A 46,743-nucleotide genomic window follows, 5' to 3' on the forward strand; every position below is an offset into this window, starting at 1 on the left:
ATTTTCCTTTGAAATATTTTCTTGGTGATAATGAAAACGCCATCAAAATACAGATTTACTGTGTATTAATCGTAAATCTTCTGCTGGCAGTCATCAAAAAAAGATTGAAACGAAAGTGGGCATTTTCAAATTTGGTAAGTTTTTGCAAAATTCATTTATTCAATTACATCAACCTGATGAAATTTTTGGAAAACCCAGAGAAAGATTGGGTTATTGACAAAGATGACGGTGAGCAATTGTCTTTTAATTGGTAGCTTGTTTTTGAAATTCGGCGAAAATGAAAAACTAAACATCTAACAATCAGTCAAATGTAAGGAGGGGAATCTGAGAATTAGTTTTTATCGGACGCTAATGAAATATTTTTATCTTTAAAAACTTAATTAAGTTTTATGGATATAGTCAAAAAATTATTGTTAAAGTATTCCAAGGTTACAACTGTTAAGTTAAGTGCTAATATAACACCATATTATCATATAGTTGCTGACGAAAATGTACCTCACATTCAACATCTTTATTCTTACAAAAACATCAATCAGTTTGAAGAAGACTTAAAATACTTACACGAACATTATCAGATTATCACTACTGATGAAATAGCTGATGAATTTCACTTAAAACACCAGAAGAAATGTATTTTAAGTTTTGACGATGGTTTAGTTGAAAACTACACAATTATATTACCTCTTCTAGAAAAATACAAAATCAAAGCTGTATTTTTTATAAACCCATCATTTGTTGATAACAAATTTTTTTTAAACAAGCATTTAAAGAGCATTTTAATCGAAGAATTATTAAAAATTCCTCACAACCATATTGTTTGGAATAAAATAAAATTTTCTAAAAGTGAAGATTTAAAAAATCAAGTTTTAAAATATGAATTGTCTAACAATCAAATTTTTGATTTATTTGATGTGATTAAATTCGATTTTAAAGAATACCTTCAAGAGCGTCCCATATACATGAACAAAAATCAAATTCAGGAATTAATTGATAAAGGACATTTTATAGGTGGTCATACAATGACGCATCCTTATTTAAACAACTTAAACGAAGATGAGCAATTTGCCGAAATAACAGATTCTTTACTTTGGATCAAACAGCACTTTAAAGTCGATTATAACTTATTTTCGTTTCCATATTCTGACAGTTATGCTTCAAAAAATCTAATTAAAAGATTAGAAAATTGGGATAAGAACATGATTATATTTGGGAATTCCAGCTACAAAAAAGATGTTTCGAAAAATATTGTTCAACGTTTTTCAGCAGAAAAACCAATCGTTCCTTTAAAAAATATCATTTCAACAGAGCTTATTTATATGTATTATATTAAATTAGTGGGGAAATTTAAAGTGAAAAGAAAGTGATTGAAATAAAAACTGTTTTAAAAAAAGATATTCCACATTTTTTAAATGATAAGCAAATTTGGGATATGGATTTTTTAGTAAGTTCAAAACATCGTCTTATAGCACATTATCACAATCCCAATTTAAATAACGAAGATATTGTTTTACAGTTAGGTTATTTAAATAATAAACTTTTAGGTTATATTGGTGTATATACAGATTATGTCAATCATAAAGATAATCAAGAAAAAATAGGTTGGCTTTCAACATGGTGGGTACATCCAAAAACAAAAGGTAGTGGTTTAGGCAGAGCATTATTAGACAAAATGTATCAAGATTTTAATGGCAAAATTGGTATTTCGCAATTTACACCAAGTGCAAAAAGAGTTTATGACAAGTCAGGGTATTTTAATGATTTTAAATTATCTGAAGGATTCAAATTTGCTATAAAATCTAACCTAAAAAATATTTTACCACTAATAAATCCGCATTTTAAAAAATACAATTTTAACAGTATTGATTATATTTTAAACATTTGGTTCAACACTTATAATTTCTTTTCTAAAAAAAATATTCAGAAAAATATTCCAAAAGATATTTTAATAGATTATTTAACTGAAATTGACAACGAAACATCTATTTTTATTAAAGAACATCAAAAAAACGATATTTTTAAAAAAAATACTGACTTTTTTAATTGGTTAAAAAAATATTTATGGGTACTTCCCGCCCCTTTACAAAAGGTTACAATAAAAGAAAATTATGAATTTTCTATGTTCAGTGAAAAAATATTTGATTATTCTTTTTTAAAAATCTGTCAAAACAAAAAAATCATTGGTTTTGTAGTTATCCAACAAAGAGATTACAACGGAAAAGTATTATTTTCATACTTTGAAAAACAAAATCAAAAAGTAATTTCAGATATTATTTTGCTTCATTTTTTAAATACTGAAGTAAGAGATTTTATTTGTTATGATAAACTGATATGCAATTATTTAAAAACAAAAAAATTCTTTTTTATCTATAAAAACAAAAAAGTAAAACATTCTATAATTTCAAAATCTTTTGACTTAACTGATATAAAGGACTTAAGATTTCAATATGGTGATGGCGATTGTGCCTTTGCATAACTAATTTTCTTATTCCTTCACTTCCAAATACGCCTTAAAAATCCGTAACTCTTCCCAGGTAGTGATTTCCGGAGCTTCGGCTTTTAGTTCGGTTAAGGTTTTGTCGTGGTGGTTTTCAAACAATTTCTCCAATTCCATTATTTTCTTTGTTGAAAGCACTTCGGTTACGTCAATTTTTTGCTGACCAATTAATTTTCCAATATGTTGTGTAATTGTTTGCACGGATAGCTTACGTTCTTCGGCTATTTCTTTTATGGTTCGTTTTCGTTGCCACAATTCAAATGTTTTGTCTATGGTAGAAATTTTAGGTATTTTTGAAATCTCTTTTATATCATCGGTTTCTACCGTATCTATATCTAAAATCTGGGTACGTAGAATTTCTTTAATCGCCGTTAAATGATTTAAACGGTAAGTTACTATTTCTTGTGTTTCTAAATCGTGCTTATTAAAATCTTTACCAGCTTTAAAAATACGTATCATTTTATGCGTTTTAATCAATTTTAAAACCATTTTGATATGTTGGTGTTCAAAAACCGATAATTGTTCTGTAAACAACACAAAACCTTTCTTTTTCTTTGACTGCTCTAATACAAACAAGGTATCGTAAGCCAGTTCGTCTAATTTGGGATAAAAATAATTGTAAGCCTTTTCTAAACGCAGCATTAAATGTTCCACACGGAAATCTTCAGCTGTAAATAAAGCATAGATTTCGTGTAAAAACTTTGTTGCCACCGATTTTAGGTTTTCTAATAAACGTTCTTGTTTTACTGCCCACGGTGCATAAATTTTCCGGGTAGATTTTTTTTCATCAACCCAGGTACTGTTCCAATCTGAAAATTGTTTGTGAGCCGTAGTCCAATCAAACGTTTCTTTGATCTGAATCCACAAATATTCCAGTTTTGCCTGCAACAATCCGTCTTCGTTGTTTAAATGCTTGTTTCGTTCAGAAAACGATAAAATATGCTGATCGGTACCAATTTGTCTAATGGCTACGGGTTTTGATAAAATCAATCCGCTCAATGTCCGTAAACGCGACAAAGCTACATACGCCTGACCGCTCATAAAAACGTCATTGATATCTAAAATGGCTTTATCAAACGTTAAACCCTGCGATTTATGTACCGTAATTGCCCAGGCAAGTTTTAAAGGATATTGTACAAAGGTTCCTAAAACTTCTTCTTCAATTTCTTTTGTTTGTTCGTTTAAAACGTATCGTACATTTTGCCATTCGTATTTTTCAACGGTAATTTTAACGTTATCTTCCGGAATTAAGACTTCGATTTCATGGGCAGATACATAAAAGACAAATCCTATTTTTCCGTTATAATATCGCTTTTCATGACTTAAATCGTTTTTCACAAACATTACCTGTGCTCCTTTTTTTAAAACCAATTCAGATTCTAACGGATAGATTTTTTCAGGAAAATCGCCGATAATCTCCGGTAAAAAAACAAATTCTTCTCCTTTTAAATCCTGTAATTCCTGATCATTTATTTCATCGGCTTTGCGGTTGTGCGTGGTCAACGTAATATATCCTTTGTTCTTTTTGGTATCAAAAACCGTATTGACCTGCTTATTTAAAATAGCGTAATCATCGGCAGTAATTGTATTGGTTCTAAAGTTGTTTAAAAGCGATACAAAACGGGCATCGTCCTGACGGTAAATTTTCTTTAATTCGATATAAATTACCTGCGTTTGCTGCATTACCCAAGCATTGAAAAAATAAATACCCTGATAAAACTGCTGCAGTGTTTGCCATTCATTTGATTTTACAACCGGTGGCAACTGCCACAAATCACCAATAAACAACACCTGTACTCCGCCAAAAGGTTCTCTGGATTTGCGTACAAACTGCAACATTTCGTTCATTGCATCAAGAATATCGGCCCGCAACATAGAAACTTCATCAATAACCAATAATTCCAGATTTTTGATCAGTGTTTGCTTGGTTTGATTCATTTTAAAATGACGGGTAATTGTCTTTTTGGTTTCAAAATACAACGCATCGGGTTTATTCCGGAAATCTTCTGTGGGAACATAACCCGAAAAAGGCAGTTGAAAAAACGAGTGAATGGTTACACCACCTGCATTTAAAGCAGCAATACCTGTGGGTGCCACAACTACTGTGTTTTTATGGGTAGTAGAAAGTATATTCTTTAACAACGTGGTTTTACCCGTTCCTGCTTTACCGGTTAAAAAAACGTTTTTGTTGGTGTGCTGTATGTATTGTAAAACTAATTGGGCTTCGGCTGTCATGTTTTAAATATATGAAAAAGATAGTGTTGATTTTTAATTGTACAAATGAATTTACCTGTTAAACTAAAAATAATTTCTACAAAAAAACCTACAAGATTATAAAATCTTGCAGGTTGTGTTATATAACCCACTTTTAAAAAAGTTTTATTTTTTTTCTTCTTTCTTTTTAGATTCTTCTTTTGTTTCAATTTTTTTACCGGTTTTTTCTTCGTATTTTTTGTTTAACAAATCTAAAACCTCTTGTGTTAAATCATATGCTTCTTTTGCATACAAAACAGAAGCCGCATCACCAGTACCAAAAACGTAATCGTACCCTTTTTCTTTACCATAATCTTTGATAAAATCTTTCATTCTTGAAACCATAGAATCACGCTCAACAGCACTTTCTTCTTGGAATTTCTGCATGTAATTTTGTTCTTTTTGAGCCAAAGTTTGCTGACGACGTTCTAATTCGACCTGGCGGTTTTGTGCCCATTCCATTCCTTTAGACTGTGCATTTTTTTGTAAATCTAATACATCGTTCTGAAATTTTTTAGCATCACTTTCCAACTCATTTTTCATACGATCAGACATTGATTTGAACTTCGATTCAAAATCTTTGAATTCCTGATATTCTTTCATCAGTTTTTCGGTATCGATATAAGCTGTTTTGAAACCATCTGCTTTTTGAGTTGTTTTCTCAGCATTTGTATTGGTAGCTGTTTCTTTGTTACAAGCAACAAAACTTAATGCTACTACAGCCAAGATCATTATTTTTTTCATAGTAGTTAATTATTTAATACAATTAATTTCAGACAAAAATATCTAAAAATATGTAATAGTTAATAGTATAAAGAATTTATATTGATATTATATAATTTATAAAATTTGTTTATTAAAAACGGATTTAATATTTACGATTTAAGCCACTTTTAAAAAATTTGAATATAAAGTTATATTTTAAACATATATCTTTAAAAAGAAGCTGTTTAAAATTATTTTTTAAGAATATAGATGTGCGAAGAATACTCTTTTGACCACATTCCTATAAAATTTGACCACAACCCAATTAAAAAACCTTTGAACAGCTTTTTAGTTCCGCTTTTATATTCTTCTGAAAGTAATGACACATAAAAACTATCGAAATACATAGGTTTAATATGTATTAATTTCAATTGATGCTTTTCAGAAACTTTAAAAAAGGTTTTTTTACTGAAATGCCAAAGATGCCGAGGTACGTCCCACGCTGCCCAATAGTTTTTGTAATGATGAGCATCGTACGAATTAAAATTAGGTACGGCAATAATTAAAATACCATTTGGTTTTAATATTTTTTTTAATTGGTTTATGTAATCATTATAATCAGGAACATGTTCTAAAACGTGCCAAAGGGTAATTACATCAAACTGTATATTGTTTATTTCTGATAAATCACTTTTTACAGTTAAAGATTTTTTTTCAGCCAATGCCCTGGCATTTTTATTTGGCTCTACCCCTACTACATTAAAACCATTTTTTTTTCCGGCTTTTAAAAAGTCTCCTGTTCCACAACCAACATCTAAAATAGTTATATTTTTATTTTGAATATTTTTTTTAATTAAACACCATTTACTTTTTATAGTAAACGTTTTTACCATTTGATACATTTTATCAAACCAAGATTTCTTGCTATCGGTATGTGAAATATAATTTTCGCTTTCGTAATATCTATCTAACGATTCAAATTTATTGAATTGGGTTTGATATAAATCTAAATCGGCATGATAAATTAATTGAAATTCTTCTTGCGAAATGTTGTAATCTTTAACTTGTTTCATTTCTTTTTTTGATAGAAATAGTCTTACTCAAAATTATTTTTAAAGGTGTTGTTTCACGTGGAACATTTTTTTATTCTCAATACAATCCATTTCATATTGTAACTCAGACTAACATTATCTCAGAATAAAAAAATATCACCAAATCACATTTAAAAACTATCTTCCCATGTGAATTAATAAAATAGAAATATCAGATGGTGCCACTCCGCTGATTCTTGAAGCTTGTGAAATAGTTACCGGACGTATCTTTTTCAATTTTTCTTTTGCTTCAAATGACATTGATTTTATTTTATCATAATCAAAATTTTCGGGAATCTTTACATCTTCTAAACGCGTTAATTTATCCGCATTACTTTTTTCTTTTTCTATATAACCTGAATACTTCACCTGAATAAATGCCTGGTCAACTATTTCTTTATCTAAATTGTTTTCTTTGATATACTCATCAACATCTTTAAACTTTAATATAGCGTCAAAATCTAATTGGGGTCGAGAAAAAACCTTAAACATTTTATCTGGTTGCTTCATTAAATCGCTTCCGTTTTCTTTTAAAATAGGATTTGCTTCAGCAGGTTTTACAGAAGTTTCTCTAAAGAATTGAACAAAATTATCAGAAGCATCTTTCTTATATTCCATTCTTTTTAATCGTTCTTCTTTAGCTAAACCAATTTCAAAAGCCTTAGAAGTTAATCTAAAATCAGCATTATCTTGTCGTAACAAGGTGCGGTATTCTGCACGAGATGTAAACATCCGGTAAGGCTCTTCTGTACCTTTTGTAATTAAATCATCTATTAAAACTCCAATATATGCTTCATTTCTTTTCAATATAAACGGATCTTTATCCTGAACTTTTAAAGCAGCATTTATACCAGCCATTAAACCTTGTGCGGCAGCTTCTTCATACCCTGTTGTGCCATTTATCTGACCGGCAAAAAACAATCCATCGACCAGTTTGGTTTCTAAGGTATGTTTTAATTGTGTTGGCGGAAAATAATCGTATTCTATCGCATAACCGGCTCTAAAAAACTTTACATTTTCAAAACCCGCAACCGATCGCAATGCTTTAAATTGTACTTCTTCTGGTAACGAAGTAGAAAAACCATTTACATATACTTCAACCGTATTCCATCCTTCTGGTTCAACAAAAATTTGATGGCGTTCTTTATCTGCAAAACGATTGATTTTATCTTCGATTGACGGACAATATCTTGGTCCGATGCTTTTAATTCTACCGTTAAACATTGGCGAACGATCAAAACCTTCACGTAGTAAATCATGTACTTCAGGCGATGTATATGTCATATAACACGAACGCTGCTTTTCTAAAGGTTTAGTACTATGTAAATATGAAAACTTTTGAGGATTTTTATCTCCGGGTTGTTCTTCCATTTTAGAATAATCTAAAGAGCGACCATCAACACGCGGTGGAGTCCCGGTTTTCATTCTACCCGATTCAAAGCCAGCTTTTACCAAATCTTCGGTAATTCCAAATGAAGCACTCTCACCTGCTCTACCACCGCCAAATTGTTTTTCTCCAATATGGATCAAACCATTTAAAAAAGTTCCGTTTGTAAGCACCACCGTTTTAGCTTTTATCTCAATTCCAAGATTTGTTTTAACACCAACAATTTTATTATCTTCAATTAAAACACTTGAAACCATCTCTTGATAAAAATCTAAATTTGGAGTACCTTCTAACATCAAACGCCAGGTTTCAGCAAAACGCATACGGTCACTTTGACAACGCGGCGACCACATAGCAGGTCCCTTCGAAACGTTCAGCATTTTAAACTGAATAGCTGAATTATCAGAAACAATTCCCGAATACCCACCTAACGCATCAATCTCACGGACTATTTGTCCTTTTGCAATTCCACCCATAGCTGGATTACAACTCATTTGGGCAATATTCTGAAGACTCATTGTTATCAACAACGTTTTCATACCCATATTTGCAGCGGCAGCGGCAGCTTCAGATCCAGCATGACCACCACCAACAACTACAACATCATATTTATCTTGAAATAAACTCATTGTTCCACGTGAAACATTTAATTATACAATAAGAAAAAAAATTATTGTTCCACGTGGAACATATTCATCTTTTCTTGTTCTTTTAGACGCATTACTTTTTCGTCTTGTTCTGCTTTATCTTTGTATCCGCAATAATGTAAAATACCATGACTCATTACCCGTAAAAGTTCCACGTGGAACAATACCTCGTATTCTTTTGCATTCTCTTTCACTCGCTCTATCGAAATAAAAATATCACCCGAAATTAAATCTCCTATGCAATAATCAAAGCTGATAATATCAGTTAAAGTATCGTGATTTAAATACTGCATATTTATATTATGCAGATATTCGTCGTCACAAAAAATATAATTAATTTCGCCGGGTTCTTTACCTTCCGATTCAATTATAGCATCAATCCATTCTTCATATCTGGATTCATTTTCTAATTCAAAATCGGTTTCGTAATTAAAAATTACCATATAAATACATTAAAAAATACCTACAAAGGTACAACGAATCTAAAAAAGTAGTTTAAATATTGTATTAAAATATATAAATGATTGATTATCAATACTTTAATTAAAATTAATATTTTAAACGAATATCAGTCTAAAAAATAGTTTTTGTTGTTAACAGCCTATTATTATAAATAAAAATAATTTTTAAAAAATTTAAAAAAGATTTCTTCTTTATTATGTCTGTTAATATGTAGTATAATTTTTTGTAGAATAAATAGTAAATATCAGTTATTAAAAGTTGTTAACATTATCTTAATACGGTAAGGGTTTAAATATCACAGGTTTTTATTTTCTATGTTGAAATTTTATTTGAATTGTGAACTAAAATTATTGATAAGTTTTGTTTGATTTTACTGTTGATAACTCTGTTTACATTGTCAATGAAACGTTCATTTTTTTCAATAAGATTTTCACCTTTTTGTATTTTTATTTTCTCTTACACTTTTTACGGTAATATTAAATTAATATTTATTTAAAGTTATCCACAGTTATTAACACAGGTTATCAATAGTTTAATTTTAGTTATAAACAACTATATTTGCTTTTGTGATAAAATCAATAAAAATGAGAAAAACGTTTCTAATTGCTTTAGTTTTAGCAAGTTCACTAACTAATGCACAAAAATTAAAAAATGAAAAAGGCAGTTTTGCTGTTTTAAAAAATGAGTCATCGGTAAATGTTAGTTTCAATTATGATCATTTAAAGCTGTTAAAAGAAAATTATACTGAAGAGGAATACATTAGCCGACGTAAAAGTGAGTTAAATGAAAAAGAGAAAGGAAACGGCGATGTTTGGGTTTCTAAATGGAAGGGTGCAAAAGACGGAATTTGGGAACCAAAATTTATTGAATTGTTATTAAAAACAGTAAAAAATATTACGTTTAAAGAAAACAATTCAGATGCTACATATACTTTAATAGTTGACGCCGTATGGATTTATCCGGGTTGGGATGTTTACATGATGAAACAGCCTGCAAAAGTTACCACGAAAATTAAACTGGTTGAAACTGCCAATCCTTCAAATGTTTTATATGAAGTAGATGCTATTGATGCTCCGGGCGATCAGTTTGGAAGCAACTTTAGCAATGAATTACGTGTAGGCGAAGGTTTTGCTAAAACAGCTAAAACATTGGGTAAAAAGATAAATAAAGATATTAAATAACAAGAATGGATTCCCATCAGGAATCCATTTTATTTTCTTTAATCATATACGCCATATTTTTAATGATGTTGTGATGTTTTGTAACAAACGGATTGTCTTTATCCCAAACATATCCGGCTAAAACGGCACAAATTTTACGTTTTACATCAGGATTTTCCGGTCGGTGGAAAAATAATTCCTGCAAATTTCCGGTGTACCATTCTTTCACATACGTTGTAAAAACATCGATACCGTATTGCATATACTCGGCATATTCTTTTTGCCAATCTATAGTTTCACCATTTATTTGACGCAAAGCCAATTTAGCAGCCAATATACCCGATTCTGTTGCAAAACAAACCCCTGAAGAAAACACGGGATCTAAAAATTCGGTACTGTTTCCGGTCAGTGCATATCCATCGCCATAAAATTGTGTAACAGCTACAGAATAATTAGTCAATCGGATGGGATCAAACTCAAAAGGAAGATCGCCAAAGCGTTCTTTGTAATAAACAGATTTACCAATTGCTTTTTTTAGTGCTTCTGCATTGTTGTTGGTTTCAGATAAGCTGTTGATGTAAGCGGTAGGTCCAACAATTCCCACACTTGTATTTCCATTAGAAAAAGGAATAACCCACAACCACACTTCTGTTTCTAAAATATCAAACGAAATTTGTGTATCGCCATTAGTTTTTTGCGTTCGGTTTATGTCTTTTATATGAGAAAATATTGCCGAATGCGGATCTAAAGACGATGCGGCTTCTAATTTTAAGGCTCTTGGTAAAACGCGTCCGTAACCACTGCAATCAATCACAAATTTAGCATGAATTTCCGATAGATTTCCTTCTTTGTTTTTAATGGTAGTTATAGAATCGGTTCCGTTAAATTCCACGTTAATCACTTCGGTTTCAAAAGCAATATCAACGCCTTTACGTTGTAATTCATCGGTCATTGCCTTGTCAAAATCGGCACGGGGAATTTGCCAGGTCCAGTCCCAACCTTCACCAAATTTATTGCTGAAATCAAAAATACAATCTTCTTTACCTCTGATAAACCGGGCGTTGGGCTTTTTTTCAAATCCGTAAGAATTTAAAGCTTCAAACAATCCGGCTTCGTTAAAATGATCCATTACGCGGGGTATAAGGCTCTCTCCTACTACAATTCTTGGAAATTTTTGTTTTTCAACAACCTTGATTTTTGCACCCTGTTTATGTAAATATCCTGCGGCAACACTACCACTTGGTCCTGCACCAATAATTAGAATATCAACATTTTCTGTATTCATAGTATATAAAATAGTTTAAAATTATATTTTTGCTAATGCAAAATGGTTTTTCAAATGTACAAGAATTCAACCATTTAAAACATTTTAACGAAACAATTTTTAATGAAAGTTATTCATGATTATTTAACAATTGCCGATTTTTCTTCAATTATTTTCAATAACGAAAAAATTGAATTAGATGATTTATTGGTTGATCGGGTAAATAAAAGCTTTAATTTTTTACAGTCGTTTTCTAAAAACAAAGTAATTTATGGCGTAAATACCGGTTTTGGTCCCATGGCACAATACCGTATTCAACCACAAGATCAGTTGCAATTGCAGTATAACCTTATTCGCAGTCATGCATCGGGTACAGGTCATGCCTTATCTCCTGTTCATGTGAAAGCCGCTATTTTAGCTCGTTTAAACACATTGGCATTAGGAAAATCGGGTATAAATAATTCGGTAATTAACTTAATGAAAGAATTAATCAACCGTGATATAACACCGTTAATTTTTGCACATGGTGGTGTGGGTGCAAGCGGAGATTTGGTTCAATTGGCACATTTGGCATTGATTTTAATTGGCGAAGGCGAAGTTTTTTATAAAGGCAAACGCAAAGCAACCAAAGAAGTTTTCGAAATGGAAGGATTGCAACCAATCGATGTTAAAATTCGCGAAGGATTGGCATTGATGAACGGAACTTCAGTAATGACCGGTATTGGAATTGTAAATGTGCTGCTGGCAGATAAATTGGTAGAATGGTCGTTACAGTCTTCGTGTATGATTAACGAAATTGTTCAAGCTTACGATGATCATTTATCAACCGAATTAAACAATGCAAAATTGCATAACGGACAGCAAATCATCGCTAAAAAAATGCGTGATCATTTACAAAACAGCCAACTGATCCGCAACCGTCAGGAGCATTTGTACAGTGGTGAAAATACCGAAGAAGTTTTTAAAGAAAAAGTACAGGAATATTATTCTATTCGCTGTGTGCCACAAATTTTAGGACCCATTTACGATACCGTATTAAATGTTCGTGAAGTTTTAGAAAAAGAAATCAATTCGGCAAACGACAATCCAATTATTGATACAGAAACACAACAGGTATATCACGGCGGAAATTTCCATGGCGATTATGTTTCGTTAGAAATGGATAAATTAAAGTTAGTAGTAACAAAAGTTTCTATGTTGGCAGAACGCCAGTTAAACTATTTGCTCAATGCTAAAATCAATGAAATTTTACCGCCTTTTGTCAATTTAGGTAAATTAGGATTTAATTTCGGTATGCAGGGCGTACAGTTTACGGCAACGTCAACTACCGCAGAAAATCAGGCATTATCTACATCAATGTACATTCACAGCATACCCAACAACAACGATAATCAGGATATTGTAAGTATGGGAACCAATGCTGCGGTTATTTGTGGTAATGTTATTGAAAACACTTTTCAGGTTTTGGCAATTGAATTAATCACATTGGTTCAGGCAATTGATGCCCTGCAAATTCAAGATAAATTAAGTTCGGCTTCACAAAAAAGCTATCAGAAAATAAGAGAAATTGTTCCTGTTTTTTCTCAAGATCAGGTGATGTATCCTTTTGTAGAACAGGTAAAAGAATTTTTAAAGAAATAGTCAGAATGAAAAAATGTGCATTAGTTACCGGTGGTTCAAGAGGAATTGGAAAAGCAATTTGCATAAAACTGGCAAAAAATTTGCAGTACCACATTCTGATTAATTATCAATCAAATAAAGAAGCTGCTTTAGAAACCCAGAGAATGATTGAAAATCAAGGCGGTTCTGCAGAAATTCTGGCATTTAACGTAGCAGATTTAGAAGAAACGCAGCAGGTGTTGAATCAATGGAAAGAAGCTAATAACGAAGCAGTTGTTGATGTAATTGTGAACAATGCGGGTATCACGCGCGATGGTTTGTTTATGTGGATGCAGCCAAACGACTGGAAAAGTGTAATTGATACCAGTTTAAACGGATTTTACAACGTAACCAATTTCTTTATTCAGGATATGTTGCGTAACAAATACGGCAGAATCATCAATATGGTTTCGGTTTCCGGGGTAAAAGGCACACCCGGACAAACCAATTATTCTGCTGCAAAAGGAGCTTTGGTGGCGGCTACAAAAGCATTGGCACAAGAAGTTGCCAAACGAAAAGTTACCGTAAATGCAGTAGCCCCGGGGTTTATTAAAACCGATATGACGGCTGCTTTAGACGAAAGAGAATTAATAAAAATAATTCCTGCAAATCGGTTTGGAGAAGCCGAAGAAGTTGCCGATTTGGTAGCTTTTCTGGCATCAGATAAATCAGGTTATATTACAGGAGAAATTATCAATATAAACGGAGGAATTTATTCTTAAGGCTTGTATAATGTAGAAATGTATAACGTATTTTTGTTAAAATAGTAATTGAAATAGCAGTAAGAAGATTTTCAATAAAAAATTTCAAACACTAAATTATTTAGTATTGTATAACTTAAAACAATTCAATATACAATAATACAGCCTACATCATACAGGAATCAAAAAAAATATGAATAACAGAGTGGTCATAACCGGCATGGGAATTTATTCCTGTATTGGAACCAATTTAGAAGAAGTTAAACAATCGTTATACGAAGGAAAATCGGGAATTGTGTTTGATGAAGAACGCAAAGAATATGGTTTTCAGTCGGCATTAACAGGTAAAGTCCCCCTACCCGACTTAAAACCCTTTTTAAGTCGCAGGCAGCGTATTACCATTGGCGAAGAAACCGAATACGCGTACATTGCAACCATGGAAGCTTTGCAAAATGCCGGTATTGCGTTAGACGATTTTAACAAACGCGAAATTGGTCTGATTTATGGGAACGACAGCGTTTCTAAAGCCATAATTGAAGCAACTGATATTGTTCGCGAAAAAAAAGATACTGCTTTAATTGGTTCAGGTGCTATTTTTAAATCGATGAATTCTACAGTAACCATGAATTTATCGACTATTTTTAATATTCGCGGAATCAATATGACCATTAGTGCGGCTTGTGCCAGCGGATCCCACGCCATTGGTCTGGGATACATGATGATTAAAAACGGCTTGCAAGATTTGGTTATTTGCGGCGGTGCACAGGAAATCAACAAATACGGAATGGCAAGTTTTGACGGTTTAGGCGTTTTTTCACCTCGCGAAAACGAACCTGTAAAAGCATGCCGTCCGTTCGATGCACATCGTGACGGCCTGGTTCCAAGTGGCGGCGGTGCAACCGTAATTTTAGAAAGTTTAGAAAGTGCGTTGGCCCGTGGTGCAAACATTATTGCCGAAGTTGCCGGATACGGATTTTCATCAAACGGGGGACATATTTCCACTCCAAACGTAGACGGTCCCGCATCAGCCATGAGAAAAGCATTGCAACAAGCAGGTTTAAAAGCTCAAGATATTCAATACATCAACGCACACGCTACATCAACACCGGTGGGCGATGCCAACGAAGCACAGGCAATTAACGAAGTTTTCGGAGCAACCAAACCGTATGTTAGCTCAACCAAATCAATGACCGGTCACGAATGCTGGATGGCGGGTGCCAGCGAAATCATTTATTCAACCCTTATGATGAACGAAGGATTTATTGCACCAAACATCAATTTTGAAACACCAGACGAACATTCTGCAAAGCTGAATATTGCCACAAAAACAATAAATAAAGATTTTGACGTATATTTGTCAAATTCTTTCGGATTTGGTGGAACCAATTCGGCAGTAATCGTTAAAAAATATAAATAAATTTATAAAGACCTCAAAGGTTTTTAAAACCTGTGAGGTCTAAAAAATAATAACAACTATTCTCATAAATAAAAACATAATGAAGATTGAGGAGATCATCGAAAAAGTAAACGAAATTTTAGTTGAAGAATTCGAAGTTGATGCAGAGGTAATCGAAGCCAATAAAAATTTAAAGCAAACATTAGATTTAGATAGCTTGGATTATGTGGATTTGGTTGTAATTATCGAATCAAATTTTGGCGTGAAGTTAGTCGAAGCCGATTTTGTGGGCATGGTTACTTTCCAGGATTTCTATTCGATAATTCAACGTAAAATTGTGCTTAAAAATGCTTAAAAATGAGCCAATGGAATGGTAGATCTAAAGGGAACTTATTAGGCTATAAAATATTTGTATTTTTTATTAAAAAGCTGGGAATACGTGCTGCTTACAGCGCTCTGGTATTTGTAGCTTTTTATTATTTTGTGGCATATCCATCGTCTTTTAAGGCAATGTTTTACTATTTTCACAAAAGACAACAATTATCATGTTTTAAAGCGTTTTTTGCTGTTTATAAAAGTTATTTTGTCTTTGGGCAAACCATTATTGACAAAGTAGCCATTTCGGCTGGTTTACGTGATAAATTCACTTTTGATTTTGACGGGATCGATATTTTAAAACAGTTGTTAACAGAACAAAAAGGAGGCATTTTAATCAGTGCACACATTGGAAATTTTGAAATTGCCGAAAAGTTTTTTGCTGAAATCGATTTAAATGCACACATCCATATTGTTACGGTAGATCAGGAACGTTCGGTGATTAAAGAATATTTGGAAAGTGTATCAAAAAATCAATCAAACGTGCGGTTTATCTATGTTAAAGATGATCTATCACATATTTTTGAGATCAACGAGGCTCTTTCTAAAAATCATCTGATATGTTTTACCGGCGATCGGTATTTTGGTCATTCTAAGACAATGAAAGGTAAATTATTAGGAGAAGAAGCATTATTTCCGGCAGGAACTTTCATGCTGGCATCTCGTTTAAAAGCTCCGGTAGCCTTTGTATATGTAATGAAAGAGCCTAACCTGCATTATCATTTGTACACACGCCGTGCCCCAGAATTTAAACACCGCGATGCACAGTCAGTACTTAATGCTTACACAGAAAACGTATCAAAAATGCTGAAAAAATATCCATATCAGTGGTTTAATTATTTTGATTTTTGGAAGGATTAAAATCTATTTGATAATTATAAATATCGTCAGTTCGAGCGAAGTCGAGAACTTATGTTTTTGATACTTCTCGATACGTTGCTCTAATCGAAGTGACAAAACTCAAAAAAATGCAAATGAAGAATGTTTTAGTGATTTATTATTCACAATCGGGGCAGTTAAAAGAAATTGCAGATCAAATAAGTTTGCCTTTTCGCAAAGACGAGCAGGTAAAGGTTGATTTCTTACCGATTGAAATGCAGCGATCTTTTCCCTTTCCGTGGGATAATGATTCTTTTTTTGGTGCTTTTCCTGAAACATTTCAGCAAATTCCTTCAGAAATAATTCCACCAAACGAAGCTATTTTTCAAACCACTTACGATTTGGTTTTGTTTCACTATCAGGTATGGTATTTAACACCTTCTATTCCCATAAATTCCTTTCTAAAAAGCGAATATGCCAAAGTTCTTTTAAACAATGTTCCGGTAATTACCATTAGTGGAAGCCGGAATATGTGGGCATTTGCACAGGAAAAAATGAAGAAATTGTTAAATGATGTCAATGCACATTTGGTAGGTAATATTGCGTTAACCGACAGAAACATCAATTTAATCAGTGTACTGACGATTGTTGACTGGATGTTTCACGGAAAAAAAAGAAAAGCTTACGGTTTTTTACCGCTACCCGGTGTTTCAGATCAGGAAATTAAAGATTCTGAAAAATTCGGAGACATCATTTTACCCTTTTTAAAACAAAACAATTACAACAATTTACAGAAAACATTGGTTGCAAACGGTGCAGTAGAATTTCGCTGGTTTTTAATATCAATGGATAAAAAAGCCAATAAAATGTTTACTATCTGGTCAAAAATCATTCGTAAAAATCCACAAAAAAGATCCTTTTTACTCAAATGTTTTAAAGTGTATTTATTTTGTGCCATTTGGGGGTTATCGCCAATTGTTCATTTAATTGAGTTTATTTTGTATCCAATTCGTTATTTTAGCATTCGGAAACAGAAAGAATACTTTCAAGGAGTTTAAGCTATGTCAGCAAGAGTTTATATAAATAAGATAGAAAAATTTTTACCTAATGATCCGGTTTCAAACGATGAAATGGAACAGATTTTAGGTAAAATAAACAATAAAACCTCAAAATCCCGTCGTTTGATTTTACGCAATAACGGAATTCAAACACGCTATTACGCATTAGATCAACATCAAAAGGTAACCCATAACAATGCCGAATTAACGGCTTTGGCAATTAAAAAATTAACAGACATAGATTTTTCGTTAAATGATATAGAGGTTTTGTCTTGCGGAACTTCCACTCCCGACCTGCTCCTACCCTCTCACGCAGCAATGGTTCACGGATTGCTTAAAAATAAATCGGTCGATTTAAATTCAGCTTCGGGTGTGTGCTGTTCCGGCATGAATGCGTTAAAATATGGCTATCTTTCCGTTAAATCGGGCGATGCCAACAATGCGGTTTGTACGGGTTCTGAACGTGTTTCTACCTGGATGACAGCCAATAAATTTGAAGCGGAAATTGCCAATTTAGAAGCTTTGGAACAACAACCTATTCTGGCATTTAAAAAAGATTTTCTCCGCTGGATGCTGTCTGATGGTGCCGGTGCTATTTTATTGGAAAATCAACCAAAAGGCACATTGTCTCTTGAAATAAAATGGATGGAAAATTATTCGTTTGCCCACGAATTAGAAACCTGTATGTATGCCGGTGGCGATAAACTGGCAGACGGAACCATGAAACCCTGGAGCGAATACACGGTGGATCAATGGCAAAGTGAATCGGTTTTTTCGTTAAAGCAAGATGTTAAAATCTTAGATGAATTTATTCTGAAAAAAGGGGTTGAAAGCATGGGAGATGCTATGCAGAAACATCAGTTAAAACCTGAAGAAATTACGTATTTTTTGCCACATATTTCGTCTTTATTCTTCAAAGATAAATTGTACGACGAGTTTAAAAATGCCGGACTGGAAATTGCAAAAGAAAAATGGTTTTTAAACTTGCCAAAAGTGGGTAATGTGGGTGCGGCATCCATCTATCTGATGTTAGAAGAATTGTACCATTCAAAAAAATTAAAAAGCGGCGATACGGTCATGTTATCAGTTCCTGAAAGCGGTCGTTTTTCGTATGCTTACGCCTTTTTAAAAGTAGTTTAATGAAAACAGTAACCTTTCCCATAACATCGGAAGAAATCCTTTTAAAATGCATTCCGCAGCGCACGCCCATTGTTATGGTCGATTGTTTGTTATCGTACAATGAAGCGTTTGTTTCTGCCGGATTATTGATTAAAACAGAAAATATTTTTACAGAAAACGATACCTTGCAAGAACCCGGATTAATTGAGCACATGGCACAAACAGTGGCATTGCACACCGGTTTTGGATATTATCTTAAAAAAGAAACCGCCCCAACAGGCTATATTGGCAGTATTTCGGGATTAAAAATAAACCGTTTGCCAAAAATCAATGAACATATTACTACCGAAGCTACAATTTTACACGAATTTGCAGGTGTTACCTTAGTGAATATCGTTTCAAAAAGCAAGGATGAAATCATTGCATCGGGTCAGATGAAAACCGTAATCGCTAAACAATGAGTGAGAATAAAGTACAAATAGAAATTAAAAAGTATCTGCCCCATTTAAAACCAATGCTGATGGTTGATGCAATTGAACACATTTGTACCGAAGAAGTATTGACACATTTTCATGTTTCTGACGATTGTATTTTTGTAACAAACAACGAGTTGACTGAAACGGGATTAATTGAAAACGCGGCACAAACCTGCTCTGCCATTTCAGGACAACATTATTTTAATGAAGAACCTGCCGCCGATGTGCAGAACAATCCCAGTGTGATTGGGTTTATAAGTTCCATTAAAAAAATTACTGTTTATAAATTACCTGAAATCAATCAGTTAATTCAAACAAAAGCCCATTTAATTTCGCAGGTTCAAATGCCCGGATATTCTATTTGTACGTTAAAAGTAACAACATTTCATTCAGATACTTTATTTTTGGAAGGCGAAATGAACTTGTTTTTACAGAAAAGATAACAATGAAAAAAAATGAAGTGCCACAAGACGATAGTCCGCTTAAAAAGCACAAAAGCAACGAACTGGTATATGCCGTAGATGATGACGGAAAATTTGTATCGGTTCAAAGTTCGGGCTGGGAACCAAAAACAATCATTCAAAATCAAAATCTTGAAGTTTTAAACCAACGGGTGCAAGAAGCTTTAAATGATGTAACATCAGGAAAAATAAGCCCCATTGTTTATTATATGGAATTAAATCGAATGGATTGGCAAACGCTTGCCGCGTACATGGAACAATGGACGTTTTTTGTGAAACGCCACGCAAAACCATCGGTTTTCAATAAATTAAGTACCAGAAAACTTCAGAAATATGCCGATATTTTCGGAATATCTATAGACGAGTTAAGAAATTTTAAAGGATAAATGCAGTTAGATTTTAACCACCAACAATCGGCACACTGTGAAAACGGAGCTATTGTAAATTTATTAAACAACAAAGGTTTTAAAATAACCGAACCAATGGCATTTGGGTTGGGCTCGGGCTTGTTTTTTGTGTATTTGCCTTTTCTTAAAGTAAATCATGCGCCTGCGGTGTCTTATCGTCCGTTGCCCGGTGTTATTTTTAACCGCATGGCAAAACAGTTGGGCATAAAGGTAAAACGCTTTAAATTTTCCAATCCTGCCAAAGCACAGCAAAAACTCGACGAAAACCTTAAAAACAACATTCCCACGGGTTTGGTGGTGGGCGTGTATCATCTGAATTATTTTCCCGACGAATACCGTTTTCATTTCAATGCACACAATATTGTTGTTTTTGGTAAAGAAGAAAATCGTTATTTAATCAGTGATCCGGTGTTAGATTATACCGTTTCTTTAACCAAAGAAGAATTAGAAAAAGTGCGTTATGCAAAAGGAGCATTGGCACCCAAAGGACACCTCTACTACCCTATTGCCGTACCGCAAAATACCGATTTAACCAATGCCATCAAAAAAGCCATCAAAAAAACCTGTAACGATATGCTGGCACCTGTGCCCATTGTGGGTGTAAAAGGAATGCGTATGGTTGCCAAAGCCATTTTAAAATGGCATAAAAAACTGGGTGTTGCCAAGGCCAATTACAATTTGGTTAATTTGGTGCGTATGCAGGAAGAAATTGGTACGGGCGGTGGCGGATTTCGCTTTATTTACGCTGCGTTTTTGCAAGAAGCGGGCGAATATCTTAACAATGCACAATTGATGCAATTATCAAAAGAAATGGCACTTATAGGTGATAAATGGAGAGATTTTGCCGTAGAAGCTTCTCGGGTTTATAAAAAACGCAGCAATACAGAGAATGTGTATCAGGTACTTTCGAACCGATTAATGGAACTGGCCGATTTAGAGGAAGCCTTTTTTAAGAAATTAAAAAAAGCGGTGTAATGGCGGTAATGATCAACATACAAAATATCTCAAAGCAATATAAAGATTCTGATTCTCAATCGCTTGAAAATGTGGTGCTGCAAATTCCGCAACAATCTGTCTTTGGTTTGTTGGGACCAAACGGAGCCGGAAAAACCACGCTCATTTCTATTTTGTGTGGTATTTTAAAACCAACATCGGGTTCTTTTGAAATCGACGGCAGTTCATCGGTACAAAATCCATCTGAAATAAAGAATAAAATTGGTGTGGTTCCGCAAGAATACGCCCTCTATCCCACCCTGACTGCTTTTGAAAACCTGATGTATTTTGGCAGCTTGTACAATGTACCAAAAAAAGAATTAAAACTTAAAATAACCGACTATCTCACGCATTTGGGTTTAAGTAATTTTATGCACAAAAAAGTACAAACGTTTTCGGGCGGAATGAAACGCCGGGTTAATTTAATTGCCGGAATTTTGCATAACCCTAAAGTATTGTTTTTAGACGAACCCACTGTGGGCGTTGATGTACAATCGCGGGCAACCATTATTTCGTATCTGAAAGAATTGAATAAAAAGGGAACCACCATTGTGTACACTTCGCATTTAATGGCAGAAGCCGAAGATTTTTGCACCGATATTGCCATTATTGATCAAGGAAAGATTTTTATTCAGGGAACTCCAAAAGAACTGATTCAAAACACGCCCAATGCCCGTAAATTAGAAGAAGTTTTTATAGCATTAACCGGAAAAAACTTACGCGATGTGGTTTAAATTGTGGCAAAGCATCATAAAAGAATTAAAGTTATTGTTTCGCGATATTGGCGGATTGATCACTTTGTTTGTTATGCCCATTATTTTGGTGGTGGTGGTAACTTCTATTCAGGATAGTACCTATCAAAGCATCAGTGCATCAAAAATACCCGTTTTATGGGTAGATCACGATCAAGACAGTATTTCGTTCCGGGTGCAGGAAGAATTAGAACAATCGCAAAGTTTTATATTGATTAGCGAATTAGACAGCAAGCCGTTAACTGAAGAAGTTGCTAAAAAAGAGGTTTTTAAAGGCAATTATCAAATGGCTATTGTGCTGCCAAAAGATTTAACCGGCAGTTTAAATATCAAAGTACGGCAAAATGTAGATGGTATTTTAGACGAAATGGGAATGAGCACTACTTCATACGAGCCTGTTGAGGTGCCCGGTAAAGAAATCCGTATGTATTTTGATCCGGCAACCCAAACCGCTTTTAAAAATGGTATTAAAAACAATATCGATAAAATGGTTGCCCGGTTAGAGTCTGATGCGGTTTACAAAACATTTGAAGAACAATTAGGCGGATCGCGTACACAATCGTTTAACAATTCGTTCATCAGCTTTAAAGAAATTGTCCCGCGGGAAAAAAACAAAGACGTTTTGCCTAATTCGGCACAGCACAACGTACCTGCCTGGACGCTTTTTGCCATTTTTTTCATAATGGTTCCGCTTTCTATCAACATTGTAAAAGAAAAAAATCAGGGAACGTATCTGCGTTTGCTCAGCAGTCCCACATCAAATAGTATTTTATACGCGGGCAAAATAAGCACCTATCTCATCATTTGTCTGTTGCAGTTTTACGCCATATTAATCATTGCAGAAGTGGTTTTTCCGTACATGAAATTGCCCCAATTAGACCTTTCGGCAACTAAAATTGTTTTAATGTCGTTGTTAACATTAACTGCCGGTTTGGCGGCAATAAGTTTGGGAATTTTATTGGGGATTATAGCAAAAACCCAGGAACAGTCTGCCCCTTTCGGGGCCACATTTGTAGTGATACTGGCTGCTGTGGGTGGTGTTTGGATTCCTGTTTTTGCCATGTCTGAAACCATGCAGGTTTTGTCAAAAATATCACCTATGAACTGGGCATTAAACGGGTATTACGACATTGTCTTGCGAAATGGTTCGCTAATTGATATTATTCCTGAAATGTTATTGTTAACTTTGTTTTTTGTGGTATTTATTACCTTTGCGTTGATTTATGATAAAAAGAAAAGATCCATTTAAAACGAATAAAACCTTACAGCACACCGAACATTTTAAGGTAAAGTTTAACCAAACCGATGCATTGGGCATTGTTTGGCACGGAAACTATATCGATTATTTTGAGGATGGGAGGGAAGCGTTTGGCCGGCATTACGGCATTTCGTACAAAGACGTACAAAATAATGGTTTTGCCACACCTATTGTAAAAACGGAAAGTGAACATAAAAAGCCGTTGCGTTACGCAGATGATGCCTATATTGTAACCACGTTCATTGATTCGCCGGCAGCGAAACTACTATTTGAATTTGAAATTTTTAACGATAAAGACGAATTGGTCTGTTATGGGAAAACCACACAGGTTTTTACTGATTTTGATGGGAATTTAATCATCACGATGCCCGAATTTTTCGAGCAGTGGAAACGTAAAGTAGGTTTGTTGTAATGGCAGTTTATATTCACAGCAGCAATTGTATCAGTCCGTTAGGATTTACCACAAAAGACAATTTCCAGGCGTTGCTTTCGGGAAGATCAGCTATTGAAAAGATTTTTATTAATGATGCTATCGGAACGATTTATGCCGGAAAGATCAACAATCAGCTATTTGATGCACATTTTCAGTCAATAGATACATTGTTTTCAGGTGCCCGAATTGAAAAATTACTGATTGCTGCTTTGCATCCGTTGATAAATAAACATTGTATTAAAAACGATTCAGTACTGATTTTTTCAACCACAAAAGGAAATATTTCTGCTTTGGCAGAAAACCAGTTGAACGATGCCTTTATACCAACAACCATTCACAATATCAACACCTATTTTGGATTTAAAACCGAGCCTATTGTTATTTCAAATGCTTGCGTTTCGGGAGTTATGGCACTTTCTATTGCAAAAAGACTGATAGAAAGCGGTGCTTTTTCAAATGCCTTTGTGGTAGCTGCCGATGAGCTTACGCCATTTGTCATTTCCGGATTTCAATCGTTTCAGGCCATGAGTAATGAAGTTTGTAAACCTTATGACAAAAACCGAAACGGCATAAATTTAGGCGAAGCAGCAGCAGCGGTTTATGTGTCAGATACTTTTTCGGCAAATGCGATAACCATTGCCGGCGAAGCAAATAGCAACGATGCCAATCATATTTCGGGTCCGTCGCGTACCGGAGAAGGTTTGGTTTTAAGTATTGAAAAAGCATTGAAAGAAGCCCAAAAAACAACAACCGATATAGATTATATTTCTGCCCACGGTACCGCAACCTTGTACAACGATGAAATGGAAGCCATTGCGTTTAACCGCATGCAATTACAAAATGTTCCGTTAAACAGTTTAAAGGCTTATTACGGGCATACTTTGGGGGCGTCGGGCTTGCTTGAAAGCATTGTTGCCATTGAAAGTTTAAAAACCAATACGCTGGTTCCTTCTTTAGGATTTAAAGAGCAAGGAACCTCCCAATCTATAAACATCATTACAAAACAAGAACAAAAACCATTAAAAGCCATCTTAAAAACGGCATCGGGTTTTGGTGGTAGCAACTCGGCAATGGTATTCACTAAAAACAAATAAACAATGTATTCTGTAAGTAAATACATACATATAGAAAATGGTAGTATATTTGAAAACGGAAAACAAATCGTTGATTCAAACACAACTGATTTTTCAGAATTTATAAAACAGGTTTACAGGAATTTTGAACACATCTATCCAAAATTTTATAAAATGGACGATTTGTGCAAACTGGCATATATTGCATCAGAACTGGTTTTAAAAGATGAAACCGAAAAAGACATTGCACTGCTGTTTAGCAATAACGAAGGGAGTTTAGATACCGACTACAAGCATCAGCAAAGCATTCAAAACAACGATGCGTATTTTCCAAGTCCGGCGGTATTTGTCTATACATTGCCCAATATTGCTATAGGCGAAGTCAGTATCCGTCATCAGTTAAAGAGCGAAAGTGCTTTTTTCATTGCCAGTGAATACCAGACAGATTACATGCATCAATATACGGAACACCTGCTGCGAACAAACAAAGCAAAAAAAGTACTTTGCGGCTGGGTTCATTGTTTAAACGGTGCGTATAAAGCCTGTTTTTATTTGGTGGAAACCAACGGAATTTTAGAACATAATAATCAAAATATCAAACAGATAACAAAATAACTTTATAAAATGGAAGCTTTAAAAAAAGAATTGAAAGAACGTATCATTAATGTGTTGAATTTAGAAGATATTACTGTTGATGACATTCAGGATACCGATGCATTATTTGGAGATGGTTTGGGGTTAGATTCTATCGATGCTTTAGAATTAATCGTGTTGTTAGACAAAGAATACGGCATAAAATTAGCTGATCCAAAGCAAGGAAAAGAGATTTTTCAGTCTATTGAAACAATGGCACAATACATCGCTCAAAACAGAACAAAATTGTAATGCAAAACAGAGTTGCAATTACCGGAATGGGAATTATTTCTTCGATAGGAAACACGGTCGAAGAGAATTTTAACGCGCTGATTTCAAAAAAAGCCGGTATTTCAGATATCGAATTAATTACCACACGGCACACTAACGAAATTAAGGTAGGCGAAATAAAATTAACCAACGAACAATTGCAACAACTTCTAAATTTACCAGTTAACAACACCTTTACCCGAACCAGTATGTTGGGTGCGTATGCCGCAAAACAAGCAGTAAATAACGCTCAGATTACAGCTATTAACGAAGTGCGTACCGGATTGATTTCGTCAACCAGCGTGGGAGGGATGGACTTTACCGAAAAGCACTACAAACAATACGATCAATACCCTGAATATCAAAAGTATATTTTAAGTCACAATGCCGGCGATTCATCAAACAAAATAGCAGATTATCTGGGATTGAAGGGATTTGTATCAACCATTTCCACAGCGTGTTCATCGGCAGCCAATGCCATTATGTTAGGGGCAAGTATGATTGAAAACGGCTATTTAGACCGTGTTATTGTGGGCGGAACTGATTCATTGAGCAAATTTACCATTAACGGATTTAAAACGTTGATGATTTTATCAGATACTTATAACACGCCTTTTGATCAACACCGCAAAGGATTGAATTTAGGTGAAGCAGCAGCTTATCTGGTATTAGAGTCCGGTGAAGTTGTAAAACGGCAAAACAAGCACGTCTTAGCGTATGTTTGCGGTTACGGTAATGCCAATGATGCATACCATCAAACAGCTTCGTCAGAAAATGGGGAAGGAGCCTGTCTGGCAATGAAAAAAGCATTTGAAAAAGCCGGAATCCAACCCGGCGAAATTAATTACATCAACGCCCACGGAACGGCAACGCCCAACAACGATTTGTCAGAAGGAAGAGCTTTGCTGCGTATTTTTAACAGCGTACCTAAATTCAGCTCCACCAAAGCCTTTACAGGGCACACATTAGCCGCCGCGGCAGCAATTGAAGCCGTTTACAGCGTTTTGGCATTACAAAACAACATGGTTTTTCCAAATCTGAATTTCAAAACACCAATGGAAGAATTTCATCTGATCCCGGAAACCGAACCAGTAAAAACCGAAATCAATTACGTATTGTCTAATTCGTTTGGATTTGGTGGTAATTGTTCTACTTTAATCTTTGCTAAATCATGAAGAACTGTTACATCAACGGAATTGGAAGTGTAAGCATTCAAGCTACCGGATTCAGTATTTTTGACGCTGAGATCACAACGGTACAAAATGTCAATAAGGCACAGCAACCGTCGTATAAAGAATTGATTGCTCCTGCAATGAGCCGCCGTATGGCAAAAGGCGTAAAAATGAGTATCTATGCCGCCAATAAAGCTCTGTTTGAGGCAAAAATGGTCGATCCGCAGGCAATTATTGTTGGAACTGGATTGGGTTGCATTGAAGACTCTGAAAAATTTCTGGACGCTATTATTGAAAACGAAGAGCAGTTTTTAACGCCCACCGCTTTTATCCAATCCACGCACAATACCGTAGCTGCACAAATTGCATTGCTGTTGCAGTGTAAAGCTTATAACTTTACCTATGTAAACGGAGCTAATTCTTTTGAAAATGCCCTGTTTGATGCCTTTATGCAGTTAAAACATTTAGACAAGGAAAACATCCTAATTGGCGGTGTTGATGAAATTGCACCTTATACGTTCAGTATGTTTGAAATGGTTGGTAAGGTAAAAAGGGTAGGGGACAACATCAACTTTAAAAAACCTGAAACGAATGGCATTCCGCTGGCAGAAGGAGCAAATTTCTTTGCGTTATCTGTTAAAAAAACAGCAAATACGTATGCAGAAGTTGTTGATTTGTTGGTTTTTAACGATTTTAAAGATGATGAAACCTCTACGATCAAAGCGTTTTTAGAAAAAAACAATCTTTCCGTAAATACTATAGATGTGATTGTTTTAGGGGTCAATGCCGATGCTGTCCAACAACCGTTTTACCATAAAATTCAAGTCCTTTTTACCGAAACACCACAAGCGTATTACCAGCATATTTCAGGAAGCTACGATACCGCATCTGCTTTTGGCCTAAAAGTGGCAGCCGAAATAATCCGTAGTCAATCGTATCCTGAAAAGTTGAAATATAATGAGGCACAACCTGAAAAAATAGAAAATATACTGTTGGTTAATCAAAATAATCTAACCGATTTTAGTTTTGTATTATTATCAAAATGCTAAAACATTCGTACATAAAATGGATTTTTATTGTGTTGATTTTCGGCGGATTTGTTACATGGTTTTTTGACAAAATCCCTTTGTATGTATTGATTTCCGTTTTAATTTTTTGGTTGATACTAACGGTTTGGGCATCGTTTGATATGAGAATGAATTACTTTGTAAAAACACATTCGTCAAACACAAAAGTGAACCGAAATGTTATTGCCTTAACATTTGATGATGGACCCACAGAAATTACACCTGAGATTTTAAATCTTCTTGAAAAATTCAATCAAAAGGCAACGTTTTTCTGTATTGGAAAGCAAGTAGAAAAATATCCGGAAATAGCAAAACGCATGGTAAACGAGGGGCATACAATTGCCAATCACACATGGTCGCATACCAATAAAATGGGGTTTTTACCAGAAAAAGACGTTGTAAATGAAATCGTATCCAATCAAAAAACGATAAAAAAAGCAACCGGTAAAGAATGTCATTTATTCCGTCCACCTTTTGGAGTAACCAATCCAAACATTGCCAAAGCCTGTAACAAATTAAATCTACTGGTCATTGGTTGGAATATTCGCTCGTTAGATACCGTAATATCTTCAAAAACAAAGATTTTAAACAGAATCATTCCCCGTATAAAAAAAGGTTCTGTAATTTTGCTGCACGATACGTCGCAAAAAACCGCCGACGTATTGGAACAGTTGTTGATAGATTTAAAAGAAAAAGAATTTCAATCGGTTCCGGTTGACGAATTATTACAAATAAAAGCATATAAAGAATGAAATATTTTGCTTTAATGGTAGCATTACTGCTTGGATTGGCTTCTATGGCACAAACAAAAATGACACCTGCCGAAATAACCAGTTTTAAAAAAGAAGTTTTAATTCAGGCAGGAAAAACAACTTCTATTACCGCCGATTTTGAAGAAACCAAGCACGTAAGCGTGTTAAAAAACGCATCGACTTCAAGCGGGATTTTCCGTTTAAAAGGAGAAAAATTGTTGTGGCAATATAATTCTCCCAAAAAAAATGCGATGTTATTTAACAAGCAACAGTTGAAAATTAAAAACGATAAAGGAAAAATAACCACTATTGATTTAAACAAAAACAAACGGTTTAAACAATTGCAACAATTAATGGTGGGCAGCTACACCGGAAATTTGTTTGATGAAGAGTCGTTTACGATTACGTATTTTAAAAACGGAGCGGTAAAAACAGCTGTTTTAAAGCCGAAAAGTAAAGATATGAGCAAACACATAAAAGAAGTTACGCTGACGTTTAAAAACAACGAAAACACGGTTTCTGAAATCAAAATTGTAGAAATCTCTGACGATTATTCGGTAATTATCCTAAAAAATAAAAAACTAAACACTGCAATTAACGAAAGTGTTTTTGTATTATAAAAGAACGCCTTAAAAGATGTTTTTTATGTAATCTTTTAAGCTATAATTGCTGTAAATTTTCCATTAGAGTGATTATTTAGAAATTCCGTAAGCATCCATCTAAAAGATGCCTCATATCTCGGGATGACAAACGTAACGCTGAACATCAGGAACCTTAAACAATACGCATTGTACAAAACAAAATCGTCTTTCATAAAATTTAAAATAGTATTTTTGTTGGGTAAATTTTGAAAAATGCTGACAGACTTTTATCAAACAGAGCGGTATCAATTACACGAAGGAGTTCTCAATGCCACCGTTAAACTGAATCCGCAACACGACATTTTTAAAGGACATTTTCCAAACAATCCGGTAATGCCGGGCGTGTGTATGTTGCAGATTTTTAAAGAACTTTCAGAACAAGGTTTAAACAAAAAATTGTTTATAAAAGAATGCAGCAATGTAAAATTTATGGCATTGATCAACCCTGAAACACATTCGGTTTTAGACATCGTAATTGGTATTTCTGAAACTGAAGAAGGCTTTAAAATAAAGGCATCGGCAACTTTTGATACCATAACGGCCTTAAAAGTAAGTGCTTTGTTACGTGAGCAGTTATAATGAATAAACCCATTGAAAATAATAAATCCTGGTGTGTAATTATCCCCACTTACAATAACGCAAAAACCTTAAAACGCGTTATAGACGGTGTATTGAATTACACAAATCATGTTTTTATTATAAACGATGGCAGTACCGATGCTACTTTACAGATTCTACAAAATTATCAGCAGCTGCATGTGATTCATTTGGCTGAAAATAAGGGTAAGGGAAATGCGTTGCAAACAGGTTTTAAAGTTGCTATAAAACACGGTTTTGATTATGCATTAACGATTGACTCTGACGGACAACATTACCCTGATGATCTTCCGGTATTTTTAGAAGAATTAAATAAAACTTCTGAGCCGTTATTATTGATTGGAAGTCGGAATATGACGCACGAAAGTGTGCCTAAAAAAAGTAGTTTCGGCAATCGGTTTTCCAATTTCTGGTTTTGGTTCGAAACCGGAATTAAATTAAGTGATACCCAATCGGGTTACAGGCTGTATCCACTTAAAAAAATACCCAAACGGTTTTTTACCAGTAAATTTGAGTTTGAAATCGAAGTAATTGTGCGTACGGCATGGAAAAATGTTACGGTTAAAAATGTTCCTATCCGCGTGTTGTACGATCCCAGTGAACGTGTGTCGCATTTTCGTCCGTTTCGCGATTTTACCCGTATCAGCGTGCTCAACACGGTTTTGGTAGTCATTACATTGCTTTACATCAAACCACGGAATCTGTTTAAAAAATTCAAAAAAAAAAGTTTTAAGCAGTTTATAAAAGAAGATGTTTTACAAACAACCGATTCTAAAGAAGTAAAAGCACTTTCTGTTGCATTAGGTGTTTTTATAGGAATTGTTCCTGTGTGGGGCTTTCAAACGTTTCTTTCCATTTTTTTGGCAACCGTTTTTAAATGGAATAAATCATTGTCTTTTCTGGGATCAAATATTAGTATTCCGCCTTTAATTCCCTTTATTGTATTGGGTTCGCTAAAAACAGGGTCGTTTATCATTCCGGCAGATCAACCGTTAATACTCGATTTTGACCACATCGGTTTTGAATCGCTGCAAACACATTTATTGCAATACATTGTTGGCAGTGTGATTTTGGCTACATTTATGTCGATCATTTTTGGAATAACAATTTATTTCATATTGAATTATTACCAACGAAAAAGAATTAAAAATGTCTAAAGCATTTTATTATCTGTTTTTAAAAATACAAAAATACCCTAAAATAACGCTGTTTGCTACGTTGTTGTTTTTGGTGGGTGCTGTTTTTGCAGTTAAAAATATTTCTTTTAACGAAGACATTACCCGAATCATTCCTAAGAATGAAACAACAAATACCGCAGCTGAAATTGTTGGTGAAATGAATTTTAGCGACAAAATTTCGGTGATTTTTAAAAAGAAAAAGAATAATGCTACAGATGATGATTTAGCAAACGCTGCACAAGCTTTTTTAGATACACTGCCTGTTGCAAAGGCTTATTATCATTCGGTTCAGGGGGTGTTAGATGAAAATCTGTTTCAGCAGTCGTTTGATTTTGTTTACAAAAATCTGCCGTTGTATTTAAACGAAGCTGATTATCAAATCATCGAGCAAAAACTTCAAAAAGACAGTATTGCTGCACAAATGCAACGCAATGTGGAAACCTTAACCGGCGGAAATGCTGCTTTTATGAAAGACATCGTAATAAACGATCCGTTGCAGTTCTCTTTTTTGGCATTAAAAAAATTACAACAGTTTCAGGGTTCGGCAGATTATGTTTTTGAAAACGGATTTTTATATTCACAAGACAAAGAAAAGATTGTTTTGTTCATCAACCCAAAATATGGCGGAAGCGAAACAGAGCAAAACGAGATTTTTGTCGAAACCTTAAGAGAAATTCAGCAAATTGTCGGGCAAGAATACCCACAGGTTCAGGTGCAGTATTTCGGAGCATCGTTTATAGCCGTAGCCAATGCCCAGCAAATTAAACACGATATTTTTACCACGGTTGCCCTTTCTGTTTCTGCTTTAATGCTGCTGTTGATTTTTTATTACCGCCATTGGTTTGTGCCGGTTATTGTAATGATACCGTCGGTTTTTGGAGGATTGTTCGGCTTGTTGTGCTTGTATTTTTTAAAGACGGAGATTTCAGCGATTTCGTTGTCAATTTCAGCCATTTTAATCGGGATTACCATTGATTATGCCCTGCATTTTTTAACACATTCTAAAAGCAACGAAAGCATTGCCCAGCTTTTTAAAGACGTAACCAAACCGCTTTTAATGAGCAGTTCTACAACGGCTGTGGCGTTTTTGTGTTTGTTGTTTGTGCACTCTGACGCATTGGTTGATCTGGGTATTTTTGCAAGTATTTCGGTAGTAGCAACCGCTGTTTTTACGTTGATTATTTTACCGCATATTTACAAAGGAAAAGCATTAGCACACAGTCATATTATTGATAAGATAGCGAACTATCCGTTTGAAAAAAATAAAGGACTGATTGTTTGTACGCTGATCTTAGTGATTGTGAGTTTGTTTACCTATTCAAAAGTTGCTTTTGACGGGGATTTGTCTAAAATTAACTTTGTACCGACAGAACAGCAGCTTGCAGAAAAAGAATTGTACGCAGATCATCAGGTTGCCAAGAACTTATTTGTGGTTGCTTTTGATGAGGATCAGGAAAAAGCGTTGCAACTAAATTCAGGTATTCATAAAAAACTATCTGCATTTTCCACCGTTGATAACTTGCAGACTATTAGTAGTTTAATTCCTTCTAAAATCCTTCAGAATAAAGCAATTAATCGCTGGAAATCTTTCTGGACAGATGAAAAATTAAACAATACCATTAAATCCATCGAAGAAGAAAGCGTAAAAACAGGTTTTGTAGCACAAACGCATCAACCGTTTTATAAACTGCTTAAAACCAATTTTTCAACCATTGATTTAAACACACTGAAACAATTCAATAAGGAATTATATAGTGAGTTTGTTCACGGAAAAAACCGGTATCTGTTATCAACGGTGGTGACATTGAATCCTGAAAACCGCGAGGAATTTGTAAGCACTTTTGAAAACGAATTTAAAGGTGAAAACGTTTTGGTTATTGACCGGCAGGCACTCAACGAGCAGTATTTAGGTGCTTTGGTAAACGATTTTAACGCTTTGGTTACTTATTCATTTGTTGCGGTATTTGTTATTTTATTAGTGTTTTACCGCCGGATTGAATTGGTTTTGGTGGCTTCCATTCCCATTGGTTTAACCGGATTTATCACTGCGGGCATTATGGGCTTGCTCAACATTCCGTTTAATATTTTCAGTACCATTGTGTGTACGTTGGTTTTTGGTCACGGTATCGATTTTACCATTTTTATGACCAGTGCCTTGCAAAAAGAATATACCGACGGCAAAAATGAAATGCCGCTGTATAGAACATCAATTATTTTGGCGGTTTTAACGACCATTTTGGCAATTGGTGCCTTGATTTTTGCAAAACACCCGGCGTTGCAATCCATTGCATCGATCGCATTAATCGGGGTAAGTGTGGCGGTGCTGGTAACTTTTGTTCTGTATCCGGTTTTGTATCGCTTTTTGTTTTTTAACCGCATTAAAAAAGGCTTGTCGCCAGTAACTTTATGGCTGGTGGTTCAATCGGTTTTAATGTTTGCCTATTATGTGGCAGCAAGTTTGGTGGTATCGGTTTTAATGCGTAGTTTTTTCTGGATTTTACCTTTGTCTAAAGAAAAAAAATGGAAACTTTTCAGCAAATTAATGTCGGTTTATATGAAATCGGTTTTGTATTTAAAACCCACGGTACAAAAAAGGATTTTTAATAAAGAACGATTAAATAAACAATCGGTCATTATTTCAAACCACACGTCGTTCCTTGATTCCTTAACTATTGGCATGGTCAAATCGAATATCGTTTATATCGTTAACGATTGGGTGTATAAATCGCCGGTTTTTGGCAGGGCGGTGAAGTTTTTAGGATTTTATCCGGCAACAAAAGGAGTTGACGAAGGTTTGGATCCGTTAGAAAAACGAATTGGGACTGATTTTTCGGTGATGATTTTTCCGGAAGGAACCCGTTCGAGAACCACAGAAATCGGGCGTTTTCATAAAGGAGCTTTTTTTATGGCAGAAGAACTAAAGTTACCTGTTCAACCGGTTTATATTCACGGAAATGCCGATTTATTGCCCAAAGGCGATTTTATCATTTACGATACAAATTGCCACGTATATGTGGGTGAACCTATTGACTGGAACGATGAGAGTTTTGGAACAAATTATGCCGAACGAACCAAAAAAATAAGTGGGTTTTTTAAGGAATCATTCAAACAAATCCGTCTGAAAGCAGAAAACGAAGATTATTTTAAGCAAAAGTTGTTTTTAAATTTTTTGTATAAGGATTACGGCATTCTGAAAACCGTTAAAACCGATTTTAAAAACCACAAAAGGGTCTATCATCAATTGTTTCATACGATCAGTGACAAAGCGGCAATTGCCCATGTTACCACTGATTTAGGTCAGTTAGATTTTTTAATGGCGAACCAGTTTCCCACCAGAAAAATAACAACGTTTAACACCAGTAAAGAACACAGATTGATTTCGTCAGCCAGCTACACTGTTCAAAAATTTAAGGTAAGTTATGTAGATGAATTACCGTTGGTTTGGAATAAAAAAACGGTTTTGGTTCTTTCGCATTTATCAGCGTTTAATGAAGAAATTCCGGCAACCATTCAGCAAATCATTGTAGTTTGTTGTACTTTTAATGTAGATTTTGAGCACTTTACATTGACTCAAAATCAGGAACATTTGAAGGTGTATCAACGCAATGAAACAAATTAAAATATACGATGCTGTTGTAATAGGAGCTTAATCAACTCCAAAAGTAAATTTTAAGCACAGCAGCCAAAACAACCAGACTTCGTGAACAGCAAATTGTTTTGCGGTTCAGTTGTTTTAAATGCGTACGAAGGGTCAGGTTGTTTCTTTCTATATGGTTTGTGCCATCGGTATAATGTTCTATGAATCTTTTACCGCATTGTTTACACAAATACTGCTGCTTTTTGTTTTTGGTTGTACCGTTTTTAACGGTATCGGCACTTTTGCAAAAGCGGCACAACATCTTGTCACTAACTTTGTAACACAAGGTTTGGTTTGCGTTCATTTTTTGGGTTTAGTGCTGTAAAAATACAACAGACAGGCATTTGCCTGTCTGTTTTTGTTAAGTAAATTTATAAAACGTCTTGTTTTTCAGTGATTTAATGTGCTTTTTCAGGGCATCACTAATTCTGGAACATTACCTATTTGCTCCACCGACAACTGTTTCAGAAGCATTATTCAAACCGTTTTTAACAGCTTCTTTTCCTGCTATCTTTTGTGTCTGTGATGTTGCTAATTATCTCCAAAAATTTCTATTACTAAAATTGCAGCACCAATAATAGCTAATAGGTAAGAACCGAAATAATAATTTGTTTCTATTGCAAAACCAGATCCATCTTCATATTTAGGTAATTTATTTTTTAATATACCAATTAAACCTATTACTAAAAATAATATACCTACTAAAATCTTTTCCATATTACTTTATTTTCTTGTTTATATAATCTTCAGTATCTTTTCCTATTGTTTTTTCTATCGTCATATTAGTACCTTCGATGATTGTTTTAGTTCCATTGTCTATACCTTTTCCAACCGATTTTTCTGCGGCTTTTACTCCTAACTTGCTAGTTCGTGTAAAAGCATAGGAAATTGCAATTTTAGTTATTCCTTCCCAAAATTGACCTTGATTTATCATATATACAGCTTCAATTCCTGTCCCCGCTAAATTCATATATCCACCAACCGCCATAAGAACACCACCTTCTGGAGCTCCAACACCTGTAATAGATAATCCTAAACCAGCATAGGTAAGGGCATCACCACCATCCTGTAATCCTGAGGATAATGATTTTAACTGATTATTCTCACTGATGTAAACACCATCACCTGTTCTAATAGGATGAAAACCTACATCAACACTTGATTCTGTATTATTGTTATATACTGAACCGTCTTTATTCAATGTATAATATTCACCGTCATTAGCACCATTATAGTGTAATGTTTCGGATACCGAACTAACATTTTTGTATCCCTTTTTAATAGCCTGCTCTTTAGTATCGATTTCAGCATCATAAGTGAGCATTGTCTGTCCGTCATTTGTATAACTTTCAATCCAACCATCAGCACTCATCCCTGTTGGGTCTATCAAGTTTATTGGATTTTGATGTACATAATGATACGGTGTATAATTCGGATAATCGGTTAAAAGAGGATCTGTTGATACAAAAATACTTATACGCGGATCGTAATACCTTTGTCCGTAATAATATTGCTGAGTAGCGTCATCCAATTCCTTACCGTTAAATTTCCACTTATTGTCGTAACTTCCTGTATTGGTTGTCGGATATGGATCTTTGTAATACGTACTTTGGTTGTGTTCAACCATCATTTCTCCGAAAGGCAATGTCTCATAATAGTGAGATGGTCTACCGAAATTATCGGTAATATACGAAGAACTTCCTAAATGGTCACTATGGTACCACCAGATCGGTTTACGCTGGTATTCGTCGTAATCTTCTTCCGGGTCTTTAAAAAAAATTTCAAATAACTAATATAAAAATACTTGTTTTCTTGTTTTGAAACAAGAAAAAGCCTTTAAAAATAAGGTTCTTATCAAATATTTTTTTCTATCACTAACTCTGGAACACGAGGTTGAATTTCCCTTCATTATTTTGGGTTTAATGCCGTAAAAATACAAGAGGAGGCTGTCCCAAAAGGGCAGCTTCTTTCGTTTATGGATAATATAGGTTTTATGCAGCTACTTGATAAGATGGGTCAATTCTGACAAAAACAGCATTTTTTTGACTTGTTTATCATACGAGCTCAAGATACATATGAGGGTATAAACACAAAAAAAATCCCGAAAATTTTCGGGATTTTTGCGTTTTGAGACTTTTTAAACAGCCTCTTATTTTTTCTTAATGAATTTGTTGAACAAAAATTTAAAAACGGTTGATAAAACCAGCGTTTTTATGCCTTTTGAATTTTTTACCGTGCTGCCTAATGAAGCCAATCCTTGATGGATTAATTTATTAGGCGAAAATAATCCGGTAATGTCTTCGACATCATTCCCAATTTTCCGAATGCTTATTTCGCGTTCCAATCTAAGAATTTCTAACTCTTTATCAACCTCTTCATATGATGTGTAAATTTTTTTCATAATTAGTCAAAAAAGATTTTAGAAAATTTTTTAAGCACGGGAATGTCAATAATTATCCTGCGCATATTATAGATAATAATTGCAAGGATGATGTAAAATCCACCAATAATTAAAAACCCGTAAGTGTTGTTATCTAATACTTTTCCTAAAGCAAATGCTGCAGCGAATGATAAGAAAAGCAACGATAACGCTGCAAGTAAGCTAATCGCAAAAATTTTTAATATGAAGCCTGTAGCTTTCGATACAATCTTAAATCCCAATAAAGAATAATAATCAATATTAGCATCTAAAAAGACCTTTGCTTCAGACTTCATATCCTGAAGATGTTGTTTTACCTCTTCATTAAATGCCATAGACTATTTTAATTCAGATTTAATATTGTCTGCAGCTTTATTGGTTAAATCTTTTGCTTTGTCAACTGCATTTGCTGCATCGCTTTTTAATTCTGCTAATTTACGTTCTAAACTTGCAATGACATCTTCTTTTTTATTGTCAGCTTTGTTAACCAATGTATTAAAAGATGATTCAAAATCAGCTTTTTTAGAAGAGATTAAACTTTTTATCTGATTTCTTAAATCATCCATCTTGTAGTTTAAATCGTCAGCTCCGGATTTAAATCCTTTAGAGATTTTTCTTCTTGTTTTTTCACCTTGCTCAGGTGCTAATAATACTCCGGCAACAGCTCCTACTGCTGCACCCGCTAGAATAGCTACTAATGTATTTCCTGTTTTTCCCATAACAAACTTTATTTAATTTTTTAAAATGATATAATAATACTTAAAAGTACGATATTTTTTTTGAATCGTTGTTAATAACCGGTTAAAATTTAATAGAAGGTAATTTTATAAGCCCGAAAAACTGTTTATATTTGCTTTTCAACAATTTAAATAATACAGATGCTTAAAACCAAATTAGGAATTTTCACTACCGTTTTTATTACTCTTGCAATTATTATCACCCTTTTATACGAATTTGATCTACTGAACATTTCTGCTGATTTTATGGTTGGTGTTCGTTGGGCAACAGCTTTGGTTTTGATTATCAATGCGTTTTATAAAAGAAACCTTACCACATGGATTATTAGCTGTATGATTTTGGGTATTTTCGTAGGAATTGATTTTCCTAATGTGGCAATAGCATTACAACCTTTAAGTAAAGGATTTATCAAACTGGTAAAAACGATTGTAGCGCCGATTATTTTTGCAACGCTGGTTTACGGTATCGCAGGACATTCCGATTTAAAACAAGTAGGAAGAATGGCTTGGAAATCCATGCTGTACTTCTTTTGTGCCACATCGTGTGCTATTTTTATTGGTTTGGGGGTAATCAACCTTACCAAAGCAGGGGTGGGGGTAGATATAGAAAGCATGCCCCATGAAGAATTACCGGTTACAAAAGGTATTGATCCTGTATTGGAAAGCCTGCCGGAACACGTTCACGGTGTGTATAAATTTACACATTTTATTTACGAATTGTTCCCGGAGAACATTGTACGGTCAATGTTTGAAAATCAGGTATTACAAGTAGTGGTATTCTCTGTTTTGTTTGGAATTGGCTTGGCAATGGTAGAAGAAAAGAAAAGAAAACCTTTGGTCGATTTTACCGAAAGTTTATCTGAAACCATGTTTAAGTTTACCAACATCATCATGTATTTTGCACCTATTGGCGTAGGTGCGGCAATGGCATACACGGTAGGACATTTAGGGGTTGATATTCTTAAAAACCTGTTTATGTTGTTAGGGTCGTTGTATCTGGCATTGCTTTTATTCTTGTTGCTGGTATTTGTGCCGGTAATGATATTCTTAAAAATACCTGTTAAAAAGTTTATTGAAGCGGTGAAAGAACCGGTTTCAATTGCCTTTGCAACCACAAGTTCCGATGCTGCTTTACCGAAAGCCATGAGTGCTATGGAAAAATTTGGTGTGCCGCGTAAAATAGTATCGTTTGTTATACCAACCGGTTATAGTTTTAATTTAGACGGAACATCACTGTATCTTTCCTTAGCATCGATATTTGTTGCACAGGCTGCCGGAATGCATTTAGATATCGGTCAGCAGTTAGGAATTGCTTTTACCTTAATGATCACATCAAAAGGGGTGGCAGCCGTTCCGCGTGCATCGTTAATTGTTTTAATTGCCACAGCAGAACAATTTGGATTGCCGGTGTTTATCATAGCCGCTATTTTAGGGATTGATGAATTAATGGATATGGCTCGGACTTCGGTAAACGTTATTGGCAACTGTTTGGCAACAATAGTTGTTGCAAAATGGGAAGGTGAGTTTGATGAAGAGGCTCCGTACCGATTGACCGATGAGGTTTTGGATGAGATATAAATTACAAAAAACGGATTCAAAAATTGAATCCGTTTTTTTATGCCGATACCATTTTTAAACCGATAATTGACCCAATTAAGGTGGTGATAAAGAATATACGCCAAAAAGTGGTTGGATCGTTAAAAATAAAAATACCAATTAAAACAGTGCCTACAGCACCAATTCCTGTCCACACCGCATAAGCCGTTCCTAAAGGCAGTGTTTGGGTAGCTTTCATCAGTAAAGCCATACTAACCACTAACGATATAAAAAAACCAGTGTACCAAAGATAGGCATCTGTTCCGGTAGCTTCTTTAGCTTTTCCCAAACAAGTCGTAAATAATACCTCAAAAAGTCCTGCAATGATTAAAATAATCCAGTTCATAATTCATTAATTTTAAAATGCAAAATTGAGGCTTTTAAATGGTATAAAATTTTACAATTGTTAAAAAATAAAAGCAATTATTTTATATCTGCACGTATCCTGCTCAAGCTTACCTGAGTTATCCCCAAATAGGAAGCAATGTAACCTAATGCAACACGTTGTACTAAATACGGATGGTTTTTAATGAGATCAAGGTATCGTTCTTTTGCCGATTTAAATTGCAGGGAAATTAAACGTTCTTCGCTTTTTATCAGTTCTTTTTCAGCTAATTTTCTTCCCCAATTGGCAATTTCAATATTTGTTTGATACAATTTTTGAAGTACGTCAGAATGAATTTTATAAAAAACGGTTTCTTCTAAGAGCTCAATATCTTCATAACTTTTTTGATTATTAACATAGCTGTTCATAGAAAACACAGCAGATCCTTCAAAACCAAACCAAAAAGTGACTTCGCTTCCAGAAGTGGACGCATACGCACGAACGACTCCTTTTTTAATAAAGTAAATGGCTTTTTCTACCTTGTGGTGTTGCAATAAGAGCGTACCTTTTTGAAAGGTGACTTCTTCGGCATCTTGTTTCAGCAATTCTTTTGCGTGGGATGATAATGGATAAATGAAGTCTAAAATGCTGTTTAATTGCATAACTTTTATGGATATAAAAAGCGTACTTGTTTTTTAAGTACGCTTTTGTTTGATTATTCTTTACTCTCTACTTTAGCCCACGTATCTCGCAAACCTACCGTTTTGTTAAATACTAATTTTTCTGCAGTGGTATCTCTATCTACACAGAAATATCCTAAACGCTGAAACTGGAATTTATCGCCGTTTGTCGCCGTTTTTAAGCTTGGTTCTACATAACCTGTAATTACTTTTAACGAATCGGGGTTAATGTATTCCTTAAAATCAACTTCTTTGTTTCCATCAGGGTTTTCATGTGTAAACAAGCGGTCGTAAATACGCACTTCTGCTTCAACAGCATGCGGAACCGATACCCAATGGATCGTTCCTTTTACTTTGCGTTTTGAGGCTTCGGTTCCACTACCAGATTTGGAGTCGGCATCGTAAGTAGCGTGAATTTCGGTAATGTTTCCATTTGCGTCTTTTACCACGCTTTCACCTTTAATGATGTAAGCGTTCTTTAAACGCACTTCTTTTCCTAATGTTAAACGGAAAAATTTCTTGTCGGCATCTTCCTTAAAATCTTCTCTTTCAATATACAATTCTCTTGAAAAAGGAATTTTTCTAAACGTCAGTTCCTCTGCTTCAGGGTTGTTTTCTGCATCTAACCATTCTTCCTGACCTTCGGGATAGTTCGTAATTACTAATTTAACCGGATCAAGAACAGCCATTACACGGTCGGTAATCTTGTTTAAATCTTCGCGAACACAGAATTCCAATAACGAAACATCAATTAAATTGGTGCGTTTTGCAATTCCAATGGTATCGGCAAAGTTGCGAATGGCAGTTGGCGTGTATCCACGGCGACGCATACCCGAAATGGTGCTCATACGCGGATCGTCCCAACCGGTAACGTGTTTTTCGTTTACTAATTGCAGTAATTTACGTTTTGATACAACCGTGTGCGATAAATTTCTACGAGCAAATTCGCGTTGTTTTGGTCGAACTTTCTCCTCATCGTAAATTTGATCTAAAAACCAATCGTACAATTCACGATGGGGTAAAAATTCCAATGTACAGAACGAGTGTGAGATTTGCTCGATATAATCGCTTTCGCCATGTGCCCAATCGTACATCGGATAAATTTTCCAATCGGCTCCGGTGCGGTGGTGCGATGCGTTAATGATACGGTACATAATCGGGTCGCGCATTAACATATTTGGCGATGCCATGTCAATTTTTGCACGTAAAATATATGCACCTTCGGCAAATTCACCGTTTTTCATTCGTTCGAATAAATCCAGATTCTCTTCAACTGACCGCTCTCGGTTTGGCGAATTAACGCCCGGTTGTGTAGGTGTACCTTTTTGTTGAGCAATTTCTTCTGCTGATAAATTATCAACATACGCCTTGCCTTTTTTAATTAAAAGTATTGCCCAATTGTATAATTCCTGAAAATAATCAGAGGCATAAACTTCCTGATCCCATTTGTAACCCAGCCATTCTACATCGCGTTTAATGGCATCAACAAATTCCTGTTCTTCTTTAGCCGGATTGGTATCGTCAAAACGCAAATTTACCGGTGCGTTGTAATCTAAGCCCAGTCCAAAGTTTAAACAGATCGATGATGCGTGCCCGATATGCAGGTATCCGTTAGGTTCCGGCGGAAAGCGAAAGCGTAATTTATCTTGTGGCAAACCATTTGCTAAATCTTCTTCAATAATTTGCTCTATAAAATTCAATGATTTTTCTTTTGTTGACATATTCTTGAATTAAGAGTACAAATTTACCAAAAAAATGTGGATTATTTTTGTGCAAGATTATGTTATAAAAAAGCATTAATTTTACTTTTTAAAATAAAGACAGATGGGAATTATTCGCTTAACAAATATCAGAGTTTTTACAAATCACGGTTGTTTGGAAGAAGAAGCTAAAATTGGATCCGATTACCGGGTTGACTTAGAAATCAAAGCCGATTTACGAAAGTCTGCCGACTCTGATGAATTGGCCGATACTGTTGATTATGTACATTTAAACCGGATTGTTAAAGAAGAAATGGCGATACGTTCTAAATTACTGGAACATGTTGCAAAACGCATTATTGTAAGAATTTTTAAGGAACTGCCCATGGTTTCAACAATTTTGCTGGAAGTTTCAAAAATAAACCCGCCCATTGGTGGTGATGTTGAACAAGTTACCATTGTAATGGAAGAATACCGGGCATAATTTTTGGCTTTAGGTTTTGAAATTTGATTTTTTGTAGTAGATTTGCAAACACATTACAAATGGCATCTTGTCCGAGTGGCTAGGAAGCGGTCTGCAAAACCGTCTACAGCGGTTCGAATCCGCTAGATGCCTCTTCAAAAAACCTTCAACTATTGAAGGTTTTTTTATTTATTTCTCCTTTGCATCTTTCAAATGTATTATATTTATCTAAAAAATAATTGAAATGAAAAAAGCGGTTTTATTACTTCTGTTTTTTGGAATTGTTGCTTGTACGTCAGAATCGTTATCGGTTAAACAGGCAACGGCATTAATTAATGATCATACCGAGAAATATCCTTATTTTGAAAAAGCTACGTTACAGTTGGGCGAGCAAAAATTCAGGGTTAAAAAAGACTCTGTAGAATTGTCCGTCCTAAAAAATCTGGCGTCACAAGGCTTCATAACGTTTAATACACTAAATGCACGTAAAAAGCTGCTTTCTAAAGATTCTGTTCAGGTTGTAACTATTGCTTTAACAGCCAATGCTTCTAAATACGTTGTCAATCAGAAAAAGAATAAAGCCGAAATAAAAACCTTTTTGTTTACCATTCAGGAAAATTCTGATGTTCAGTTAGAACTGAATAATAAAACCAAAGCAACCGCAACCGCCAAACTTATTAAACAACCAACGCCTTTTGCCGGTTTGGTAAAAGATAAAAACGCCAATTCAGAATTCATCACCCAGAAGTTTGTGTTGAAATACAAAAAGGAAACCGGATGGTATGTACAAAAATGATCCCAAATCCGTTTTTTATCTCCATAAAAATTAAAAAAGACTTTAAACGGTAGCTTTATTTTACCTATATTTGGTTTTTAAGTATATTTTAACAAATAACTATAAAATTGATTATATGGGTATTTTTTCAAAAAAATCTATTTCATCATTAATTTCAGAAGCCAATGAGCAAGGCGAAGGCACCTTAAAGAAAACCTTTGGTTCTTGGGGACTTGTGGCGTTAGGAGTAGGGGCAATTATTGGTGCCGGTTTATTTTCGTTAACAGGTATAGCCGCTGCAGAAAATGCCGGTCCGGCTGTGGCACTTTCGTTTGTAATTGCCGCTTTGGGCTGTGCTTTTGCCGGTTTGTGTTATGCCGAATTTGCTTCTATGCTGCCTGTTGCGGGTAGTGCTTATACCTATTCGTATGCTACCATGGGCGAGTTTATTGCCTGGATTATTGGCTGGGATCTGGTATTAGAGTACGCTTTGGCATCGGCAACGGTTGCCGTAAGCTGGTCGCAATATTTTAATGAATTGCTCAAAGTGTTTCATCTTGAAATTCCTGTAGAATTTTTAAAAGGTCCGTTTGAAGGTGGTATCATTAACATTCCGGCAATTGTTATTGTTTGTTTGCTGTCGTTATTATTAATTCGCGGTACACAAGAATCGGCACGGGTTAACAATTTATTGGTTATTTTAAAAGTAACGGTTGTTGTGATTTTTATTGCTTTGGGCTGGCAGTTTATCAACCCGGCGAATCATGATCCTTTTATTCCTGCCAATGTGGGCGAGGAAATGGTTAAAAGTGGCGAATTGTCTTTTACAGCATTTTTGTCGAGTGAATATTTTGGAGAATACGGCTGGAGTGGCGTTTTGCGTGCCGCCGGTGTGGTTTTCTTTGCTTTTATTGGTTTTGATGCGGTAAGTACTGCAGCACAGGAAGCCAAAAATCCTAAAAAAGGAATGCCTTTCGGTATCATTGGATCCCTAATCATCTGTACCGTTTTGTACGTGTTATTTGCGTATGTTTTAACAGGATTAGAAAATTATTTGGTATTTAAAGGCGATGCTAAACCTGTGGCAACCGCTTTTGCTAAAACAGGTTATCACTTTTTAAATACGGCATTGATTGTTACCATTATTGCAGGATATACTTCAGTAATTTTAGTGATGTTATTGGGGCAAAGCCGCGTGTTTTACTCCATGAGTAAAGATGGTTTGCTGCCAAAAATGTTTTCTGATTTATCAAAAAGACAAACCCCGTGGAAAACCAATTTGGTATTTATGGTATTTGTAAGCTTGTTTGCAGGTTTTGTACCGGTATCCGATTTAGGTCACATGGTAAGTATCGGAACCTTGTTCGCGTTTACATTGGTTTGTATCGGGATTTTGGTATTGCGAAAAACACAGCCCGATATAGAGCGACCGTTTAAAACACCATTTGTTCCGTTGGTTCCTGTTTTAGGAATTGTTGTATGTTTAATCATGATGGTTTCGTTGCCGGTTGAAAGTTGGGAACGTTTGGCAATTTGGCTGGCATTAGGTTTGGTGATTTATTTTGCATATAGTAAAAAACACAGTAAGCTGAATAATTAAAATGTTTAATTGTAATATGTGATGATACTAAAAACGCCTGTTTTCAAAAACTGAAACAGGCGTTTTTTCTAAATTAACTATAAATAAATCCAATAATAATTAAAATTATTCCTAAAACGGCCAATATATAAGGTAGGTACTTTTTCATTTTTTATTTATTATTAGTAATAACACGCATAGTTTATATAAAAACTACGTGTGGTTTTACAAGATTGCACACATGGTTTTGCCTAAAACCTAACGTGCTTTAATACAAAAGCACGCCTGTTTTTTAGCAATATAACTTACCCAAGTTTATTTACCTAAATACTGTTCTAATTTTTGTTGATGAATCAAAGCACCCGTCCAACGGTCGATGAGCTTGCCGGTTTTGTCAAACAATAAAAACGTAGGCGTAGCATTTTCTTGATATTGAATATAAGCATCGGTTCTCGTGAAATCTTCTGCATAAACCACTGCCCAGTTTTCAGTGCTTAAAGCTCCAAACTGTTGATAAGTAGTAGCATCGGGGCTTTGCAATACACTTACTGCCTGTAGTTTGCCAGAATATTTATCTGCAAAATTTTTAGTGATAGGAAATGCTTGATTACTGTTAGGGCAACTTACCGATGATAAATCAACCAAAACATATTCTTTATCTTTATTAAAATAATTGCTTAATTTTTCTGCTTTTAAATCTTTATCTAACACATTTATATCAATAAAAGCATCTCCTTTTATTAAACGTTTGCTTTGCGATGCTAATAAATATTTCTTGCCTATTGGGGTTTGTTTTTGCTCGTCGGTCATTTTATTATACACTGCTTTGTAAAACGTTTTGTCAAATGCAGTGGTATTGTATGGTAACAATGTCCATATATAGGCGTTGTCAAAATTGTTTAAGATAAAATCAGCTTCTACTTGTTTTAACTCTTTGGTTAATTGGGCTCCCAAACCATTTGTGCCAACATATTTTTCTTGTACTTCGGGGTTTTGCCATTCGACAGTTTGTTGTAAAGCAGTTATTTCCTGTTTTAAAGCTTCGGCTTTTTTGTGAATTGGCATTTGCAGTTCGTCTAATTTTGCTTTTATATCATGATGTTTAGAACCAGTTACTTTTACGGCATAGGGAAAATCATTCTTATTTGCGTTTATTTCTATGGTTTCATTAGCTACAAATAACATGGTATAATATGGTTGGTTGTTTTCTACTATATATATAGCATATGTATCAGGAGTTTCGGAAACTTCGGCTGTAAGTTCTACTCTGCCTTGTGCTAATGTTTGGTAGGCAATAGGTGTTTGCCCGCTAATTAAATATACTACAGCAGTATCTGTAAAACCCGTAAGGTTTGCCGTTATTTTTATTTCGCCTGCAAAGGCTTGTAAGGTTGCAGTTAGCAATAAAGCTAAAGTGGTTAATTTTTTCATTTCGGATGGTTTTATATTTGTTAAACTCTAACAGGGTTCTGAACTCTGTTAGAGTTTAATTGAGGTTGTTATTTGTTTTTATTTACAAGTAAACTATAAAATAAAACAGCTAATGTAACAACAAACGAATATAGCAAGGCGTTATTTAATTCTTTATTAAAGAACAAATAAAAAACAAATAGAGATCCTAAAAAAGTTGCTGTTGCCTTTATTATCAATGGTTTCATATTTTTATCTTATATTCCCTCGTTAGCGCGAGCATCTTGCTCGTGATTCGTTACCAAGTTATGCACAAGCGTGGGGCTAATATATGTGGCAGGTATCTTTTTGGATATACTAACTTAGCTTCCAGTTAAAGTTAAGCATAAAATCTTATTTTTGACGTATGAAAAAAGAAAGAAAAATTTATGATTCAGCTTTTAAATCGAAAGCTGTTGCATTGAGCCACGAACGGTCCAACATTTCTGAATTAGCCAGAGAACTTGGTATTAAAGCTACCTTGCTTTACAAATGGCGAAAAGAATACGAGAAGTTCGGCGAAGGAAGTTTCCCTGGTAATGGAAACTTAAAACTAACACCAGAGCAAGAGAAGATTCGTTTACTTGAAAAACAACTAAAAGACGCTGAATTAGAACGAGATATATTAAA

At 34.7% G+C, this 46,743-nt stretch carries 47 protein-coding genes, 1 tRNA gene and 2 pseudogenes; 34 read left to right on the forward strand and 16 right to left on the reverse strand.

All coding sequences use genetic code 11. The features are described 5' to 3' along the window. From BLW20_RS14765 to BLW20_RS10020, 3 genes and pseudogenes are all read left to right on the forward strand, one after another. Positions 1-254, forward strand: a pseudogene (locus tag BLW20_RS14765) (IS4 family transposase); the annotation flags it as partial. A 135-nt stretch (positions 255-389) separates the two neighbouring features. Next, positions 390-1,364 carry a polysaccharide deacetylase family protein gene (locus BLW20_RS10015; protein WP_091099973.1) on the forward strand — a complete coding sequence of 325 codons (975 nt, stop codon included), beginning with the start codon at positions 390-392 and terminating at the stop codon, positions 1,362-1,364. Then, positions 1,361-2,473 (forward strand): GNAT family N-acetyltransferase, encoded by a 1,113-nt coding sequence (locus tag BLW20_RS10020; protein WP_091099978.1) that lies wholly within the window; start codon positions 1,361-1,363, stop codon positions 2,471-2,473. Before BLW20_RS10015 ends, BLW20_RS10020 begins: the two co-directional genes overlap by 4 nt. 9 nt (positions 2,474-2,482) lie before the next feature. Here BLW20_RS10020 and BLW20_RS10025 read toward each other — a convergent pair whose 3' ends face one another. The 5 genes from BLW20_RS10025 to ybeY all read right to left on the reverse strand — a co-directional run bounded on the left by BLW20_RS10025 (position 2,483) and on the right by ybeY (position 9,020). Beyond that, the gene (locus BLW20_RS10025; protein WP_245725309.1) at positions 2,483-4,729 is read right to left on the reverse strand and encodes a helix-turn-helix domain-containing protein; all 2,247 of its coding nucleotides are present in this window, start codon (positions 4,727-4,729) and stop codon (positions 2,483-2,485) included. 144 nt (positions 4,730-4,873) lie between these two features. Further along, positions 4,874-5,491, reverse strand: a complete 618-nt coding sequence (locus BLW20_RS10030; protein ID WP_245725310.1) for an OmpH/Skp family outer membrane protein — start codon at positions 5,489-5,491, stop codon at positions 4,874-4,876. Positions 5,492-5,703: 212 nt separating this feature from the next. Then, entirely contained in the window at positions 5,704-6,525 is an 822-nt protein-coding gene (locus tag BLW20_RS10035) for a class I SAM-dependent methyltransferase (protein ID WP_091099981.1), read from the reverse strand. Between the two features lie 156 nt (positions 6,526-6,681). Beyond that, positions 6,682-8,559 (reverse strand): tRNA uridine-5-carboxymethylaminomethyl(34) synthesis enzyme MnmG, encoded by a 1,878-nt coding sequence (gene mnmG / locus BLW20_RS10040; protein ID WP_091099985.1) that lies wholly within the window; start codon positions 8,557-8,559, stop codon positions 6,682-6,684. A 41-nt stretch (positions 8,560-8,600) separates the two neighbouring features. Further along, positions 8,601-9,020: an rRNA maturation RNase YbeY gene (gene ybeY, locus BLW20_RS10045; protein ID WP_091099989.1), complete on the reverse strand. Its 420-nt coding sequence runs from the start codon at positions 9,018-9,020 to the stop codon at positions 8,601-8,603. 603 nt (positions 9,021-9,623) lie between these two features. Here ybeY and BLW20_RS10050 point away from each other — a divergent pair. Then, a complete protein-coding gene (locus tag BLW20_RS10050; protein WP_091099992.1) occupies positions 9,624-10,220 on the forward strand; it encodes a hypothetical protein in 597 nt (198 codons plus the stop codon). Positions 10,221-10,236: 16 nt separating this feature from the next. On the opposite strand, the gene BLW20_RS10055 is transcribed toward BLW20_RS10050, so the two are convergent. After that, positions 10,237-11,484 (reverse strand): NAD(P)/FAD-dependent oxidoreductase, encoded by a 1,248-nt coding sequence (locus BLW20_RS10055; protein WP_091099996.1) that lies wholly within the window; start codon positions 11,482-11,484, stop codon positions 10,237-10,239. Between the two features lie 102 nt (positions 11,485-11,586). On the opposite strand from BLW20_RS10055, the gene BLW20_RS10060 reads away from it, so the two are divergent. The 24 genes from BLW20_RS10060 (at position 11,587) to BLW20_RS10175 (ending at position 34,372) form a co-directional block, all read left to right on the forward strand. After that, a complete protein-coding gene (locus tag BLW20_RS10060) occupies positions 11,587-13,104 on the forward strand; it encodes a flexirubin biosynthesis tyrosine ammonia-lyase FlxA (RefSeq protein WP_091099999.1) in 1,518 nt (505 codons plus the stop codon). A 5-nt stretch (positions 13,105-13,109) separates the two neighbouring features. Then, a complete protein-coding gene (gene fabG, locus BLW20_RS10065; protein ID WP_091100002.1) occupies positions 13,110-13,844 on the forward strand; it encodes a flexirubin biosynthesis SDR family reductase FlxB in 735 nt (244 codons plus the stop codon). Between the two features lie 172 nt (positions 13,845-14,016). Beyond that, complete coding sequence (locus BLW20_RS10070; RefSeq protein WP_091100006.1) at positions 14,017-15,240, forward strand: beta-ketoacyl-[acyl-carrier-protein] synthase family protein; 1,224 nt, start codon at positions 14,017-14,019, stop codon at positions 15,238-15,240. Positions 15,241-15,319: 79 nt separating this feature from the next. After that, on the forward strand, positions 15,320-15,574 hold the full coding sequence (locus tag BLW20_RS10075; protein ID WP_091100009.1) for an acyl carrier protein: 255 nt from the start codon (positions 15,320-15,322) through the stop codon (positions 15,572-15,574). 2 nt (positions 15,575-15,576) lie between these two features. Next, entirely contained in the window at positions 15,577-16,455 is an 879-nt protein-coding gene (locus BLW20_RS10080; protein WP_091100014.1) for an LpxL/LpxP family acyltransferase, read from the forward strand. A gap of 113 nt (positions 16,456-16,568) precedes the next feature. Next, positions 16,569-17,471 (forward strand): hypothetical protein, encoded by a 903-nt coding sequence (locus BLW20_RS10085; RefSeq protein WP_091100134.1) that lies wholly within the window; start codon positions 16,569-16,571, stop codon positions 17,469-17,471. Positions 17,472-17,474: 3 nt separating this feature from the next. Then, positions 17,475-18,611 carry a dialkylresorcinol biosynthesis protein DarB gene (locus BLW20_RS10090; RefSeq protein WP_091100018.1) on the forward strand — a complete coding sequence of 379 codons (1,137 nt, stop codon included), beginning with the start codon at positions 17,475-17,477 and terminating at the stop codon, positions 18,609-18,611. Continuing rightward, entirely contained in the window at positions 18,611-19,051 is a 441-nt protein-coding gene (locus tag BLW20_RS10095) for a hotdog family protein (RefSeq protein ID WP_091100020.1), read from the forward strand. The genes BLW20_RS10090 and BLW20_RS10095 overlap by 1 nt, the downstream gene beginning before the upstream one ends. After that, positions 19,048-19,509 carry a hotdog family protein gene (locus BLW20_RS10100; RefSeq protein WP_091100023.1) on the forward strand — a complete coding sequence of 154 codons (462 nt, stop codon included), beginning with the start codon at positions 19,048-19,050 and terminating at the stop codon, positions 19,507-19,509. The genes BLW20_RS10095 and BLW20_RS10100 overlap by 4 nt, the downstream gene beginning before the upstream one ends. A gap of 2 nt (positions 19,510-19,511) precedes the next feature. Then, positions 19,512-19,913, forward strand: coding sequence for a flexirubin biosynthesis protein DarG (locus BLW20_RS10105; RefSeq protein WP_091100025.1), 402 nt, complete (start codon positions 19,512-19,514; stop codon positions 19,911-19,913). Further along, a complete protein-coding gene (locus tag BLW20_RS10110; protein ID WP_091100029.1) occupies positions 19,914-20,909 on the forward strand; it encodes a BtrH-related acyltransferase DarH in 996 nt (331 codons plus the stop codon). Between the two features lie 8 nt (positions 20,910-20,917). Next, positions 20,918-21,661: an ABC transporter ATP-binding protein gene (locus tag BLW20_RS10115; protein ID WP_177165071.1), complete on the forward strand. Its 744-nt coding sequence runs from the start codon at positions 20,918-20,920 to the stop codon at positions 21,659-21,661. Beyond that, a complete protein-coding gene (locus BLW20_RS10120; RefSeq protein ID WP_091100037.1) occupies positions 21,651-22,928 on the forward strand; it encodes an ABC transporter permease in 1,278 nt (425 codons plus the stop codon). Before BLW20_RS10115 ends, BLW20_RS10120 begins: the two co-directional genes overlap by 11 nt. Next, positions 22,903-23,349, forward strand: coding sequence for an acyl-CoA thioesterase (locus BLW20_RS10125; RefSeq protein WP_091100041.1), 447 nt, complete (start codon positions 22,903-22,905; stop codon positions 23,347-23,349). Before BLW20_RS10120 ends, BLW20_RS10125 begins: the two co-directional genes overlap by 26 nt. After that, positions 23,349-24,464: a beta-ketoacyl-[acyl-carrier-protein] synthase family protein gene (locus BLW20_RS10130; RefSeq protein WP_091100046.1), complete on the forward strand. Its 1,116-nt coding sequence runs from the start codon at positions 23,349-23,351 to the stop codon at positions 24,462-24,464. Before BLW20_RS10125 ends, BLW20_RS10130 begins: the two co-directional genes overlap by 1 nt. A 3-nt stretch (positions 24,465-24,467) precedes the next feature. Further along, complete coding sequence (locus BLW20_RS10135) at positions 24,468-25,058, forward strand: hypothetical protein (RefSeq protein WP_091100049.1); 591 nt, start codon at positions 24,468-24,470, stop codon at positions 25,056-25,058. A gap of 9 nt (positions 25,059-25,067) precedes the next feature. Further along, the gene (locus BLW20_RS10140; RefSeq protein ID WP_091100053.1) at positions 25,068-25,328 is read left to right on the forward strand and encodes a phosphopantetheine-binding protein; all 261 of its coding nucleotides are present in this window, start codon (positions 25,068-25,070) and stop codon (positions 25,326-25,328) included. After that, positions 25,328-26,521, forward strand: a complete 1,194-nt coding sequence (locus BLW20_RS10145; protein ID WP_091100057.1) for a beta-ketoacyl-[acyl-carrier-protein] synthase family protein — start codon at positions 25,328-25,330, stop codon at positions 26,519-26,521. Before BLW20_RS10140 ends, BLW20_RS10145 begins: the two co-directional genes overlap by 1 nt. Further along, positions 26,518-27,567, forward strand: a complete 1,050-nt coding sequence (locus BLW20_RS10150) for a beta-ketoacyl synthase chain length factor (RefSeq protein ID WP_091100061.1) — start codon at positions 26,518-26,520, stop codon at positions 27,565-27,567. The genes BLW20_RS10145 and BLW20_RS10150 overlap by 4 nt, the downstream gene beginning before the upstream one ends. After that, on the forward strand, positions 27,561-28,337 hold the full coding sequence (locus BLW20_RS10155; RefSeq protein ID WP_091100064.1) for a polysaccharide deacetylase family protein: 777 nt from the start codon (positions 27,561-27,563) through the stop codon (positions 28,335-28,337). Before BLW20_RS10150 ends, BLW20_RS10155 begins: the two co-directional genes overlap by 7 nt. Beyond that, positions 28,334-28,957: a flexirubin biosynthesis/transport protein LolA2 gene (locus tag BLW20_RS10160; RefSeq protein ID WP_091100069.1), complete on the forward strand. Its 624-nt coding sequence runs from the start codon at positions 28,334-28,336 to the stop codon at positions 28,955-28,957. The genes BLW20_RS10155 and BLW20_RS10160 overlap by 4 nt, the downstream gene beginning before the upstream one ends. Positions 28,958-29,191: 234 nt before the next feature. Then, positions 29,192-29,557 carry an ApeI family dehydratase gene (locus tag BLW20_RS10165; RefSeq protein WP_091100073.1) on the forward strand — a complete coding sequence of 122 codons (366 nt, stop codon included), beginning with the start codon at positions 29,192-29,194 and terminating at the stop codon, positions 29,555-29,557. Beyond that, positions 29,557-30,732, forward strand: a complete 1,176-nt coding sequence (locus BLW20_RS10170) for a DUF2062 domain-containing protein (protein WP_091100078.1) — start codon at positions 29,557-29,559, stop codon at positions 30,730-30,732. Before BLW20_RS10165 ends, BLW20_RS10170 begins: the two co-directional genes overlap by 1 nt. Continuing rightward, positions 30,725-34,372, forward strand: coding sequence for a 1-acyl-sn-glycerol-3-phosphate acyltransferase (locus tag BLW20_RS10175; RefSeq protein WP_091100081.1), 3,648 nt, complete (start codon positions 30,725-30,727; stop codon positions 34,370-34,372). Before BLW20_RS10170 ends, BLW20_RS10175 begins: the two co-directional genes overlap by 8 nt. Before the next feature lie 31 nt (positions 34,373-34,403). Here the strand turns inward: BLW20_RS10175 and BLW20_RS15005 are convergent. From BLW20_RS15005 to BLW20_RS10205, 6 genes and pseudogenes are all read right to left on the reverse strand, one after another. After that, positions 34,404-34,634, reverse strand: a pseudogene (locus BLW20_RS15005) (IS1 family transposase); the annotation flags it as partial. A 287-nt stretch (positions 34,635-34,921) separates the two neighbouring features. Then, entirely contained in the window at positions 34,922-35,107 is a 186-nt protein-coding gene (locus tag BLW20_RS10185) for a hypothetical protein (RefSeq protein ID WP_091100087.1), read from the reverse strand. 1 nt (position 35,108) lies between these two features. Continuing rightward, the gene (locus tag BLW20_RS10190; RefSeq protein WP_091100091.1) at positions 35,109-36,020 is read right to left on the reverse strand and encodes an RHS repeat-associated core domain-containing protein; all 912 of its coding nucleotides are present in this window, start codon (positions 36,018-36,020) and stop codon (positions 35,109-35,111) included. A gap of 519 nt (positions 36,021-36,539) precedes the next feature. After that, the gene (locus BLW20_RS10195; protein ID WP_091100094.1) at positions 36,540-36,791 is read right to left on the reverse strand and encodes a DUF6327 family protein; all 252 of its coding nucleotides are present in this window, start codon (positions 36,789-36,791) and stop codon (positions 36,540-36,542) included. Positions 36,792-36,793: 2 nt separating this feature from the next. After that, the gene (locus BLW20_RS10200; protein WP_091100098.1) at positions 36,794-37,144 is read right to left on the reverse strand and encodes a hypothetical protein; all 351 of its coding nucleotides are present in this window, start codon (positions 37,142-37,144) and stop codon (positions 36,794-36,796) included. A 3-nt stretch (positions 37,145-37,147) separates the two neighbouring features. Next, positions 37,148-37,528, reverse strand: coding sequence for a YtxH domain-containing protein (locus tag BLW20_RS10205; RefSeq protein WP_091100102.1), 381 nt, complete (start codon positions 37,526-37,528; stop codon positions 37,148-37,150). Between the two features lie 159 nt (positions 37,529-37,687). Here BLW20_RS10205 and BLW20_RS10210 point away from each other — a divergent pair, with 159 nt between their 5' ends. Beyond that, positions 37,688-39,124, forward strand: coding sequence for a dicarboxylate/amino acid:cation symporter (locus BLW20_RS10210; protein WP_091100105.1), 1,437 nt, complete (start codon positions 37,688-37,690; stop codon positions 39,122-39,124). A gap of 37 nt (positions 39,125-39,161) precedes the next feature. On the opposite strand, the gene BLW20_RS10215 is transcribed toward BLW20_RS10210, so the two are convergent. The 3 genes from BLW20_RS10215 to BLW20_RS10225 form a co-directional block, all read right to left on the reverse strand. Further along, on the reverse strand, positions 39,162-39,488 hold the full coding sequence (locus tag BLW20_RS10215; RefSeq protein WP_091100109.1) for a DMT family transporter: 327 nt from the start codon (positions 39,486-39,488) through the stop codon (positions 39,162-39,164). A 77-nt stretch (positions 39,489-39,565) separates the two neighbouring features. Next, positions 39,566-40,129: a Crp/Fnr family transcriptional regulator gene (locus BLW20_RS10220; protein ID WP_091100112.1), complete on the reverse strand. Its 564-nt coding sequence runs from the start codon at positions 40,127-40,129 to the stop codon at positions 39,566-39,568. Between the two features lie 53 nt (positions 40,130-40,182). Then, positions 40,183-41,868, reverse strand: coding sequence for a glutamine--tRNA ligase/YqeY domain fusion protein (locus BLW20_RS10225; protein ID WP_091100116.1), 1,686 nt, complete (start codon positions 41,866-41,868; stop codon positions 40,183-40,185). Positions 41,869-41,971: 103 nt separating this feature from the next. Here BLW20_RS10225 and folB point away from each other — a divergent pair, with 103 nt between their 5' ends. The 4 genes from folB to BLW20_RS10245 all read left to right on the forward strand — a co-directional run bounded on the left by folB (position 41,972) and on the right by BLW20_RS10245 (position 44,685). Next, entirely contained in the window at positions 41,972-42,331 is a 360-nt protein-coding gene (gene folB, locus BLW20_RS10230; protein ID WP_091100119.1) for a dihydroneopterin aldolase, read from the forward strand. Positions 42,332-42,392: 61 nt separating this feature from the next. Then, positions 42,393-42,463: transfer RNA gene (locus BLW20_RS10235), tRNA-Cys, on the forward strand. 91 nt (positions 42,464-42,554) lie between these two features. After that, on the forward strand, positions 42,555-43,106 hold the full coding sequence (locus BLW20_RS10240) for a hypothetical protein (RefSeq protein ID WP_091100123.1): 552 nt from the start codon (positions 42,555-42,557) through the stop codon (positions 43,104-43,106). A gap of 115 nt (positions 43,107-43,221) precedes the next feature. Next, positions 43,222-44,685 carry an amino acid permease gene (locus tag BLW20_RS10245; RefSeq protein WP_177165070.1) on the forward strand — a complete coding sequence of 488 codons (1,464 nt, stop codon included), beginning with the start codon at positions 43,222-43,224 and terminating at the stop codon, positions 44,683-44,685. Positions 44,686-44,979: 294 nt separating this feature from the next. Here BLW20_RS10245 and BLW20_RS10250 read toward each other — a convergent pair whose 3' ends face one another. Next, positions 44,980-46,095, reverse strand: coding sequence for a DUF4369 domain-containing protein (locus tag BLW20_RS10250; RefSeq protein ID WP_091100126.1), 1,116 nt, complete (start codon positions 46,093-46,095; stop codon positions 44,980-44,982). Between the two features lie 385 nt (positions 46,096-46,480). Between BLW20_RS10250 and BLW20_RS10255 the strand changes: the two genes are divergently transcribed. Next, a partial coding sequence (locus tag BLW20_RS10255) for a transposase (protein ID WP_143037774.1) occupies positions 46,481-46,743 on the forward strand: 263 nt, incomplete at its 3' end.

This window comes from Paenimyroides marinum (genome assembly GCF_900108395.1).
Classification (GTDB): Bacteria; Bacteroidota; Bacteroidia; order Flavobacteriales; family Flavobacteriaceae; genus Flavobacterium; species Flavobacterium marinum.

Coding starts and splice junctions, on each gene's coding strand:
- BLW20_RS10015 (WP_091099973.1), top strand. CDS start 390: ATGGATATAGTCAAAAAATTATTGTTAAAGTATTCCAAGGTTACAACT.
- BLW20_RS10025 (WP_245725309.1), bottom strand. CDS start 4,729: ATGACAGCCGAAGCCCAATTAGTTTTACAATACATACAGCACACCAAC.
- BLW20_RS10030 (WP_245725310.1), bottom strand. CDS start 5,491: ATGAAAAAAATAATGATCTTGGCTGTAGTAGCATTAAGTTTTGTTGCT.
- BLW20_RS10035 (WP_091099981.1), bottom strand. CDS start 6,525: ATGAAACAAGTTAAAGATTACAACATTTCGCAAGAAGAATTTCAATTA.
- mnmG (WP_091099985.1), bottom strand. CDS start 8,559: ATGAGTTTATTTCAAGATAAATATGATGTTGTAGTTGTTGGTGGTGGT.
- ybeY (WP_091099989.1), bottom strand. CDS start 9,020: ATGGTAATTTTTAATTACGAAACCGATTTTGAATTAGAAAATGAATCC.
- BLW20_RS10050 (WP_091099992.1), top strand. CDS start 9,624: ATGAGAAAAACGTTTCTAATTGCTTTAGTTTTAGCAAGTTCACTAACT.
- BLW20_RS10055 (WP_091099996.1), bottom strand. CDS start 11,484: ATGAATACAGAAAATGTTGATATTCTAATTATTGGTGCAGGACCAAGT.
- BLW20_RS10060 (WP_091099999.1), top strand. CDS start 11,587: ATGAAAGTTATTCATGATTATTTAACAATTGCCGATTTTTCTTCAATT.
- fabG (WP_091100002.1), top strand. CDS start 13,110: ATGAAAAAATGTGCATTAGTTACCGGTGGTTCAAGAGGAATTGGAAAA.
- BLW20_RS10070 (WP_091100006.1), top strand. CDS start 14,017: ATGAATAACAGAGTGGTCATAACCGGCATGGGAATTTATTCCTGTATT.
- BLW20_RS10075 (WP_091100009.1), top strand. CDS start 15,320: ATGAAGATTGAGGAGATCATCGAAAAAGTAAACGAAATTTTAGTTGAA.
- BLW20_RS10080 (WP_091100014.1), top strand. CDS start 15,577: ATGAGCCAATGGAATGGTAGATCTAAAGGGAACTTATTAGGCTATAAA.
- BLW20_RS10085 (WP_091100134.1), top strand. CDS start 16,569: ATGAAGAATGTTTTAGTGATTTATTATTCACAATCGGGGCAGTTAAAA.
- BLW20_RS10090 (WP_091100018.1), top strand. CDS start 17,475: ATGTCAGCAAGAGTTTATATAAATAAGATAGAAAAATTTTTACCTAAT.
- BLW20_RS10095 (WP_091100020.1), top strand. CDS start 18,611: ATGAAAACAGTAACCTTTCCCATAACATCGGAAGAAATCCTTTTAAAA.
- BLW20_RS10100 (WP_091100023.1), top strand. CDS start 19,048: ATGAGTGAGAATAAAGTACAAATAGAAATTAAAAAGTATCTGCCCCAT.
- BLW20_RS10105 (WP_091100025.1), top strand. CDS start 19,512: ATGAAAAAAAATGAAGTGCCACAAGACGATAGTCCGCTTAAAAAGCAC.
- BLW20_RS10110 (WP_091100029.1), top strand. CDS start 19,914: ATGCAGTTAGATTTTAACCACCAACAATCGGCACACTGTGAAAACGGA.
- BLW20_RS10115 (WP_177165071.1), top strand. CDS start 20,918: ATGATCAACATACAAAATATCTCAAAGCAATATAAAGATTCTGATTCT.
- BLW20_RS10120 (WP_091100037.1), top strand. CDS start 21,651: ATGTGGTTTAAATTGTGGCAAAGCATCATAAAAGAATTAAAGTTATTG.
- BLW20_RS10125 (WP_091100041.1), top strand. CDS start 22,903: ATGATAAAAAGAAAAGATCCATTTAAAACGAATAAAACCTTACAGCAC.
- BLW20_RS10130 (WP_091100046.1), top strand. CDS start 23,349: ATGGCAGTTTATATTCACAGCAGCAATTGTATCAGTCCGTTAGGATTT.
- BLW20_RS10135 (WP_091100049.1), top strand. CDS start 24,468: ATGTATTCTGTAAGTAAATACATACATATAGAAAATGGTAGTATATTT.
- BLW20_RS10140 (WP_091100053.1), top strand. CDS start 25,068: ATGGAAGCTTTAAAAAAAGAATTGAAAGAACGTATCATTAATGTGTTG.
- BLW20_RS10145 (WP_091100057.1), top strand. CDS start 25,328: ATGCAAAACAGAGTTGCAATTACCGGAATGGGAATTATTTCTTCGATA.
- BLW20_RS10150 (WP_091100061.1), top strand. CDS start 26,518: ATGAAGAACTGTTACATCAACGGAATTGGAAGTGTAAGCATTCAAGCT.
- BLW20_RS10155 (WP_091100064.1), top strand. CDS start 27,561: ATGCTAAAACATTCGTACATAAAATGGATTTTTATTGTGTTGATTTTC.
- BLW20_RS10160 (WP_091100069.1), top strand. CDS start 28,334: ATGAAATATTTTGCTTTAATGGTAGCATTACTGCTTGGATTGGCTTCT.
- BLW20_RS10165 (WP_091100073.1), top strand. CDS start 29,192: ATGCTGACAGACTTTTATCAAACAGAGCGGTATCAATTACACGAAGGA.
- BLW20_RS10170 (WP_091100078.1), top strand. CDS start 29,557: ATGAATAAACCCATTGAAAATAATAAATCCTGGTGTGTAATTATCCCC.
- BLW20_RS10175 (WP_091100081.1), top strand. CDS start 30,725: ATGTCTAAAGCATTTTATTATCTGTTTTTAAAAATACAAAAATACCCT.
- BLW20_RS10185 (WP_091100087.1), bottom strand. CDS start 35,107: ATGGAAAAGATTTTAGTAGGTATATTATTTTTAGTAATAGGTTTAATT.
- BLW20_RS10190 (WP_091100091.1), bottom strand. CDS start 36,020: ATGATGGTTGAACACAACCAAAGTACGTATTACAAAGATCCATATCCG.
- BLW20_RS10195 (WP_091100094.1), bottom strand. CDS start 36,791: ATGAAAAAAATTTACACATCATATGAAGAGGTTGATAAAGAGTTAGAA.
- BLW20_RS10200 (WP_091100098.1), bottom strand. CDS start 37,144: ATGGCATTTAATGAAGAGGTAAAACAACATCTTCAGGATATGAAGTCT.
- BLW20_RS10205 (WP_091100102.1), bottom strand. CDS start 37,528: ATGGGAAAAACAGGAAATACATTAGTAGCTATTCTAGCGGGTGCAGCA.
- BLW20_RS10210 (WP_091100105.1), top strand. CDS start 37,688: ATGCTTAAAACCAAATTAGGAATTTTCACTACCGTTTTTATTACTCTT.
- BLW20_RS10215 (WP_091100109.1), bottom strand. CDS start 39,488: ATGAACTGGATTATTTTAATCATTGCAGGACTTTTTGAGGTATTATTT.
- BLW20_RS10220 (WP_091100112.1), bottom strand. CDS start 40,129: ATGCAATTAAACAGCATTTTAGACTTCATTTATCCATTATCATCCCAC.
- BLW20_RS10225 (WP_091100116.1), bottom strand. CDS start 41,868: ATGTCAACAAAAGAAAAATCATTGAATTTTATAGAGCAAATTATTGAA.
- folB (WP_091100119.1), top strand. CDS start 41,972: ATGGGAATTATTCGCTTAACAAATATCAGAGTTTTTACAAATCACGGT.
- BLW20_RS10240 (WP_091100123.1), top strand. CDS start 42,555: ATGAAAAAAGCGGTTTTATTACTTCTGTTTTTTGGAATTGTTGCTTGT.
- BLW20_RS10245 (WP_177165070.1), top strand. CDS start 43,222: ATGGGTATTTTTTCAAAAAAATCTATTTCATCATTAATTTCAGAAGCC.
- BLW20_RS10250 (WP_091100126.1), bottom strand. CDS start 46,095: ATGAAAAAATTAACCACTTTAGCTTTATTGCTAACTGCAACCTTACAA.